48 protein-coding genes and 1 pseudogene are annotated in these 57,671 nt (G+C 67.1%); 20 read left to right on the forward strand and 29 right to left on the reverse strand.

Going from position 1 to position 57,671, the window contains the following annotated elements:
* The 3 genes from VGI62_RS07710 to VGI62_RS07720 form a co-directional block, all read left to right on the forward strand.
* Positions 1–921 (forward strand): heterodisulfide reductase-related iron-sulfur binding cluster (locus tag VGI62_RS07710; protein WP_331503822.1); only part of this gene is annotated, 921 nt, incomplete at its 5' end.
* Positions 922–1,270: 349 nt separating this feature from the next.
* Entirely contained in the window at positions 1,271–1,888 is a 618-nt protein-coding gene (locus tag VGI62_RS07715) for a glutathione S-transferase (protein ID WP_331503823.1), read from the forward strand.
* A gap of 36 nt (positions 1,889–1,924) precedes the next feature.
* Entirely contained in the window at positions 1,925–3,409 is a 1,485-nt protein-coding gene (locus VGI62_RS07720; protein ID WP_331503824.1) for an MFS transporter, read from the forward strand.
* Here VGI62_RS07720 and VGI62_RS07725 read toward each other — a convergent pair.
* Genes VGI62_RS07725 through VGI62_RS07735 form a run of 3 tightly spaced genes read right to left on the reverse strand, consistent with a single transcriptional unit; the run spans position 3,406 to position 8,249 of the window.
* Positions 3,406–4,962 (reverse strand): long-chain-fatty-acid--CoA ligase, encoded by a 1,557-nt coding sequence (locus tag VGI62_RS07725; RefSeq protein ID WP_331503825.1) that lies wholly within the window; start codon positions 4,960–4,962, stop codon positions 3,406–3,408. The genes VGI62_RS07720 and VGI62_RS07725 overlap by 4 nt on opposite strands.
* Before the next feature lie 37 nt (positions 4,963–4,999).
* Positions 5,000–6,292 carry a hypothetical protein gene (locus VGI62_RS07730; RefSeq protein ID WP_331503826.1) on the reverse strand — a complete coding sequence of 431 codons (1,293 nt, stop codon included), beginning with the start codon at positions 6,290–6,292 and terminating at the stop codon, positions 5,000–5,002.
* 34 nt (positions 6,293–6,326) lie between these two features.
* On the reverse strand, positions 6,327–8,249 hold the full coding sequence (locus VGI62_RS07735) for a PQQ-binding-like beta-propeller repeat protein (RefSeq protein ID WP_331503827.1): 1,923 nt from the start codon (positions 8,247–8,249) through the stop codon (positions 6,327–6,329).
* A 217-nt stretch (positions 8,250–8,466) separates the two neighbouring features.
* Between VGI62_RS07735 and VGI62_RS07740 the strand changes: the two are divergent.
* Both VGI62_RS07740 and VGI62_RS07745 read left to right on the forward strand, forming a co-directional pair.
* Positions 8,467–8,607: pseudogene (locus VGI62_RS07740) on the forward strand (LacI family DNA-binding transcriptional regulator); the annotation flags it as partial.
* Between the two features lie 77 nt (positions 8,608–8,684).
* Complete coding sequence (locus VGI62_RS07745) at positions 8,685–9,122, forward strand: cupin domain-containing protein (RefSeq protein WP_331503828.1); 438 nt, start codon at positions 8,685–8,687, stop codon at positions 9,120–9,122.
* Positions 9,123–9,234: 112 nt separating this feature from the next.
* Here the strand turns inward: VGI62_RS07745 and VGI62_RS07750 are convergent, their stop codons facing one another.
* Positions 9,235–9,768: a hypothetical protein gene (locus VGI62_RS07750; protein ID WP_331503829.1), complete on the reverse strand. Its 534-nt coding sequence runs from the start codon at positions 9,766–9,768 to the stop codon at positions 9,235–9,237.
* Between the two features lie 161 nt (positions 9,769–9,929).
* Between VGI62_RS07750 and VGI62_RS07755 the strand changes: the two genes are divergently transcribed.
* The 8 genes from VGI62_RS07755 to VGI62_RS07790 all read left to right on the forward strand — a co-directional run bounded on the left by VGI62_RS07755 (position 9,930) and on the right by VGI62_RS07790 (position 18,529).
* A complete protein-coding gene (locus VGI62_RS07755) occupies positions 9,930–11,570 on the forward strand; it encodes a S10 family peptidase (RefSeq protein WP_331503830.1) in 1,641 nt (546 codons plus the stop codon).
* Positions 11,571–11,813: 243 nt separating this feature from the next.
* A complete protein-coding gene (locus VGI62_RS07760) occupies positions 11,814–12,266 on the forward strand; it encodes a hypothetical protein (protein WP_331503831.1) in 453 nt (150 codons plus the stop codon).
* Between the two features lie 253 nt (positions 12,267–12,519).
* Positions 12,520–13,137 carry a DUF4129 domain-containing protein gene (locus VGI62_RS07765; protein ID WP_331503832.1) on the forward strand — a complete coding sequence of 206 codons (618 nt, stop codon included), beginning with the start codon at positions 12,520–12,522 and terminating at the stop codon, positions 13,135–13,137.
* Entirely contained in the window at positions 13,134–14,378 is a 1,245-nt protein-coding gene (locus VGI62_RS07770) for a DUF4350 domain-containing protein (RefSeq protein ID WP_331503833.1), read from the forward strand. Before VGI62_RS07765 ends, VGI62_RS07770 begins: the two co-directional genes overlap by 4 nt.
* On the forward strand, positions 14,365–15,321 hold the full coding sequence (locus VGI62_RS07775; protein ID WP_331503834.1) for a MoxR family ATPase: 957 nt from the start codon (positions 14,365–14,367) through the stop codon (positions 15,319–15,321). Before VGI62_RS07770 ends, VGI62_RS07775 begins: the two co-directional genes overlap by 14 nt.
* 4 nt (positions 15,322–15,325) lie before the next feature.
* Positions 15,326–16,639 carry a DUF58 domain-containing protein gene (locus tag VGI62_RS07780; RefSeq protein WP_331503835.1) on the forward strand — a complete coding sequence of 438 codons (1,314 nt, stop codon included), beginning with the start codon at positions 15,326–15,328 and terminating at the stop codon, positions 16,637–16,639.
* Positions 16,640–16,643: 4 nt separating this feature from the next.
* Positions 16,644–17,642, forward strand: coding sequence for a stage II sporulation protein M (locus VGI62_RS07785; protein ID WP_331503836.1), 999 nt, complete (start codon positions 16,644–16,646; stop codon positions 17,640–17,642).
* The gene (locus VGI62_RS07790) at positions 17,639–18,529 is read left to right on the forward strand and encodes an RDD family protein (RefSeq protein WP_331503837.1); all 891 of its coding nucleotides are present in this window, start codon (positions 17,639–17,641) and stop codon (positions 18,527–18,529) included. The genes VGI62_RS07785 and VGI62_RS07790 overlap by 4 nt, the downstream gene beginning before the upstream one ends.
* 12 nt (positions 18,530–18,541) lie before the next feature.
* Here the strand turns inward: VGI62_RS07790 and VGI62_RS07795 are convergent, their stop codons facing one another.
* On the reverse strand, positions 18,542–19,306 hold the full coding sequence (locus VGI62_RS07795; protein ID WP_331503838.1) for a hypothetical protein: 765 nt from the start codon (positions 19,304–19,306) through the stop codon (positions 18,542–18,544).
* Positions 19,307–19,429: 123 nt separating this feature from the next.
* Positions 19,430–19,948 carry a DUF1993 domain-containing protein gene (locus VGI62_RS07800; RefSeq protein ID WP_331503839.1) on the reverse strand — a complete coding sequence of 173 codons (519 nt, stop codon included), beginning with the start codon at positions 19,946–19,948 and terminating at the stop codon, positions 19,430–19,432.
* A 98-nt stretch (positions 19,949–20,046) separates the two neighbouring features.
* On the opposite strand from VGI62_RS07800, the gene VGI62_RS07805 reads away from it, so the two are divergent.
* Positions 20,047–20,997 (forward strand): ornithine cyclodeaminase family protein, encoded by a 951-nt coding sequence (locus VGI62_RS07805; protein WP_331503840.1) that lies wholly within the window; start codon positions 20,047–20,049, stop codon positions 20,995–20,997.
* Here VGI62_RS07805 and VGI62_RS07810 read toward each other — a convergent pair.
* From VGI62_RS07810 to VGI62_RS07825, 4 genes are all read right to left on the reverse strand, one after another.
* Positions 20,994–22,133 (reverse strand): dipeptidase, encoded by a 1,140-nt coding sequence (locus tag VGI62_RS07810; protein WP_331503841.1) that lies wholly within the window; start codon positions 22,131–22,133, stop codon positions 20,994–20,996. The genes VGI62_RS07805 and VGI62_RS07810 overlap by 4 nt on opposite strands.
* Positions 22,130–23,458: an aspartate aminotransferase family protein gene (locus tag VGI62_RS07815; RefSeq protein ID WP_331503842.1), complete on the reverse strand. Its 1,329-nt coding sequence runs from the start codon at positions 23,456–23,458 to the stop codon at positions 22,130–22,132. Before VGI62_RS07815 ends, VGI62_RS07810 begins: the two co-directional genes overlap by 4 nt.
* A 134-nt stretch (positions 23,459–23,592) precedes the next feature.
* Positions 23,593–24,381 carry a DUF4239 domain-containing protein gene (locus VGI62_RS07820; protein ID WP_331503843.1) on the reverse strand — a complete coding sequence of 263 codons (789 nt, stop codon included), beginning with the start codon at positions 24,379–24,381 and terminating at the stop codon, positions 23,593–23,595.
* Between the two features lie 48 nt (positions 24,382–24,429).
* Positions 24,430–24,948 (reverse strand): PEPxxWA-CTERM sorting domain-containing protein, encoded by a 519-nt coding sequence (locus VGI62_RS07825; protein WP_331503844.1) that lies wholly within the window; start codon positions 24,946–24,948, stop codon positions 24,430–24,432.
* 615 nt (positions 24,949–25,563) lie between these two features.
* Between VGI62_RS07825 and VGI62_RS07830 the strand changes: the two genes are divergently transcribed.
* From VGI62_RS07830 to VGI62_RS07840, 3 genes are read left to right on the forward strand one after another with little or no spacing between them, the layout of a single operon-like run.
* A complete protein-coding gene (locus tag VGI62_RS07830) occupies positions 25,564–27,219 on the forward strand; it encodes an MFS transporter (protein WP_331503845.1) in 1,656 nt (551 codons plus the stop codon).
* Positions 27,216–28,358 (forward strand): HlyD family secretion protein, encoded by a 1,143-nt coding sequence (locus tag VGI62_RS07835; RefSeq protein WP_331503846.1) that lies wholly within the window; start codon positions 27,216–27,218, stop codon positions 28,356–28,358. Before VGI62_RS07830 ends, VGI62_RS07835 begins: the two co-directional genes overlap by 4 nt.
* Entirely contained in the window at positions 28,355–29,743 is a 1,389-nt protein-coding gene (locus tag VGI62_RS07840; RefSeq protein ID WP_331503847.1) for an efflux transporter outer membrane subunit, read from the forward strand. Before VGI62_RS07835 ends, VGI62_RS07840 begins: the two co-directional genes overlap by 4 nt.
* Positions 29,744–29,804: 61 nt before the next feature.
* Here VGI62_RS07840 and VGI62_RS07845 read toward each other — a convergent pair whose 3' ends face one another.
* From VGI62_RS07845 to VGI62_RS07855, 3 genes are read right to left on the reverse strand one after another with little or no spacing between them, the layout of a single operon-like run.
* The gene (locus VGI62_RS07845) at positions 29,805–30,800 is read right to left on the reverse strand and encodes a GTP-binding protein (RefSeq protein ID WP_331503848.1); all 996 of its coding nucleotides are present in this window, start codon (positions 30,798–30,800) and stop codon (positions 29,805–29,807) included.
* A gap of 7 nt (positions 30,801–30,807) precedes the next feature.
* Entirely contained in the window at positions 30,808–32,115 is a 1,308-nt protein-coding gene (locus VGI62_RS07850) for a hypothetical protein (RefSeq protein ID WP_331503849.1), read from the reverse strand.
* Positions 32,116–32,155: 40 nt separating this feature from the next.
* Complete coding sequence (locus VGI62_RS07855; RefSeq protein WP_331503850.1) at positions 32,156–34,672, reverse strand: hypothetical protein; 2,517 nt, start codon at positions 34,670–34,672, stop codon at positions 32,156–32,158.
* Between the two features lie 446 nt (positions 34,673–35,118).
* Between VGI62_RS07855 and VGI62_RS07860 the strand changes: the two genes are divergently transcribed.
* The gene (locus VGI62_RS07860) at positions 35,119–36,024 is read left to right on the forward strand and encodes a LysR family transcriptional regulator (RefSeq protein WP_331503851.1); all 906 of its coding nucleotides are present in this window, start codon (positions 35,119–35,121) and stop codon (positions 36,022–36,024) included.
* Between the two features lie 37 nt (positions 36,025–36,061).
* On the opposite strand, the gene VGI62_RS07865 is transcribed toward VGI62_RS07860, so the two are convergent.
* The 8 genes from VGI62_RS07865 to tkt form a co-directional block, all read right to left on the reverse strand.
* On the reverse strand, positions 36,062–37,237 hold the full coding sequence (locus VGI62_RS07865) for a PAS domain-containing sensor histidine kinase (RefSeq protein WP_331503852.1): 1,176 nt from the start codon (positions 37,235–37,237) through the stop codon (positions 36,062–36,064).
* A 267-nt stretch (positions 37,238–37,504) separates the two neighbouring features.
* Entirely contained in the window at positions 37,505–38,254 is a 750-nt protein-coding gene (locus VGI62_RS07870; protein WP_331503853.1) for a carbonic anhydrase, read from the reverse strand.
* Positions 38,255–38,418: 164 nt separating this feature from the next.
* Positions 38,419–39,741: an HWE histidine kinase domain-containing protein gene (locus VGI62_RS07875; RefSeq protein WP_331503854.1), complete on the reverse strand. Its 1,323-nt coding sequence runs from the start codon at positions 39,739–39,741 to the stop codon at positions 38,419–38,421.
* Between the two features lie 244 nt (positions 39,742–39,985).
* Positions 39,986–41,119 carry a hypothetical protein gene (locus VGI62_RS07880; RefSeq protein WP_331503855.1) on the reverse strand — a complete coding sequence of 378 codons (1,134 nt, stop codon included), beginning with the start codon at positions 41,117–41,119 and terminating at the stop codon, positions 39,986–39,988.
* A 311-nt stretch (positions 41,120–41,430) separates the two neighbouring features.
* Positions 41,431–42,939 (reverse strand): glucose-6-phosphate dehydrogenase, encoded by a 1,509-nt coding sequence (gene zwf, locus VGI62_RS07885; RefSeq protein WP_331503856.1) that lies wholly within the window; start codon positions 42,937–42,939, stop codon positions 41,431–41,433.
* Between the two features lie 3 nt (positions 42,940–42,942).
* A complete protein-coding gene (gene gnd / locus VGI62_RS07890) occupies positions 42,943–44,073 on the reverse strand; it encodes a phosphogluconate dehydrogenase (NAD(+)-dependent, decarboxylating) (RefSeq protein WP_331503857.1) in 1,131 nt (376 codons plus the stop codon).
* Positions 43,967–45,127, reverse strand: coding sequence for a transaldolase (gene tal / locus VGI62_RS07895; protein ID WP_331503858.1), 1,161 nt, complete (start codon positions 45,125–45,127; stop codon positions 43,967–43,969). Before tal ends, gnd begins: the two co-directional genes overlap by 107 nt.
* A gap of 13 nt (positions 45,128–45,140) precedes the next feature.
* The gene (gene tkt / locus VGI62_RS07900; RefSeq protein WP_331503859.1) at positions 45,141–47,222 is read right to left on the reverse strand and encodes a transketolase; all 2,082 of its coding nucleotides are present in this window, start codon (positions 47,220–47,222) and stop codon (positions 45,141–45,143) included.
* A gap of 200 nt (positions 47,223–47,422) precedes the next feature.
* Between tkt and VGI62_RS07905 the strand changes: the two genes are divergently transcribed.
* Positions 47,423–49,249 (forward strand): glycoside hydrolase family 15 protein, encoded by a 1,827-nt coding sequence (locus VGI62_RS07905; RefSeq protein ID WP_331503860.1) that lies wholly within the window; start codon positions 47,423–47,425, stop codon positions 49,247–49,249.
* A gap of 168 nt (positions 49,250–49,417) precedes the next feature.
* On the forward strand, positions 49,418–49,888 hold the full coding sequence (locus tag VGI62_RS07910; RefSeq protein WP_331503861.1) for a hypothetical protein: 471 nt from the start codon (positions 49,418–49,420) through the stop codon (positions 49,886–49,888).
* Between the two features lie 68 nt (positions 49,889–49,956).
* On the opposite strand, the gene VGI62_RS07915 is transcribed toward VGI62_RS07910, so the two are convergent.
* From VGI62_RS07915 to VGI62_RS07950, 8 genes are all read right to left on the reverse strand, one after another.
* A complete protein-coding gene (locus VGI62_RS07915; protein ID WP_331503862.1) occupies positions 49,957–50,673 on the reverse strand; it encodes a PEPxxWA-CTERM sorting domain-containing protein in 717 nt (238 codons plus the stop codon).
* A 380-nt stretch (positions 50,674–51,053) separates the two neighbouring features.
* Entirely contained in the window at positions 51,054–51,281 is a 228-nt protein-coding gene (locus VGI62_RS07920) for a hypothetical protein (RefSeq protein ID WP_331503863.1), read from the reverse strand.
* Between the two features lie 47 nt (positions 51,282–51,328).
* Complete coding sequence (locus tag VGI62_RS07925; protein ID WP_331503864.1) at positions 51,329–52,312, reverse strand: alpha/beta hydrolase; 984 nt, start codon at positions 52,310–52,312, stop codon at positions 51,329–51,331.
* Between the two features lie 23 nt (positions 52,313–52,335).
* Entirely contained in the window at positions 52,336–53,853 is a 1,518-nt protein-coding gene (locus VGI62_RS07930; protein WP_331503865.1) for an FAD-dependent oxidoreductase, read from the reverse strand.
* The gene (locus tag VGI62_RS07935; RefSeq protein ID WP_331503866.1) at positions 53,853–55,541 is read right to left on the reverse strand and encodes an N-acyl-D-amino-acid deacylase family protein; all 1,689 of its coding nucleotides are present in this window, start codon (positions 55,539–55,541) and stop codon (positions 53,853–53,855) included. Before VGI62_RS07935 ends, VGI62_RS07930 begins: the two co-directional genes overlap by 1 nt.
* A gap of 27 nt (positions 55,542–55,568) precedes the next feature.
* Positions 55,569–55,793 carry a hypothetical protein gene (locus VGI62_RS07940; protein WP_331503867.1) on the reverse strand — a complete coding sequence of 75 codons (225 nt, stop codon included), beginning with the start codon at positions 55,791–55,793 and terminating at the stop codon, positions 55,569–55,571.
* A 186-nt stretch (positions 55,794–55,979) separates the two neighbouring features.
* Positions 55,980–56,636 (reverse strand): TetR/AcrR family transcriptional regulator, encoded by a 657-nt coding sequence (locus VGI62_RS07945; protein ID WP_331503868.1) that lies wholly within the window; start codon positions 56,634–56,636, stop codon positions 55,980–55,982.
* Between the two features lie 221 nt (positions 56,637–56,857).
* Positions 56,858–57,469 (reverse strand): L,D-transpeptidase, encoded by a 612-nt coding sequence (locus VGI62_RS07950; protein ID WP_331503869.1) that lies wholly within the window; start codon positions 57,467–57,469, stop codon positions 56,858–56,860.
* Positions 57,470–57,671 lie beyond the last annotated feature (202 nt).

Consider the following 57,671-nt stretch of genomic DNA (forward strand, 5'->3'; position numbering starts at 1 on the left):
CTGATACCCGCTGTGCTCGCGCGGCCCGGCCGGCTCCGCAAAGCGTTGGCGCTGGGCCGGATGGCGCGGCCGCTCGGGTCGGCCCTTGAAGCCTGCGGGTTCCGCCAACTTGCCGCCCTGTTGCGGTTGGTCCCGAAGGCCGCGCAGACGGCCCCGCCGCCGCGCCGCGCCTATCGGGCTGAGGGCGCCGTGCGTGGCCGGGTGGCGCTGCTGCAGGGGTGCGTGGAGCCGGTCATGGCTCCCTCGATCCGGGAAGCTGCGATCAGCCTGATCACCCGCGCGGGCTTCGAAGTCGTGCTCGTTGAGGGCGAGGGCTGCTGTGGGGCGCTCTCCGAGCACCTGGGCCGGGCAGACGAAGCTGCCGCGTTCGCGGCGGCCAACGTGCGGGCCTGGACGCGAGCCGGTCCGTTTGACGCCATCCTCACCACGGCCGCGGGATGCGGCACCACCCTGAAGGCCTATGGCCGCCGCTTGGCCGGCGATCCTGGCGCGTCGCACGCGGGCGCAATCGCCCGCGACGTTCTGGAGTTCATCGGCGAAATCGGATTGCCGCCGGTGACCCGTCCAGGCGCCTTGAGCGTCGCCTACCATGCCCCCTGTTCCCTGCAGCATGGCCAAGCTATCAAGGCGGGTCCCGCTGCCCTCCTGTCGGAGGCCGGATTTGACGTGCGCCCGATCGCTGAAGGCCACCTCTGCTGCGGCTCCGCCGGGGTCTACAACATCCTGCAACCGGAGCTGGCCGGTCGTCTGCAGGCGCGCAAAGCCGCCAACATCGCGCGCACGGGCGCTGCGGTCGTGGCCGCGAGCAACGTCGGCTGCATTGCCCAGATCGCGCCGGTGGTCGGCGCGCCAGTTGTCCACCCTGTCGAACTGCTCGACTGGGCGACTGGGGGTCCCAGGCCTGCGGCCCTTGCGCCCTAGATGGGTGCGTAGGCGTCGCTGAGTGGTTTGTCGTTCGGGATCGGCGCTTCGGCCCCGCCGGCTCCGCCGGGCGGTCTGCGCGAGGTGACGAAGTGGTCCCAGTCCGATGGGCCACCGCGGCGCGGACGCACGGGGCGGCGTGAGGAGCGGAGACGGGCGAGGAAGTTCTCGAGCGTCTCGTCAGATCCCGTTAGATCGGGTTTGAACTGTCGATCAGCCATGGCGCGCGCATATACTCCAAAACGCGTCGAAACGCCACAGCGAGTCGTGAAAAAAGGGTTAACGAGTGAGTCGTTGACGGCCCTTGCGGCGCCCCCCTACGGTCGCTCCAACCACCAGGGGATACGCCATGAACCTCCATACCTCCATCGGCCCGAACCCTCGGGTAGTGAAGATGTTTCTTGCCGAGAAGGGGCTCGAGATACCCTTCGTGACGGTCGACTTGATGGCCGGCGAGAATCGCAAGGGACCATATAACGTCTCGGTCAATCCGGCGGGCCAGACACCGGCGCTGGAGCTCGACGACGGCTCATATCTCACCGAGATCACCGCGATCTGTGAGTACCTGGAGGAGCGCCAGCCGAGCCCGCCCCTGGTTGGCGCAACGGCGGAGGAGCGCGCCCAGACGCGGATGTGGACCCGGCGCGCGGACCTGAAGGTTTGCGAGCCGATGGCCAATGGCTTCCGGTTCTCTGAAGGCCTGCCGATGTTCCAGGGGCGCATGCGTTGCCTGCCGGAGGCCGCGCCAGGACTGAAGGCGGTTGCTCACGATGGACTTGAGTGGCTGGAGGGCCAATTCAAGGGCCCATGGATCGCCGGCGAGCGGTTCACCCTTGCCGACATCCTGCTCTTCTCATTCGTCGACTTCGGAGGCCAGGTGGGGCAGCCCCTGGATCCGGCGTTCGGCAAGCTCACCGACTGGTTCGGCCGCGTGAAAAGCCGACCCAGCGCAGCTGCGAGCGCCTAGAGGACACCATTCGCCCGCGAAGGGGTTTGAGGTTCGATGCCGCCGCCAGCGCCCCCCGACACCACCTCCTTCGCAACGACCCCACGCGCCGAGGTTGAGGACACCGACGCCCATTCACTACCGGGCATGCCAGACGGTTTGCCGGTACCGCGTCGTTATTGGTCGGTGGCGGCGATCTGGCTGGCGATGGCGATGTCGGTGCTTGACGGCGCCATCGCCAACGTCGCCCTGCCGACCATAGCCGGCGAGCTGCATGCCAGCGCCGCCTCGTCGATCTGGATCGTCAACGCCTACCAGTTGGCGATCACCGTCACCCTGCTGCCGTTGGCGGCGCTTGGCGACCGCCTGGGCTACCGGCGGGTCTACATGGCCGGGTTGGCGGTCTTCACCCTGGGTTCGCTGGGCTGCGCGCTTTCCCATACGCTGCCTACGCTCACGACGGCGCGGGTGATCCAGGGCCTGGGCGCCGGCGGGATCATGAGCATCAACTCCGCCCTCGTCCGCTTCACCTATCCGAAGCGGCTCCTGGGGCGAGGGATCGGGCTGAACGCCTTGGTGATTTCGGTCTCGGCGGCCATCGGGCCGACCGTGGCGGCGGCGATCCTGGCCAAGGCGTCGTGGGAATGGCTCTTCGCGATCAACGTGCCGATCGGGGTCCTGGCCATTGCGATCGCCTTTCGGGCGCTGCCGGTCACGATCGGCTCGCCCCGCAAGTTCGACTGGGTCTCGGCGGTGCTGAACGCGCTCACCTTCGGATTTCTCATCACCGGGGCGGAAAGCGTGGCGCGCGAGGGGTTGGCGTCGGGTCTTGCCAAGCTGGCCGTGGGCGCGGTCGCCGGCGCGCTGCTGACCTGGCGGGAGGTGCGCCGGGAGGCGCCGCTGGTGCCCTTCGACCTCCTGAAGATCCCGATCTTCGGTCTCTCCATCGCCACCTCGATCGTTTCATTCACCGCCCAGATGATGGCCTATGTCGGCCTGCCCTTCTATTTCCAGACCGTGATGGGCCGCAGCGCTGTCGAGACGGGCCTGCTCATGACCCCCTGGCCGATTGCTGTCGGGATCGCCGCGCCTTTGGCCGGCCGCCTGGCGGACCGGCACCGGGCTGGCACCCTGGGCGGTATCGGGCTCAGCCTGTTCGCCGTGGGACTCTTTCTGCTCTCACGACTGCATCTGGGCATGACCAACGTCGACATCGCCTGGCGGATGGCGCTCTGCGGCCTGGGGTTCGGCTTCTTCCAGGCGCCGAACAACCGGGCCATGGTCACCGCGGCGCCCATGCACCGAAGCGGAGCAGCCGGCGGGGCGCTCGCCACGGCGCGCCTGCTCGGCCAGACCACGGGCGCGGTCAGCACCGCGGTGTTCTTCCACCTGGCGGGTACGCACGCCACGACAACGGCTCTCGCCACCGCATCGGGCCTCGCTTTGCTCGCCGCCGCGGTCAGTCTGTCCCGCCTGAAGCTCGCCCCGCGTCCGCGGCCCGATCCGCCCGACCAGATCGGCCAGATCCCAGCCGGACCTTAGCCCACGTTGCGGGTGCGACCCTCCCAGTAGGGCTTGCGCAGTTCGCGCCGCAGCACCTTGCCCGAGGCGTTGCGCGGGAGGGCCTCGATGAAATCCACCGACTTGGGCGCCTTGTAAGCTGCGATGCGCTCGCGGGCCCAGGCGATGACCGCTGCCGGATCGGGCGCCCGGCCCCCCGCCGCTACGACGATCACCTTCACCGCCTCGCCCCAACGCTCGTCGGGCACTCCGATCACCGCGGCGTCCGCGACACCCGGGCAGCCCAGGATCGCGTTCTCGACCTCGGCCGGATAGATGTTCTCGCCGCCGGAGACGATCATGTCCTTCACCCGGTCGTGGACGAAAATGTAGCCGTTCTCGTTGCGGTAGCCTGCGTCGCCAGTCTTCAGCCAGCGGTCCGCCGTGAGGGTCTCAGCCGTAGCTTCCGCGCGGTTCCAGTAGCCGGCCATCACCATGCCGCCGTGAATTGCGATCTCGCCGATCTCGCCCACGGCGGCCTCCTTGCCGTCATCGTCGAGGATGCGCACGGCCATGCTCGGCCAGGCCTTGCCGCACGAGCGCAACAACTCGGGTCGGTGTTCAGCGGGCGAGAGGAAGGTCCCTGCCCCGGTGGACTCGGTCATGCCGTAGAACTGAATGAAGCCGCATCCGAACCTGGCGGTGGCGGCGGCCAGCACCGCCTCGCCGATCGGGGATGCGCCATAGGCCACACTCTTCAGGCTGGAGAGGTCCGCGCCCTCAATCTCCGGCGCCTGCAGCAGCATGTTGATCATCGCCGGCACGAGGAAGATGTGGGCGACCTTCTCCGCCTCGATGAGTTTCAGCACCGCCGCCGGGTTGAACTCCGGCAAGAGGATGACCCGCCCGCCGGCGGCCAGGCCGGAGAAGCTGATGTTGGTCCCGGCCACATGGAACAGCGGCATGACGATCAGGACGGTGTCGTCGGCCCCGTAGTCGAAGCCCTCCACCTGCGTCCGCAGCTCCAGGAAGGCGGTGTAGTTGCGGTTGTCCAGCCGCACGCCCTTCGGCAGGCCCGTCGTGCCGGAGGTGTAGAGCTGCAGGACGTCGTCGCTGGCCACCGGCGAGGTGAGCTCCGGGAATGGGGCGCCATCGCGCAGGGCCTGATAGCTGTCGAAGCCCTCGCAATCCGCACCGACGCCGATCAGCCGGATCGGCCGGTCGACCTGGCTTACGACCATCTGGCCGGCGGCATAGAACTCAGGCGTCACGAAGAACAGGTCCGCGCCCGAGTCCTGAAGGATGAAGGCGATCTCCGGTATGGCCAGGCGCGAGTTGATCGGGGCCAGGCACACCCGGGCCCGCGCGGCGCCAAAGAAGATTTCGAAGAAGGCCTCGTTGCTGCGGCCGAGCCAGGCGATACGCGCGCCGGGTTTCGCACCGAGGCTGGCCAAGAGGCCCGCGACCCGGTCGGCTCGGCTATCAAGCTCGCTGTAAGTCAGGGTCCGGTCTTCGCACTGGATGGCGACCCGCTCGCCGCGGTGGGCGGCGTGGATGCGGGGAATGTCGGCGAGGAGTTTGATCGACGGGTTCATGCACCAGATTGCTAGCCGATCAATTGGGCCGCGCCAATCAACGCAGTGTCAGCCGCACGAAAGCCATGCCGCCGCGAGGATCGCCGCCATAGGCGCCGGCGAGCGCGCTTGGGACAAAGTCGAAGGCGTAGAAGCCGCCCAGGCCAAAGCTGACGTGCTGGGAAAGCGGCCAGTCGCGGATTGCGCCGAGGGAGACCTTGCCGACCGTGCGGGGCGGCCCCGCGTGGCCGCCGGCGCTTTCGAGTTCGTCGTTCTCGACCCGCTCAGCCCGGCCGAAGATCGTCCAGGCCGCGTTGGGCTTGAGCGCGCTCTCCAGAACCCATGCGTCGAGGTCGACACCCTCGATGGACCGTCGCCCCCAGGCCGCCGTGCTCGACCACCAACCGCCGCCGCCGAGCGCGACCGTGTGAATGGCGCTCGCCGAAAATTTGGTCTGATCGATGCCGGGCGCAAGCTGCTCGGGGCTCTTCTCGTCGGCCCAGGAGGCCTGCAGAGACCAGTTGGCGGTTGGATTCCAGGAAACGCGCAAGGCCGTCGAGTCCAGCGGCCCGGTCTCGATATCGTAGCGGTGCTGGTCCGGCTCGCGGCCATTGTAGGCCGAAGCTTCGAGCTTCCAGTTATCGTGCACAAAGCCCGCACTGACGACGCCGAAGCTGATGTGGGTCGAGTCCAGCCAGTGGTGGCTGATGGGCGCTTCGGGACTGTCCATCACCGACAGCCGGTGCATGAAAGCCGGCGGTCCGAAGGCCGGCTCGCCCGGCAGACCGGCGTAGATGAACGCACTATCGCCAGCCGAGAGTTTCCGACTGTAGCTGGCTGAGAGCTCCATGAAGAGGTCGTGCGGATGCTGGCGGTCGACCAGCGGGGTCTTGCCGTCGGCCGTCTCGCCGCTGGCCAGCAGCAGCGGGTAACCGCTCTTGCCCATCAGGGGGTCGGGACTGACAATCGCCCGAAGCTGCAGCGTGCCAGGCTCGCCCACCGGCCGCTGGGCCATTCCCATCAACATGCCGGAGACGAAGGCCTTCTCGTCGCCGCGAGGCCCCTCCTGCTTGTCGTAGACCCCGTTCAGCACGCCGTGGAACATCAACATCCACGGCCCGCGCGTCAGGTTCAGGCCCTCATCGGGCGAGGCGTCCGGCTGCCACGAGGTGCCTGAGGCTTCTCGGGTCATGGAGTAGGGGCCATAGGCGCCGGTCATGGCGTGGCTCATGGCCATTCCCGGCATGGCCATATGCTCATGGTCCATGTGCTCATGGTCCATCCCCTGCATCTCCTGCGCAGCTGCAGGCGAAGCGATCGCCAGCGCGGCGGCGAGGAACCGGGCGGTCATGGCTGTTGGTCTAGCCGAGGCCGGCGCCGCGCGGCTAGCGCCCATCCACTGAAAAGGCCATGAGCACGATCCCCGACGCGCCCGAGCGGCCTTGGTAGCCGGAGCTTACGTAGACCACGCCGTCGGCGATGGTCGGGCCTGCGCCATCCATCACACCGCCCTTTGCCTCGCGGCCCGAGACGGTGGTCACTGGCGCGGTGGTGTCGAAGTCCCAGAGGATCTTGCCGGTCGCCGCATCGTGAGCGCGGAAGTGGCCATTCATCGATCCGGCGAAGACCACGCCCGGCATGACGCTGACGGCCTGCGAGACCGCCGAGGTGCAGAAAACGTTCTTCCAGGGGCACGCGACGTTGGGACCCGGTTGCGACCAGAGGAGCGCACCATCGGCGATGCGGAAGGCGTAGAGGCCCGGCATGGGCTTCTGGACGAAGATGTCCGAGATCCCGACGTAATAGTTGTTCTTGTCCGCCGCAGGGCCGAACTCAACGCCACCCAGGGGGCCGCCGACGCTCAGCCGATATTCCCAGATCACCTTTCCCATGGCGTCTGGATCCAGCGCGTAGACCTGGCTCGATTTCTGTCCAACCAGGATCACCTGCTTGCCGCTTGCCAGCGTGTGCAGCACAGGCGAGACGCCGAAGTCATAGTCCGGCCCGGTCGGCGAAGGGCAGTTGGCGCGCGGGTTCGGCGGGTAGCAGCCTACGATGTAGTTGTCGCCCTTGGTCAGCTGGTTCGTCCAGCGCACCGCCCCGCTTGCCAAGTCCAATGCGACGACCGCCTCGGCATTGTCGATGTTGATGTCTGTGTAGCTGTCGCCGGTCGCCACGTAGAGGACGCCGCGCTTGGCGTCGATCGTGGGCGCGGCCCAGATCGCCGCTCCCGCCGGCCCGTACATCTGCACGCCCTTGGCGTTCTTCTTGAAGGGCTTCGGCTCGGGGGCCATGAAGGTCTCCCAAAGGACCTTCCCGCTGGACGCATCGAGGGCCGCAACCGCCCCACGAAACTTGCAACACTCGTGCGCCTCGTCGGCGGCGATGGCCTCCTCGGCGGAGGATACCGGCACATAGAGCCGACCCGCGTGCAGCACCGGCGAGCCTGTCATCTGCACTTCCGACTGCTGGTCGACCAAGGATTTCCAGATCAACTGGCCGGTTTCCGCGTCCAGCGCGTAGGCCGTGCGTTCGGTCCAGCCGGTGAAATAGGCCGCATAGCGGGGCTTGCCCTTGGCGCCCGACAGCCTGGCGATCACCACGCTGCTCCGCGAGCCGCCCGGAACATCGAAGCGCCAGTAGGCGCAGCCGGTCTTGGCGTTCAGGGCATAGACCGCCCCCGAACTCGAGGTCAGGAAGACCCGGCCGCTTGCGACCGTCGCCTGCCCGTTACGGGTGCCGGCGTAGGCGAAAGCCCACTTCAGCTTCAGCCGGGGGACGTCGGCGGCGTTCAGCCCGGGCGTCGGCTGGAAGCGGCTTTGCGTCTCGGCATTTCCCCAGCCGTTCCACCCGTGGCCATCGAGGGTCATAGTCGGGGGCTTGTCCTTGCACGCCGGGGCCTCCATCGCGCCGGAAGCCAGGCCGCTGCCTTTGCGGGTGGAAAGGTAGGCCGCGACGGAGGCGATCTCGTGCGGCGCCATCCCTGCCGCCATCGGTCGCATCACGCCCTCCAGAAGGGCCGAGACGATAGAGGCCGGAGTGTTGTCGGCGATCGCCGATTTGGCCGGAATGCGGCCGCTCGGGTTGTCGTGGCAAGTGGCGCACTTCTGTTGATAGAGCTTTTCACCAAGCACCGGGTCGCCGCCGGCCCCGGTGAACACACCCATCGTCCCGTTGCTGCGCTCGGCCGTCGCCGCGCCCTCCACGGGAAGTGGCGCGGGTGTCGGCTGCGCGCGCGCCGCCAGGAAGTCCGGGGCGAAGGTCAGGGCGAGGATCGCGGCTGCCGCGGCGGTCTGCATGGATTTCATCGATCGTCGCCCCGAATGGCCGCCGTGATATTGGGCGAGACCCCAGTCGGCGCCTAGGGCGCCGGGGCGAGCGTCCCGTCATCGCGGCTATCAATGGTCAAGATCGACGACGCGCCGCCGCTAGAGTCACCGGCGTCAGGCATTCGGCCTGTTCCCGTCGGGCCGGCCGAGGCTATGAGAAAGGCGGTGATCGATGAGTGGGAAGGACTCGATCCAGATGGCGAAGCGCGAGGCGCCGAAAAATGAGGAGCCAGGCCTGGGCGGGGGGCCCCGCCGGCGACCGACGATCAATGACATCGCGCGCCTGGCCGGGGTCTCCAAGAAGACCGTCAGCCGGGTGATCAACGCCAGTCCCTGGCGGTCGACGTAGTTGATCACCATGACAGCGCTATCGTTCCGCTGGCGGGCCGCGGGTTGGCGCGATAGGTGATTTCCATGAAAATTGCTCTGGCCGGGGTGCTGGCGGCATCCCTGATCGTTGGCCCGGCCGTCCTGGCGGGGTCTGTCCAGGCCGCGCCGGATCCGGCCGCCCTGGCCTACAAGCTTCCCGATCAGATCGCCTGGCTGGGCGACCCAGTGAAAGGGCCGCTGACGTTTGTCCTATGGGGCGATCCAACCAAGGCCGGCCCCTACGCCATGCTGGTGAAATGGCCGCCCCACCAGATGAGCCGGCCGCACACCCATCCCAACGACCGGCACATCTACGTGATAAGCGGGATCTGGTGGGTCGGGACCGGCAAGACCTTCTCGCCGGAAACCACGACGCCCATCCCGGCAGGCTCGGTCGTGACCCACTTCGCCAAACAGTTCCACTACGACGGCGCCAAGGATGAGCCGGCCGTGCTGGAGATCGTCGGCGAGGGCCCCCAGTAGGGGCCGCATCGCAGGGCATCGCTGCTTCACCGACGAATTCCAGGACCAGCACGAGGACGCGTCGACCTGGTGAGCAGCCTGGTCGGGAGATCCTGGTGGGCTTTCGCTACAGCTACTGAGGGGGCCTACCCTCTGTTGCAAGACAGAGGTGCGGGCGTTCATCCTCGACGCCTAAGTCAGGTCCCGGCTCCCCGGTCAGGCGGGGGCGGCAATCGTTTGGAGCGGAGGCGGTGTTGCTGAACCTCAGGCCAAGGCCGAGGCTCTGGCTTGCATAGGGCGCAAAGCGGCTGCCGCCGAAACGGTTGCCGAAGTTGGTTTCTCCAACGGCGATGCTGGCGGCGCCGGTTTTGCCGATCGGGATTTCGCTGGCGACGTATGCGCTGCGATAGCCGCCTGACCCGACCGAAACGTCAACGACGCCGTGCACCTTACGCGGTTCGGACCCTGGCGTGACTCCGCTTGCCGTCTCCCTTGGCAGTTCAGCGGCGGGCGAAGTCTTCAGATAGTTGTCGATCTGCTCAGTGACGCTGGGGGGCGCGCCGGACCCCTGGGCTGTCACCACCGCCTCGGGCTCGGCCGCCAAGGCCGAGCCGGCGAAGGCCGCGGCGATGAGGAGAGGGGACAGCAGTCGGAGGCTCAGGATCATCAACCCTCTATGGGCCCCGCGCCTCTCCGGAATAAGGCGCTGCCGCAATGCTCCGGCAACACGGTTGCGCAAAAAACGCTCCCGGGCGCGCCGGGGGCTTTGTCGCGCCCGCGAGCGACGCTTCCGTCTGCGCGCTCGAAGTCCATATCCAGGGGTACCGCATGATCCGACCGAGTTTTGCCGCAGTGATTGCGCTCGGCCTTTCCGCCACCGCTTCGCTGGCCCAGCCGCCCGGCTCCGCCAAACCGTCCGCAGCGGCGAGCGCATCTCGCAGGGACAATCCGGATGAGCCCGCCGCCGCCAGCGCTGTCGAACGTCGCACAGATCGCGGCCAGGCCGCGGGCGAGCGTAAGATCCCCGACGCTGACGTCGCCACGGCCCCGGCCCATGAAACCGAAAAAGCGTCCCATCACAGCGTCACCGTGGCGGGCCGCACGATCCCGTACACGGCCACGGTGGGCACGCTCACCTTGCGCGACGACGACGGCAAGCCGACCGCCAGCATGTTCTACGTGGCCTATGTCGCCGAGCGGGCGAAGGGCGAGCCGGAGCGGCCTGTGACCTTCCTCTACAACGGCGGGCCGGGTTCGGCGTCGTTGTTCGTGCACATGGGCCTGTTCGGGCCGGTGCACGTCATGACCGACTCGCCGAACGCTACGCACGCGCCGCCCTACACGCTCGCCGACAATCCGAACTCCCTGCTCGACAAATCTGATTTGGTCTTCCTTGACGCCATCGGCGCGGGCTACTCGCGCCCGCTCGGCGACACCAAGGGGACGGCCTTCTGGGGTGTCGACCAGGATATCGACGCCTTCGCTCGCGGCATCCAGCGCTACATCACCCTCAACCACCGCTGGAATTCACCGAAGTTCATATTCGGCGAAAGCTACGGCACCACGCGTTCGGCGGGCCTTGCCTACGCCCTGCAGGAGCGCGGAATGCAGCTGAACGGCGTGCTGATCCTTTCCTCGATACTCAACTACGGCGTCCGCGACGCCGGCTTCGACCACATGTACGTCACCTATCTTCCGAGTTATGCGGCCACAGCGGTCTATCACCACAAGGCGCCGACGCCGCCGGACCTCACGGCCTACCTGCAGGAGGTGCGCGACTGGGCGAGCGGCCCCTACCAGGTGGCTCTGGCCAAAGGCTCGAACATCTCCGAAGCCGAACTTGACGCCACGGCTCGAAAGCTGAGCGCGTACACCGGCCTCTCGGTGGACTTTCTGAAGCGGGTCAACCTCAGGGTGGACCTGCAGCGGTTCCGCAAGGAGCTTCTGCGCGACCAGCGGCGGACCATCGGTCGCTATGACTCGCGCTTCACCGGCATCGACAGCGACGCCGCCGGAGACAGCGCTGAGTACGATCCCTCCGACACGGGAATCCACGGCGCCTATGTAGCCGCTCTTCACGAGCACCTGGAGAAGGATCTCGGCTACAGCTCCGACCTGAACTACTGGCCGTCCGGCCCCAACATCAACCGGGCCTGGGATTGGAAGCACAAGCCGCCGGGCGCCTCTTTCGCCGCCCAGGTCGCCGACACAGCCCAGGATCTCGGCGCGGCCATGCGCCAGAACCCGCACCTGATGGTCTATTCGCTGAACGGGCTCTACGACATGGCCACTCCCTTCTTCGGGACCGAGTATGACCTGGCGCACATGCAGCTCGATCCCACGCTGCGAGGTAATGTGCGCTTCGCCTACTACCCGTCCGGCCACATGGTCTATCTGAACCAGGACGCGCTTAAGTCGCTGAAGACCGATGTGGCCAGGTTCTACGACGAGGCCGTGGCCAAGCGCTGAGCCGCTCGCCACGGTCGAGCCGCCGGCCGTGCATCGTCGCAGGTTTCCGGACGGTGACCCGCGACGCGCCACCCATCCTCAGTCCACGGCCCATCGTCGCGTTCTTCCGGGATCTGCAAATGCCGGAGCTCAAGGCCGCGCAGTCCGATAGCCTCGGGCGGTTTCGCGGTCGGGCGCGCCCAGCCCTTGCGGCGCAAGTGGGACCGTAGGCACACTCGGCGCAATCACATGGGGAGGATGACTATGCGTAGAGTACTCTTGGCCGCGAGCCTGACAGCTCTCGTCAGCCTTGCGGCTTGCGATTCCAAGACCGACGAGGCCGCCGCGCCGCCGCCACCGCCAAAGTCCATGGCCCGCTCTCAGCAGATGTATGCGGGCCAGGAGATGATCACCAAGATCGACTCAGCGACCATCAAGGTCGGCAAGCCAGGCGTCCTCGACGTTACGGTGCTCGGCAGTGTCGATGGTCCCGGCTACAAGAACGCGGCCCTCTTGCCACGGATCAATGCCGCCCCTCCGAAGGACGGGGTCTATGAGGTGGACGTCGTGGCCGACAAACCGGCGGTCGCCGGCGCCGGGGGCGCGACGCCGACGGAGATCAAGAAGGGTTGGTCGCCCTACCCGGCGGAGCATCTGAAGGGGGTGAAGTTTATTTCCAGAACAAACTCCGTGGTCGCGATGCTGCCGGCGAGTTGAGCTTGGGGCTCGGTCGCGTTTCGCCGCCGCCGTCTCTGGTCAAAGCGTGCGGAGGTTGAATGGCCTGATCGTCCGGATCGGGCCCGGAGCGAACTTCAAACTCGCAAAATGCGCGCGAAAACAAATACGTGCCGGCGTTGATATCGAGCTCCCGCGAGCCCGCCATCGATGCTCTTGCGAATTTCGTAAATCGCGACGCTAGGTTCGCGGCCGCCTGCGTATTTATCAGCGGCGAAGGGACGAGAGGGGCCAGGTGGCGGCGGACGCCTTCAACGCGTCGGAGCAGAGGTTGGCCGCAGCGCACGAGGCGCTGCTGCACACCCGCGGCCTGCAGCTTGATTTCAGCGCTGCTCCTCGTGCGCCGCCCCCACCGGGTTGGATCGCCGAGCTCTTTCGCGCACTGGGTGAGTTCGCGCCGATCTTCAGGTTCGTGTTCTGGGGCGGACTGGTCCTGGCGGCAGCACTCCTCGTCTGGTTCGTAGCACGCGAGGTCCTGGCGACGCGCTTCAGGCGGCGCGCCGAGGCGCCCGCGCCGGCGGGCTGGCGGCCGGAACCAGATCAGGCGCGCGCCCTGCTCGAGGAAGCCGACAGGTTGGCGACGGCCGGGCGCTTCGCCGAGGCGATCCACCTTCTGTTGTTCCGCAGTATCGATGACATCTGCGGGCGCCGGCCCGGCCTGGTGCGTCCGTCGCTCACCAGCCGCGACATCGCCGGCCTCGATCAGATGCCGCCGCCGGCTCGCGACGCTTTTGCCCGGATCGCCGAGCGCGTCGAGCGCAGCTTCTTCGGTGGCCGGCCGGCGGGCTCCGAAGACTTCGCCGCAGCCCGTGGCGACTACGAGTCCTTCGCCTTCTCGGAAGGTTGGTCGTGAGCACGGTTGACGCAACCCCGCCCGCGACCGCCTTCTCGCCGCGGACAATCCTGGCCCTGGTGATCGTGGGTTTGGTGTCGTTCTCCGGCCTGGTCGTGCTGGCTGCCTACGCGCCCGAATTGCGCGGCGCCAGCGACCCCGGCGCACACGCGCTCTCCTCGTCCGCCGTCGGCTTCAGGGGCGCCGTTATCATGCTGCAGACCGAGGCCGCGCCGGTCGTCATAAGCCGGGCCGCTCCGCGCCTGGCGAAGGAGAACGAGAGCCTCATCGTGCTGACGCCCCGGGTCGAAACCTCTGCAAAGGACCTGGCGCCCTTCTGGCGGCAAGGCTCGGTTTTGATCGTCCTGCCGAAATGGCTGACCGAGCCCAAGCCGCTGCGTCCGACCTTCGTCAATAAGGCCGGGATCGTCGAGAACAGCGACCACGCCAGCGCCTTGCTCGCGCCCTATGCGCCGCGCACGGAGATCCAGCATCGCACCGGCGTCACCCGCACCGCGCTTTATGGCGCTCCGGACGGCCATATGGCCGGAACCTTCCTGCGGCCCGCGGCTATCGACGGCCTGCAGACCTTGTCGGGTGACGGCTGGACGCCTTTGCTGGTCGACGATCGGGGCGCCGCGGTGCTGGCGCGTTCAAGAAGCCACCCCGCCGTCATGGTGCTTGCGGAGCCCGACCTCCTTAACAACCAGGGCCTTGCCAGTTTGGAGACCGCACGCGCCGGGCTCGGCATCCTGAACGCGCTTCGCGGCGAAAACGGGCTGCGCTTCGATGTGACCCTGAACGGGTTCAGTCGCGGGCGCGGCATCGGCCGGCTGATGCTGGAGCCGCCGTGGGCGGCGGCCACTCTTTGCGGCGTGGCCGCGGCCCTGTTGATGGGCTTGCACGGCCTGGCGCGGTTTGGTCCGACCCTTGTGCGCGGCCGGGCGTTTGCGTTTGGCAAGCGCGCGCTGGTCGACAACTCCGCCGGGCTCGTGCGGATGGCGCGGCGAGAGGCCGAGCTGGCGCCGGCCTATGCGACCCTGACCAAGGCCCTTGTCGGCAAAATCGCCGGCGGCGGCGATCGCACCGCAGCTGGCCGCGACAACGATCGCTGGCTCGCTGAGCTGGCGCGCCGCCGCGGCGCCGCGGCGCCCGACACCCTTATGGCGCAAGCCGAACGCGCCAAGACACCCGACGATCTGCTGGCGGTCGGGAGGCGTCTCTACCACTGGCGACTGGAGATCACGCGTGAACGTCGATGAAGTCAGCGCGCTCGCCGCGCGAGTGCGGCAGGAGATCGGCAAGGCGATCATCGGTCAGACCGAGACCGTCGATCTCCTGCTGACCGCCCTCTTCGCGAGGGGACATGTCCTGCTGGAAGGCGCGCCGGGTACGGCCAAGACATTTCTCGCCCAGTGCTTGGCCCGCACGCTGACGCTCGACTTCGGGCGCATCCAGTTCACGCCCGACCTTATGCCCGCCGACATCATCGGGGCGAACCTGTTCAACTTCCAGACTTCGAGCTTCAGTTTGAACCCGGGGCCGGTGTTCTGCGAGCTGTTGCTGGCCGATGAGATCAACCGCACGCCTCCAAAGACCCAGGCCGCGCTGCTGGAGGCCATGCAGGAACGTCAGGTGACCATCGACGGCAAGCCCCATCGCCTGAGCGAGCGCTTCATGGTGGTGGCGACGCAGAATCCCCTGGAGCAGCAGGGCACCTATCCGTTGCCGGAAGCGCAGCTCGACCGGTTTCTGTTCAAGCAGACCCTGGGCTACCCGACCCGAGACGAAGAACGCCTGATCGTCGCGACCTATGGCGTCCTGAGCGGCCAGACCTCGCCGGCCGACATGGCGGTGGCGCAGGTCATCGACGCCCCGACCCTTGCGCAAGCCAACGCTGCGGTCGCCGCTGTGAAGCTCGGCGAGGAGGTGGTGACCTACGTTCTCGATCTGGTCCGCTCAACGCGCGAGACCGCCGAGCTGCAGAGCGGGGCCAGCCCCAGAAGCGCCGCGCAACTGGCGCTGGCGGCTCGGGCCCGCGCCGCCCTCGACGGCCGAGACTACGTCATTCCGGACGATGTGAAGGCGCTGGCGCTCCCTGTATTGCGCCACCGTGTGATCCTGTCGCCGGCCGCCGAGATCGAAGGCCGGCGGACAGATGAGGTCATCGCCGCCCTGGTCGACCAGGCCACGGCGCCGCGCTGAGCGCATGCGTCTCTATCCCACCCGAAGAGCGATCGGCCTGGCCGCCTTCGGCGCGCCGGTTGCGCTGGCGGTGGCGCTGGCCACGCCGCAGCTTTGGGGGGCGGCGGCGGCCTGGATCCTGATGACAGCGGGACTGATGCTGGCCGATGCGCTGCTTGCGGCTCGACCTTCCGGGCTTGGCCTGAAGCTCGTGACGCCGCAAGTCGTAGGTCTCAGCAGGCCCGGCGAAGCCTCGGTGGAAGCTTCGTTCAAGGGCGTTGCGCCGCGTGAGATCGAGGTGGCCGTCGGCGTCAACGCCCGACTTGCGGCGATTCCCATCCGACAGGCCTTGAAGCTCAACGCCGGTTGGGGACGGGCAGATGTCGCGCTCGTTGCGCAACGACGCGGCGAAGGGCGCCTGGAAAAGGTCTGGGCGCGCTGGCGCGGCCCCCTGGGCCTGGTGTGGCTGCAGCGCACCGAGGCGCCCGATCGCATCGTCGCCATCACCCCCGACGTGGAGCGAGTGAAGGAGCAGGCGCTGCGCCTGTTCTCGCGCGACGCGCTCTTCGGACTGAAAGCGCAGATGGAAACGGGTGAAGGTGGCGACTTCCACGCTCTGCGGGACTTCCAGACCGGCATGGACCCGCGCGCCATCGACTGGAAGCAGAGCGGGCGTCACGCGAAGCTGGTGGCTCGCGAGTTCCGGACCGAGCGGAATCACCACGTCATCCTGGCGATCGACACCGGCCGACTGATGAGCGCCCCCACTGCCGTCGGTCCGCGAGTCGACCAGTCGATCAACGCCGCCCTGCTGTTGGCCTTCGCGGCCCTGAAGATCGGCGACCGGGTCGGCCTCTTCGCCTTCGACGCCAAACCGGGCGTCGCGAGCGGCGTGGTGGCCGGCGCCCCGGCCTTCCCGCTGATCCAGCGCCTCGCCGCCGGCATCGAGTATTCCACCGAGGAGACGAATTTCACCCTGGGCCTGACCACGCTGGCAGGCCGACTCGATCGTCGGGCGCTTGTCGTCATCTTCACCGACTTCGCTGATCCGACCAGCGCCGAGCTGATGATCGAAAACGTCGGCCGGCTGATGCGCACCCATCTGGTGCTGTTCGTGGCGTTCCGTGACGAGGAGCTGGAGGCTTTGGTCGATGCTGAGCCGGCGGAGCCGGATGACGTCTCCCGCGCCGTGATCGCCGCGGGGCTGCTTCGCCAGCGCGAGATTGTTATCGGCCGGCTGCAACGGCTCGGCGCTCGCCTCGTCGAGGCGCGCGGCGATGACCTCGGCATGTCGCTGCTCAACGCCTATCTCGACGCCAAGCGTCGCGAACTGATCTAGCGCCATGGCCGAACTGCAGCTCAAGAGCCACCGCTTCCGCGCTGAGCGTGAGGCGGACTGGCGTCGCCTGGAGGCCCTGCTGTCGCGCGTCGAACGGGGTGGGCCGCGCCGGCTGACCCGCGATGAGCTGGTGGAGATGCCTGTGCTTTATCGCCAGGCGCTGTCGTCGCTCTCGGTGGCTCGCGCGATCTCGCTCGACCAGCATCTGGTCGCCTATCTGGAGAGCCTCTGCACGCGGGCCTACTTCTTCGTCTACGGCACCCGCTCGCGGCCACTCGAGCGCCTCGCGGGATTCTTCTCTCACGAATGGCCCGGCGCGGTGCAAGGGCTCTGGCGCGAGACCCTGGTCTCCGGCCTTTTGATGATCACCGGTGCGATCACGGCGTTTCTCCTGGTGAGCCGGGACCCGGACTGGTTCGAGGGCTTCATCCCGCAAGCCCTCGCTTCGGGTCGCGACCCGACGGCGACCACCGCCTTCCTGCGCGAGACGCTCTACAAGACGGCAGATGCCCACGAGGCGCTCAGCACGCTGGCCACGTTCCTGTTCACCCACAACGCGCAGATCGCGATCTTCGCCTTTGCGCTTGGGTTTGCGCTGTGCCTGCCGACGGCGGCGTTGATGGTCTTCAACGGGACCATGCTGGGCGCCTTCCTCGCCTTGTTCGCCAGTCGAGGCCTCGCCTTCCAGGCGACCGGCTGGTTGCTGATCCACGGCGTCACGGAGCTGTTCGCGGTGACCCTCGCCGGCGCTGCGGGTTTCTCCATCGGCTGGGCCGTGGCTTTCCCCGGCGAGCGCAGCCGGGTTGACGCGGCGGCCGACGCCGGCCGCAGGGGCGCCACCGTGATGGGCGGGGTCATCGTCATGCTGTTCGTGGCGGGCCTCCTGGAAGGATTCGCCCGTCAGTTGATCCGCGATGACATCGTCCGCCTCGCAATCGCCGGAGCAAGCGCGGTCGCATGGGGCCTTTATCTCTACCTGCCGCGTCGCGGGAGGCCGGCATGACGGCCGGCCCGACGACTTCGGCTCGTCTCCCCGACGATGGCTGGCGCGAGTTCGTCACGCCCGAAGGTATCGACCTGCATCTTAAGGTCGCCACCTACGGCGAGCGCTGCGCCGCCTTCGTCATCGACGGTTTCATCGTGCTGGGCGTGCTGATCGCCATGACCCTTCTGGTCCTGCTCGCCGCCTGGCGCATCGCCGGTGTGGCCGGCGACTTCAGCGGAGACGCCGCGACGGTGATCTGGCTGCTGGGGTTCTTCTTGCTGCGCAATTTCTATTTCATCGCCTTTGAGATGCGCCCTGGCGCAGCGACGCCCGGCAAGCGAGCGCTGGGCCTGCGGGTTGTCGCTCGTGACGGCGGACGGCTGACCGCCAACGCTGTCTTCGCGCGCAACGCCATGCGCGAGCTGGAGGTCTTCCTGCCAGCCAGCTTCCTGTTCGCCAGTGGGATGGGGGTTGACGCGGGCCTGATCGCCCTGGGGGCCGTCTGGAGCTCGGTCTTCGTGCTCTTCCCGCTTTTCAACCACGACCGCCTGCGCCTGGGCGACCTGGCGGCGGGCACTATGGTGGTCAAGGCGCCGCGCCGGGTTCTGCGCCCGGACCTTGTGCAGGCCGCGCCCGCGCCTGGGCGCGGTCTGATCTTCACCGAGGCGGAGCTCGATGCCTACGGCGTGAAGGAACTGCACGTTCTGGAGAACGTGCTGCGCAAGGCCGATCGGCGTGTCGTCGCCGAGGTCGCCGCCCGGATCCGGGTGAAGATCGGCTGGAACGCGCCGCTGGAGTTTTCCGACAGCGCTTTCCTCAGCGCCTACTACTCGGGCCTAAGGGCCCGTCTCGAAAGCCGTCTCCTGTTCGGCCACCGCCGTGTCGACAAGTTCGACCGGCCCTGACCCGACCCGCGGTCAATCGAAGATCGCCGCCAGGCTGTCGGCTCCGACCCCGTCGCGCACCCGACGAAGCTCGACGTACAGCGCCGCAGTGGCGGTCGCACCGATCAGCGCCGTGGCGACGCGAAGCAGCGGGCTGAAGATGATCGCCTGTGCGAACGTCAAACCTCCGCCTGTGGCCAGGCTTGCGGCGCCGCTGAAGACGCCCAGCACGACTTCCATGATGACGGTCGCGATGAGATAGATCACAAACAGAGCAAAGACGCGCCAGCGATTGCCACGGGTGAGTTCAGCGCTGCGGCTGAAGGCTCCGATGATGCCTGTCTGCTCGACGACGTAAGCCGGGACGGCGACGCACCAGGCCACCGCCACCATGATCCCGGGTATTACAAGGAGTACGAGCCCGAAGGCCACCGCGAAGCCGAACACGATCCCGATGCCGAGCAGCGGCAGGAAGCTTCGCAGGCCGACACTCAGGCAATCGGCGATGCTGGCCCGCCGACCATTGAGGTCGGTCACCGTGCCATAGATCACGGTCCCCTCCAGGATCAGGCCGGCCAGACCCGCGACCACGCCGCCGAGGATGGACTCCCAGGAGACCAGCTCTCCGGGGCTCACGAAGTTCAGCTCCACAATCCCGACGAGCACCGCAGGGACGCCAGTCAGGATCACCGCCAGCACCAGGAAGGTCGCGAAGTAGCGTCCTAAGACCTGGAACGTCTCTTGGATGACCCGCCCGATATCGAGCTGGCCGGTCGCCTCGCCCATCGCTGTCGTCATTGGGGTGCCCGCGTCGCTCCCGTCCCGGGGGCCACGCTAGACCCCGAAATCGACGCTTGCCAAGCGAGAAGCCGACCAGGTCTCTCTCCTCACTGATACGAGGAGAGAGATGGGCGCGAAATCCTAGGCGGGTGCGTTGGCGCCGGCGAGGAAGTCCATTTTGCCGAGCGGGACACCAAGTCCGCGAAGAATCCCATAGGCGGTGGTGACGTGGAACAGGAAGTTCGGCAGCGAGAAGGTCAGCAGGAAGGTCTGACCGGTGAACTCCATTGTGCGACCCGGGAAGGTCAGGACCACGGCGCGTCCCTCCTGGCCGTCGACCTGGTCGCGCTTGATCGTCTCGACGAAGGCGATGGTTTTGGCGAGTCGGTCTTTCAGCTCCGGCCAGGTCGTCTCGGTGTCGGGCATCGACGGCGGCTCCACACCGGCCAGGCGAGCGGCGCCGCTCTTGGCTGCGTCGCTGGCGAACTGGATCTGACGGGTGAAGTTCGCCATGCCGTGCCCGAGGCTGGCTTCCATGATGGTCGCAAGCGGCACGTGCTCCTCAGCCGCCCAGGTTTCCGCCTTGTTCAAGAAGTGGCCGAGGTTGCGCAGCATCTGCAGATAGACGGTGATCGAGGCGTCGTAGAGCGAAAGCGACAAAACGGTTTCTCCAGTGGCGAAGGTTGTGGGGCTCAGATAGTGCGGCTACGGCCCCGCGGCCACCTCAGCTGCGCTGGGTTTCACGAAAGGCGAAGGAAATGCGTTTCATCGACGCTGCGGAGGTCCGCTCCAATCTGACCTATGAGGTCGCAATTCCGGCCGTGCGCTCGGCGATGATCGCGCTTTCGGCTGGCGAGACGCGCCAGCTCCTGCGCTCGATCCTGCACTTCGAGGACGGCCGGATGTTCGGGGTGATGCCGGGCGCCATGGGCGAGGCGGCGGCTTTCGGCGCCAAGGTGCTGAGTGTGTTTCCGAAGAACTTCGAGGTCGGGCGCCCGTCGCACCAGGGTGTGGTCATGCTGTTCGACCCGGTGACCGGGGAACTAGCCTGCATCGCTGACGCGCGCTCGATCACCGCTGTGCGCACCGCCGCCGCCAGCGCGGTCGCCACGGACGCCTTGGCGCGTCGGGACGCGCGGCGCCTGGGATTGCTGGGCTACGGCGAACAAGCCGAGACCCATCTGCGCGCGATCGGCAAGGTCCGCGCTCTGGAGAGCGTGACGGTCTGGGGCCGCTCGCCGGAGCGGGCGCTCGCCTTTGCGTCGCGTATGACCGAGACCTACGGCCTGCCGACCCGGGTCGCGCCGACCGCGGAGGCCGCGGTCGCCGAGGCCGACATCGTCTGCACCGTGACAGCTGCCGCCGAGCCGGTACTTCGGGGCGCCTGGCTGGCGCCGGGGACCCACGTCAACCTCGTAGGATCGAGTTTCGCGGGGCCGAGCGAGGCGGACGATGATCTCGTCGTCCGCTCACGCTTCATCGCCGACTATCGCCAAGGCGTGCTGGCTCAGGGCGCGGAGTTCCTGCGCGCCAAGGCCGCGGGTCTGGTCGGCGACGATCACGTGGTCGCCGAGATCGGCGAGGTGCTCTCGGGCAAGATCGTCGGCCGCCAGTCGGATGACCAGATCACCGCCTACAAATCCCTGGGCCACATCGTGCAGGACCTGGCGAGCGTCCAGGCGCTCCTGGCCATGCCGATACGTGACTAAGGCCGAGCGGCCGCCATCACCCTCAGGAAATTTCCGCCCATAACCTTAGCGACCTCGTCCTCGGCCATGCCGTGCGCCAGCAGCGACGCGGGGATCAACGGCCAGTCGGCGTAATCGCTGAACACCGGCATGTAGTTGGCGTCCATGTCGGTTCCGATCGCGACGTGATCGATCCCGACGACCTCCACCAGGCGCAAGATCGAGGCGATCCAATCGGCAACCGTCTTCTGGCCGATCCCGGATGGCACGGACCCGACGATACCGCCATGGCTCGTGACCAACCTTGCGTGCTCGGCGCTGACCAGCCGCGGGTGGTCGACATCGGGACGCTTGAGGTTGGTGTGTGAGATCATCATCGGCCGGGTTGAGACCTCGACCGCATCTCGGGTGACCCCCATAGAGGCGTGCGCCAGGTCGACGAGGACGCCCGCCCGGTTCATCTCCCTGACGATTTTCCGGCCCAGGGGGGTAAGGCCCGGGAAGCGCGGCGTTTCGGTCTGGGGATCGCCGATCTGGTTGGGGTGGTAGTGGACGATGGTGATCGAACGGACACCGTCGGCATAGGCCGTGTGCACGCGCTCCAGTCGGTCCTCGATGAAGTCGCCACCCTCTACGGCGAACACGCAAGCCGTGTGACCGGTGGCCAATGCGCCTGCGATGTCGCGGCCATTGCGCCCGGGCGCGGCGTCCCCGCGCGCGACCAGGGCCTGGAGCGTCCCGATCTGGCGCTGGTAGTCGGCCCAGGCCTCGCCCGGTTCGAAATCGCGCGCCGCGACGAGGCCCTTGGTCGGCGACTGCTCGAGGAGGACCGCGTCGGAGACGCAGTTGAAGAGGGCCGCGGTGACGTGACCCTTCGCCATGGCGGCTAGCGCCTTGGCCTCGAAAGGCGCACCCATCGCTCGCGTCGTAGCGTTCTGCCGGGTGAGGTCGCGCAGGAAAAATCGGCCCGGATGGGCATGGACGTCGATCGATGGATGTCGGCGCAAGAAGGCCTCGCCGGCCTGTCTCTGCGCTTCTGTCAGTTTCAGGTCGTTGTCGCCTCCTCGAGGGTCGAAGATCTGCTGAGCCGCGCTCGGCCAGGCGCCGGCCGCGAGAGACGCGCCGAGCGCGGTGAGCGCGCCGCGACGGGAGATCAAGCCAGGACCTCGAGCACCGAACGCAGGGTCGCTGTGAGTTGCTCTATTTCCTCGGCCGAAATGATCAGCGGTGGCGACAGAGCGATGGTGTCACCGGTGATGCGCACCAGGGCGCCGGCTTTCAGTGTCTGAACCAGCACCTCGTAACCCCTGGCGCCCGGGGCGTCGGGTCGCGGTGCAAGCTCTATCGCCGCCATCAGGCCCAGGTTGCGGATGTCGACGACATGCGGGCAATCGCGCAAGCCGTGCACGGCGGACGCCCAAGCCGTCGCAAGCTCGGCGACGCGGGTCAGCAAACCCTCGCGGCGATAGATGTCGAGGGTCGCCAAGCCCGCCGCACAGGCCGCCGGATGACCGGAATAGGTGTAGCCATGGAAGAACTCGATGGCGTTTTGCGGTCCCTGCATCAGGGCGTCGTGGACCCCGCGGCTGGCGAACACGGCCCCCATCGGGAATGCGCCGTTGGTCACGCCCTTGGCTGTGGTCATCAGATCGGGCGTTACGCCGAAATGCTGGGCCGCGAAGGGCGCGCCCAGCCGGCCGAAGCCCGTGATCACCTCGTCGAAGATCAGCAGCACACCGTGCCGGGTGCAAAGCTCGCGCAGGCGTTCGAGGTAGCCCACAGGGGGCGGCAGCACGCCGGCCGAACCGGCGACCGGTTCGACGATCACAGCCGCGATTGTCTCGGCGCCGTGCAACGCGATCAGCCTCTCCAGGTCGTCGGCCCGCTCCGCGCCGTGCTTCGGCTGGCCGCGAGTGAAGGCGTTCTTCGCAATATCTTGAGTGTGGCCCAGGTGCTCAGCGCCGGGCAGCGTCAGGAACGCGCGGCGATTGTTGACGAGACCGCCCACCGAGATGCCGCCGAAGCCAACGCCGTGATAGCCCTTCTCGCGTCCGATCAGTCGGGTGCGCTGACCCTCGCCGCGGCTCCGATGATAGGCCAGCGCCATCTTCAGCGCCGTGTCGACAGCCTCCGATCCGGAGTTGGCGAAGAAGATCCGGTCGAGGCCGGGCGGGGCGAGCGCGGCGAGTGCGGTGGCGAAATCGAAGGCCCGCGGGTGGCCCATTTGGAAGGAGGGCGCATAGTCAAGCGTGAGGAGCTGCCGGCTGACCGCCGCTGCGATCTCTTCGCGCCCATGGCCGGCGTTGACGCACCAGAGGCCTGCGCAGCCATCCAGGATCTCCCGGCCGTCCTCGCTGCGGTAGTACATGCCCTTGGCGGCCACCAGCAGGCGCGGGTCGGCCTTGAACTGCCGATTGGCGGTGAACGGCATCCAGTAGGCGTCGAGGTCCGGGCGGTTCCTGCGGTCTTGGATATCGTTCATCGGCTGGCTGCACCTGGTTGGCCGCCTACGAAATCAGGTTCGCGCCTTAGCCGCCAGGACCTATCGGCGCGCCAGGCGCACCACCCCCGAGCCGTTGGCGTTACGCCGTCTTCGAGGCGGTCGCGCTACCCTGGCTAACGCGCCTTCATCAGGCTGTTGTAGACCAGTTCGTAGGATTCCGAACCGACGAGGACGTCGCCTCGGAAGGGCTTGTTCATGTCCGCGATCAGGAAGATCACGATACCCAGGAACATCGACAGCACCGCCGTCAGGATGCCGTGGACGTGAATCTCCATATCCAGCATCCAGATGATCCCGATGGTGAACGCCGCCCCGATCCCCAGGACCCACCAGAGTAGGTCCGGGATTCCGCTATCTACCTTGGCAAGCCGGTTACTTCGCAGTTCCACGAGCTTCTCATACTGGCCAAAAGCCTCGGCATAGGCGATTTCGTCAGGCTTCACAGTGGGATGTACCGCCGTGAGATCCGTCAGATATTTGTTGACCCGATCGGTGCCGCCCGTCGGCACGATATTTCGGGCCTGGGACGGCCAGTCCTTCTCGATCGTTTCCTTGGCGTAGTCGCGAAGGTCGGCCATCAGTACGGCGCGGTGGGGCTCGGGCATGGCGCTGGTGTCGCTATAGAGCGCAGCCAGCGTGGATGCTTCGCGCTCGACGATGTCCTCGGCTGAAGCGTAGTTGGCATAGACGCCCACAGCCACGAGCCCCAGCAGGATCCCGTAGAACACCGAGAAGCTCGCGATGTTCAGGGAGACCATTTCATTGGTCTTGTCGTTCCCGTGAATCCATCTGTGGAATAGCGGTCGGACAAGGAACATGCCGCCGAGGCTGATCGCCGTCGCGCCAAGCGCAAAGATCAGACCCACCACCCAGGTGGGGTAGTCAAACATCCAGGAAAACATACTGCGAGCCCCCCTCAAATTCCCGTCGATCTTACCCTGACGCGCCGACTACCGGACGTGCCCGCAATCCATCAGCCCGACGCTGCGGCGGCGCCGGCGAAGCGCTAAGGCGACGGCGCCGAACCCCAGAACCATCATCGCCCAGCTGGATGGCTCCGGCGCGGCCAGGGTCAATGCCGCGGGGGCCAAAAAGGCGCCCAATGGCTGGAGATCCGACTTTGGCGGCGGCGTGAGCGGAGGCTGTTGCAACGGCAAGTCGACGAGGCCCTTCCCGAAGGTGGCGACTTCGAAACCCGTGGGCGCACGCTCCGGCGGATCGAACGCGGGCGGCAGCACCGGCGCCGGTCCCGGAAGGAAGACAAGTCTTGGCTTCAGCTTGTGAACCGGGGGCTTTTCGGTATCGGGCGCCGGCGGCGCCGCAGTCTCCTGGACATCGACGAAGTCCAGGCCAACCAGGCGTTGGCCGTGATTGACCGCCCCGCGGAATGCGTGGTGCAGTCTGCCCATCGCGCCGAGCGTCTGACTGCTGACGACCGCGACGACGCACGCCACGGTTATCACGGCCATTATCGCGTTCAGTCGCATTGGACTCCGCCCGCCCCGCCAATTCTCCCTGGCGACCGCCAAGGGAAAGGACCCAAGGGAACTAGGTTAATGAAAGGTTAAATAGAACGTAAGTCTTTTCGGCCCGATCACGACAGTTTTGCCTGAACAGCGGCGTAACCCTTCTGCTCGTTCGGCTGTCTGCACCTGCCAGCGTCCAAATGCAGTGTGTCCTGCTTCGGGCTCCAGACACACATCGGTGTCCCGTCCCCTTTGGGTCAGCCTTGAGCATGGTTGCACATATTTCGGGCGCGTGGGCCGTCGGCCCGAGACATTGCTCGCCTGCACGATTGGGGGCCACCCCGGATTGCGCACCTCTACACCTGGGGTCCGCGCCTGAGCGAACCCTGACAGTCGGATACGCGGGCGCGTCGCCGGAACGGCGCCGACATCCGAGGGGCGCCTCATAGGCGGATGAAGGCCTGCAACTCCGGTAAATCCCGGATGGTCCCGGTCGGCGGACAGGCGATGCTAGTCCTGCGAGGAGGCCGGCATGCGCCAGTCCGCCACCGGTTTCGGGACCGAAAGAAAAATCTCTGCTGACGCCGAACGCCTTCCGTTCGCCAAGTCGGACGTCAGATGAGGCGTCTTCGCAAGTTCCTGAGCGAGGAGACGTGGGAGTTTGCGCCGCACGAGCGCTCCTCCATGCCGGGATCGCCCGCGACCCCCGAACACCCGCTCCGCCGCCGCGCGGCCTATGGCGTCATCGGGGTGTTGGTGGGCCTGACCGGAGGGCTGGGCAATGCCCTGGTCTCGGTCAATCTCCCGACGCTGCAGGGCGCTTTGGGGCTCGATCCCGTGCAAGGCGCCTGGCTCCCGACGGCCTATGTGATGACCAGCACCACGATCAACCTGCTGCTCATCAAGTTCCGCCAGCAGTACGGCCTGCGGCCCTTCGCGATGATATTCGTCGCGCTCTACGCCTTACTGACGGCAGCGCATCTGCTCGCGCGCGGCATAGGCTCGGCGATTGCGGTTCGAGCGGCGAGCGGCCTTGCCGGCGCTGCGCTGTCGACGTTGTGCTCTTATTACCTGATGCAGGCGCTGCCGGCGAAATGGCGGCTCAAGGGACTGGTCCTCGGGATCGGCGTTGGGCAGTGCGCCGTGCCGCTGGCGCGCCTGTTCTCGCCGGACTTGCTGGCCCTCTCCCAATGGCGAGCCCTCTACTTCTTCGAGCTGGGACTGGGTTTGCTCTCCCTGGCGGCCGTGAGCTGGCTGCGGCTCCCCCCGAGCCAGCGGCAGCCGGCGTTCGCGCCGCTCGACTTCGTTACGTTCGCCCTCCTCGGAACGGCGGTGGCGCTTGTTGTCGGGGTGCTCGGCGTTGGTCGCTACGTCTGGTGGACCCAGGCGGCTTGGGTCGGTTGGGCCCTGATCGCCGCAATCCCGCTGACGGCCCTGGCCGTCCTTATCGAACATCACCGGGCAAACCCCCTGCTGAACACCCGATGGCTGGGGAGCGCCGACATTCTGCGGTTTGTCGTCGTGACCACCATGGCCCGGATCGTTCTCTCCGAGCAGTCCTTCGCCGCAATCGGTCTGCTCAACACGCTTGGCCAGACCAACGACGAGCTCCAGACCCTGTTCGTGATCATATCCCTGGCCTCGCTCGCAGGCGTCGTGGCGAGCGCGATCACCCTCGACGTCGACCGACTCGGCCAGCCCATAATGTTGGCCATCGGTCTCGTGGCGGTGGCCGCCTACGCGGACTCGCTGTCGACCAACCTCACCCGAGCGCCGCAGATGTACCTTACGCAGGCGGCGATCGCCTTTTCGGGGACCTTCTTTCTTGGCCCGGCGCTGCTCTTCGGCATGACCCGCGCCCTGCCCCAGGGCGCCGGTCATGTGATCACGTTCATGGCGCTCTTCGGGATCGTGAACGGCATCGGCGGCCTCGCAGGAGCCGCCGCCCTTGGGACCTTCCAGATCGAGCGCGAGAAGGCGCATAGCGCGGCCATCGTCCAGACGCTCGAGGCCACCGACCCGATGGTCATACAGCGGATGGCGGTGGGCGGCGGGGCCGTCGGCCGGGTCCTTGCCGACCCGAGCCTACGAAGCGCGGAGGGAGCCGCTCTGCTCTCCCAGAACGCCACCCGTGAGGCCAACGTGCTCGCCTACAACGACGTCTTCCGGCTGATCTCCCTCCTGGCCGCCTTGACCACGGCCTACCTCGGCTTCCTGCTGGTCCGGCAGCAATTGAGGATCCGGCGCGCCGCAAGGATCGGGCAGACCGCATGACCGAGCCTCGCGCCCAATCGGCTCCTCAGGAGCCCGTCACCGAGGCTCGCGCCGCGCAGAGCGAACCGCCGGCCGGAACAGGCTGGCGACCGCCGCCGCTCAGCTTGCCGGTGACGGTGGTCGTGGTGCTTCTCGCGGTTGGCGGCCTGTTGGCGGTGGCCAAGGCCTGGGGACTTCCGCCCTTCAGCAGCAACATCCAGACCACCGACAACGCTTATGTCCGCGGCACCACCACCGTGATCAGCCCGCAGGTGAGCGGCTATGTCACCGCTGTACTCGTGCGCGACTTCGACAACGTGAAAGCCGGCCAGGTGCTCGTGCAGGTCGACGATCGCATCTACCGGCAGCGGGTCGAACAGGCGAAGGCGCAGCTCGAGGCTCAGGCGGCCACGCTGTCCAACAGCGCCCAGTCCGCGCGGGCGCGCGCCGCCGGCGTTCAGGCGCAGGCCGCTGCTATCGCGAACGCCAGGGCGCAACTGGTTCGGGCGCAGGCGGACATGCGACGGGTGGAGGACCTCGTGTCGGACGGTTCGGTCTCGCAGCGCGAGCGCGACCAGACCTTTGCCGCACTGGGCCAGGCCGAGGCCGCCGTTCGCCAAGCCGAGGCGGCCCGCGATATCGCCCAGCAGGACGTGCGGACCGTCGCCGTCGGCCGCGGCGTGCTTGAGGCCGGCGTGGAAGGCGCCCAGGCCAGCCTTCGCCTCGCCGAAATCGATCTGTCGAACACTGCAGTCCGCGCGCCGGGAGCCGGTCGGCTGAGCGAGATCGGCGTGCGGCAGGGGCAATATGTGACAGCCGGCACGCAATTGATGTTCCTGGTGCCGGCGCAGGTCTGGGTGATCGCCAATTTCAGGGAGGCGCAAACCGCCCGGATGGCGCCGGGCCAGCCCGCCAGTTTCACGGTCGATGCCCTGGCCAACGTACGGTTCACCGGCCGGGTTGAGCAGATGTCCCCGGCCGCGGGCTCGGAGTTCGCTGTGCTTAAACCGGACAATGCGACCGGCAACTTCACGAAGGTGCCGCAGCGGATCGCCGTCCGGATAACGATAGGGCCGAACCAGCCCTTGGCGGCTCGGCTGAGGCCCGGAATGTCGGTGCAGGCGCGTGTCGACACCCGAGGCGGTCCGCGGCCCAGATGAGACGCGCCTCGATCGCCGCAGTCTTTGCAGTCCTGGCGGTCAGCTGTGCGGGTCCCCGTCCGGCGACGCCGCCAGCGGCTTCAATCACCGCGCCGCCTGCCTGGCGCACCGATCTTGGCCCGGGGCAGGCCGTGGACCCCGCCTGGTGGAGCGCTTTTGGCGACCCGGTGCTGACCCGCCTTGTCGCAATGGCCCTGGCCGCCAATCCCGACATCGCCCTTGGCGCCGAGCGTGTCGCGGAAGCGCGCGCGCAGGAGCGGTTGGCCCGTGCGCAGCTTCGGCTGGATCTTGAGGCCGGGGCCGGCGTCTTCCGCGAGCGAACGGTCGATGCGTTTGGCCATCCGTTCTCCGATACGGCCGCAACGCCCTTGATGCAGGCGTCCTGGGACCTCGATCTTTTCCATCGACTGAGTGAGGCCGATGCGGCGGCTCGTGCGCAGATTCTATCCGCGCAGGGGGCTCGGGACGCCATGGCGCTCGCCATCGCAAGCAGCACCGCCAGCGGCTACATAACCCTGCGCGCCCTGGATGCCAGGCTGGCGACCGCCCGCGCAACGCTGGTCGCGCGGACCGAAGGCCTGCGCATCGCCAGGCGGCGCGCCGAGACCGGCTACACTTCCAACCTCGAACTGCGCCAGGCCGAGGCGGAGTATCAGGCGACGGCGCAGCTGGTCCCGCAGGCGCAGTTGGCCGTCAGCCGCCAGGAGGACGCACTGAGCGCACTGGTCGGCGCGCCGCCCGGGGCCATCCCGCGAGGCTTGTCGCTCGAAGAGCTTGCCGCGCCGCCGGTGCCCGACGGCTTGCCCAGTGATCTGCTCCGCCGCCGGCCCGACCTCTATGAGGCGGAGCAGGCCCTGGTGGCGGCCGACCACAGTCTCGACAGCGCACGGGCAGCCTTCATGCCGCAGTTGCAGCTCACGGGCTCCGCCGGCCTCGCGCTCTCCACCGCTCTGGCCAGTCCGGTGACGATCTGGACCATCGGCGGAAGCATACTCGCCCCGATCTTCAACGGCGGTCGGCTGGCGGCCCAGGCCGATATCGCCGCCTCACGTCGGGATCAGGCCGCCTTCGTCTATCGGCGCGCGGCGCTGGCGGCCTTCCGCGATGTGGAAGACAGCCTGGCCGGCGTGCAGCGCTCGGGCGAACAGGCCACCGCGCTCATCGGGCAACGTGACGCCCTGGCCGGCGCCCTCAGCAACGCCACGAAACGCTATCGCGCCGGCTACTCGTCCTACCTCGATCAGCTCGACGCGCAACGCGGCCTGTTGACGGCTGAGCTGGCCCTGATCCAGGCGCGCGCAGACCGGCTGACCGCCTATTCCACCCTTTATCAGTCGATGGGCGGCGGCTGGACGACCCCGGCTGCGGCCGCCACATCGCGCTAATTCCGACCCTGGTCCTGCGCCTCCGGGGCTGAACCCTCATCAAGCGGAGGCGCCGACGTGCTCAGACGAGGCATTGCTGGAGGCTGCGCGTCAGCTGCGCCTGAGGCAGATCGAGCCCGATGAACACCAGCTTGCTCTCGCGCCGGTCGTCGACCAGCCAGGGAGACCCGGCGTCGTGGCTCATCAGCTGGTGAACACCTTGGAAGATCACCTTTCGGTCGAGACCCGCCATGTGCAGCACGCCCTTGTAGCGTAGCAGCGCGGGCCCGTGGCTCTGGACGATGGCGTTCATGAGCTGGCCGAAGCGGACGGGATGGAACGGTCGCTCGGAGCGGAAGACGAAGCTCTTCACATCGTCGTCATGGTGATGGTGGCCGGCGTGGCCGTCGCCGTGATCGTCGCAGCAGGGCTCAGGAGGCGCGAACTCGAGGTCCGGTGTGAGGTTGAATCCCCCAATGTCGAACACCTCGCTGAGCGCCACGTCACCAAAGGCGACGCTGCTCTGAGGCGCGCGGGGGTTCATCCGCCGCAGCCGGCTGGAGAGCGCCTCCAGCTCGGCGTCCGAAACCAGGTCCGATTTGCTTATGAACAAGCGGTCGGCGAAGCCCACCTGCCGGCGCGCCTCGCAGCGGGTGTCCAGCTGCTCCATCGCGTGTTTGGCGTCCACCAGCGTCAGGACGGCGTCGGGGCGGTAGTCGGCCGTAATCGCCGGCTCGAGAAAGAACGTCTGGGCGATCGGACCGGGGTCGGCCAGCCCGGTGGTCTCGATCACCACCTGGTCAAAAGAGAATTCACCGGCACGGCGCCGCTCGGCCAGATCCGCCAGGGTAAGGCGCAGGTCGTCGCGGATACCACAGCAGAGACATCCGTTGCTGAGCTGGATGATCTGTTCGGCGCCGCCGCTGACGATGATCTCACTATCGATATTTTCCTCGCCGAACTCGTTTTCGATCACTGCAATCTTGCGGCCGTGCGCCTCGGTTAACACGCGTCGCAAGAGCGTGGATTTGCCGGCGCCCAGGAAGCCGGTCAGCACCGTAGCCGGGATCAGGGTCATCCCGACGTCACCCCAGCAGGACGACGGTGTAGCCGCCAAATGTTGCCCCGCCCTGGCTGGCGCTCACCCGATAGACGTGGGCTTCGCCCGGTCCGGGAGGCGCATCGGTGGTGCTGAAGGCCACGTGCTGGTCGTCGCCGCGCACCTGCTGCGTCGCTCCGCCGCCGGTGGTCGGAAAGCCGCCGCCGGGACCTGTCGCCGGAGACAGGGCCGGCACGCCGGTAGGTGGGGCCATGGCCGGAAAGACGCCGCGCTGGCCCGTTCGCAATTGCAGCCAGGGCACCGCACTAGGCGCGGTACGCTCGACCTTCACCGTCGCCGGCGCGCCATAGAGCGGCCCGACCTTGAGCAGGATCGGCTGGGCCATGGCAAGCCCGCTGGGCGGCGCCGCGCCGGCGTTCAGGGGTTGGCCCGGTGGCGGATTGACGTGGATGTTGCGCTGGGCGACGTGGCGGTTCCACGAGGCGTCGAGCGTCGGCTGGCCCGGCAGGTCGGAGGGGTTGTCCCAGGCTCGCACCAGGAGACACTCATGGCCGCCGTTCTGGAAGGTCGGCACCCAGGCCTCGGGGCATTTGACCAGGACGTGTGCTTTGCCGCTGCCCTTGGCGCCGATGGCCGTCACGGTCTGGGCGATGAGGTTCACGGAATTGGCGTTGATGCCCAAGGACGGGTTCACCCAATAGAATTCCACCACCACCTCGTTGGCCGCGGCGTTCCCGAAGTTCCAGATGTGGGCGTAGAGGGTGTTGGGCGCACCCGCCTGGGCGATCTGGCCCAGGGCCGGAGGCACGGCCGGGGCCGCAGCGGGGTCGACGCCGGCCAGCAGGAAGATGTCCGGGCTTTCCCAGAATGGGCCGACGACAGGCCGGGCTCCTAAGTCAGCTGGATTCGCGCGCATGAACAGATAGGGCAGATCGAGGTCGGCGCGCGGACCCACGAAGACGCCCGATCCGTTCGGATTGTTGATGTCGCCAGGCGTCAGGCCAACGCCGTTGCCGCCGCGGCCGGTGTCGGAACCACCAGGTCGGGTGGGCCGGCCGCCGCCGGGCTTTCCGCCGTGGCCGCCGTCACCGCCGCCCGGGCGACAAGGATCGCCGCCGTCGCCGCGCTCGTCGTCGCAGTCAAAGTACCAGGTCCGTTCGACGACCTTGCGGGGCCGCTCGTCGCACGGCGGCCCGCAGTCGGGGGCGCGAGGTTCCTCGTCGCAGTCGTCTTCGCGGCGCGGTCTTGGCTCTGGTCTCATGGCGGCGTCCCTGGCCGAGGCCAGCGGGCGCGGGGCGGGGCGTTGCGGGTATTTTCCGTCTCGTCTGGACACGGGGCGCCTCCAGCAGGGGCTTTTTTGTTGTGGGCTCGGCCTATTTGATCGGTGGCGGCGGGGCGGCCTTTTGGGGGGGATCCTTGTACTGAAGCAGCAGGGGGTTGGTCCCCTGGGCCCAGCCGGCCATGCCCTCCGGCGGCTCGAGCGGCGGATGGAAGGGCAGGTTCAGCACCCCGCCTGCGGTATCGGTGACGTCGCCGTTTCGGATCCAGTCCCAGGTCAAATAGGCGTAGGCCCGGTCGCTATCGAGGTTCCACTGGGTGGAGTAGCCGGTGTCGTTGGCCAGTTGGCCGATCAGGTGGCAGGAGAACGGGATCGGATCGCCCAGCGGGCTGAAGCGCATGTCCTTCTGCGCCAGGAATTCGATATTCAGGAGATCTGTCTCCCACGGCGTCTGGGCTTTCTCATAGGCCTGGCGCACGGCTTCGTTGACCGGCGCATTGGTGCGGAAGAATACGTCGGGCTGGGTCCCGATCGGATAGGGCCCGGGCAGGAGCGGCTTGAAGGCCACGTCCGGCCCCTCGCCGAAGGATTTCTGCGGATTGTAGGTTTCCGTCGGCGTGATCCGCAGGGTGTCGGGTCCGCTTGGTTGTTGCACCGGACTGAACTGCGGCCAGGCCCAGGGCCGCTTGTACTCCCAGTCCTCCGTGGAGCCGTCGGTGTCCCAGCGGAGCACGGGGTAGTAGGGGTGGTTCGGGTCCTTCACCGAATGGCCCGTCCCGATCACGTTCTGATTGGTGTCGAGGTTGCCGAATGGATCGAAGGCGTCGGCCAGCGCCTGGCGGAACGCCGAGTCGACGGTTCCGCCCAGGGTGATCAGGGGAATGTCGATCTCGTTGGGCAGCCGCAATTCGCCGTCGTCGTAGAACGAGACCGGGTGGGGTGAGAAGAAGCCCGTGTGGGCCAGCACCTCATGCGTCTTGGTGATGATGTCCCACACCAGCATGGCCAGCTCGTAGAGCGCCAGGCGAATGGGATAGGTGAGGGGGCTCAGGATCATCCTGATCAGATCGCCGATCAGCTGGACCGCGGCCTCGATCTCCTTCACCACCCACTCGAACAGGGCGACAATCGCTTCGCACACGTCAATGGCGGGGTTCGACGAATCCACCCCGCTGAGGTCCGGCGGTTGGAATAAATTTTCTACATCGGAAGCCGGCGGGAAGATGATGAAGTCGGGTTTCTTCGGCTTCTGAAGTTCCCAGGTGCCGTTGTAGATGAGCCGGTAGAACGTATACATGATCCGGTACATCGTCTTGACTTCCCACGGCAGCGGGAAACCCTTGCGCACCGCGAACGGCGGCGCCGGCGCTATGGCCTTCAGCAGATCGTCAAACGGTTTGTCCAACCCCTGGCCGGTGACCAGCTTGAAGGCTTTGGTCAGCACACCCGAGTCGAGCCCTTGCTGGAAGGCGTCCCCCAGCATGATTTGTGGGTGCTCTTGTGGGTCCTGGTAGCAGTCCATCATGGCCAGGACGATCGAGTTGGCCATCCAGTCCGGCATCTCGCCGTCCACGTCGAGGGCCTTCTGGCGGGTGTCGTCGTCAGGGAACGGACCAGGAGGCCGCTGCACGCCCTGCGGGTCGTCCGGCGTGAGCTGGATGGCGAACCAAAGGGCTGATTGCGAAACGCTGGGGTATTCGTCCGTGAACCCCCAAGGGTCGGGCATCAGCCGGCCCCCCGGCTTGGTCTCCACGTAGTTGAAGGAATCGATGTGGCTCTCGATGAGGTGATGGCGTTGGGGGTGGTTGCGGTAGGGGCCGCCGCACTGCTCGTTGACGAACGAGTGGGCCACGGTGTCGATCCCAAGGTGGGTCATGTAACCCAGGGAAAAGGCCAGGAACTGCTCGGCCTCCTCGTTCATGCCCTGGGCCGCGAGCGCATCAACCTGGCGGACAAGAGCCTGGCAAAGCGCCGAGGGGCGGCGGTAATGGCTCATGTCGCTCCACAGGAAGAGCTGTTCGCCAAAACCCTTCTGCAGGCAGGTGTCGAACTTCGAGAAGATGTCGATGAAGGTCAGCAGTTCCTCTTCGGCGATCTCCTTCAACGCAAGCTTCAACTCGTCGAGCACCACGCCGAACTGACTGAGCACGCCGCCTGTCAGGGCGTCGATCAGGTTGTCGATGTCGGCCACGATCGGCCCGATTGTGGCGTTCCACCCCGCCACGAAGTCATCCCAGATCTTCTGAAGCTTGATGAGGAAGCGCAGCAGGTCGGCCAGTTGGGAACTGGCCTCAGCGAGAATGACGAGCAGCGGCTCCCAGTCCTGTTCGCCGGCGGCGTCGATGAAGTAGAAGACCGCGAACGCCAGCATGATCTCGTCGCTGAGCGGTCCCAGGATGGGATTGTTCCAGTCCTGGTTGAAGTAGAACAGGTCGGGCCCGATGGCGCCGATGGCGGTGAATTTCTCCCACTTCTTCATCACTTCGCCGCACATGACCGGGTCGCGGCCGTTCAATGCGCCGTCGGTCTGCGGCCAGTCGGGGAACTTCCCCGTCATCAGATGGTCGGCGATCAGCCGGGCGGTATAGATGTGGGTGAAGTGAGCGGGCATCGGAACCTCGCTGACTGGAGCGTTGCGTAGTGCAATCGCGATCAGTTTCAATAAATTTCACAGTAATCGCAGACCCCTGCTTCTTTGGTCTGCGAATTACCGGAAACAGTTTCGACAAAAGACGACGCCCGGCGGAATTTACCCGGTGGCCAATTCAATCGAAGACTGAAGATATTGTCCCTTGATCTATCACTATCTAGGGTAGCGTTACCGGGGAAGTCAACTCGCTTAGCTCGCCGCGCGAAAAATTCGCCGCGACAGCTAACCCTTCAGCGGCTTTAGCGAAGTCAGCCTTTAGAAGGTCGCCGCGTCCTCGGGCCGTCGCGCAGCCACTCGACGCTGATCTCTTCGACGGAACGCGGAATTGCGACCATTTCCGCCCCGTAGTCGCCAGTATAATGCAAAGCTGCTGGAACAGAGGTCAGGAATAGCTTTCAGCTGTAGCAATGGACATTCGTCATCTGCGGCAAATCCTCGCCATCCGCGACCACGGCAGCTTCGCCAAGGCGGCCGAGGCGTTGCACATGGCCCAGCCGGCCTTGTCGAAAAGCATGGCCAAGATCGAAGACGAGCTGCGTCTGACGATCTTCACGCGAACCTCGACTGGCTCCGAACTCACGCCCATGGGCGAGATGATCGCCGAGCGCGCCGAACGCGTGATGGCCGCAACCCAGGACCTCGCGCGCGACGCCGCATTGGTCGCCGGCGGAGAGGCGAGCGCGGTGCGGCTGGGGGTGGGCACCCTGCTGAAGGATACGTTGCTGCCTCGGCTGCTGCTGCAGATCGTGGAGGCGCACCCTCGGCTGCGCCTGGAGGTCGAATTCGGCGCGGCGAACCGACTGCTCCCGCTCGTTCGAAGCCGCGAGCTTGACCTGGTGCTGTGCACGGCCTCGGCGCCCAGTTCCCTGGCCTACGTCGAAGCGTTGCGCGCCAACGTGATCTTCGTTGCTTCGCCCACCCACCCGCTTGCGTCCGAGCGCCGTATCTCAGTCGAGCGCCTTGCCGAGTTTCCCTGCGCCGGCCCCAATATCCCGGGCTTCACGGCCTCTGAGTTTCTGGGACGGGCGTCGGCGTCGGACACGCTCGACGCCTACACGACCAACGATTTCGAAGCCGTCATGCCGCTCGTCCGCGCAGGGCATGCCGCGCTGATCGCGCCATCCTTCTGCGTTCAACGCGACCTTCGTTCCGGGGAGTTGGTGCGGCTCGACGTAGACTGGACAGGACGGGCGGTGTTCGGCTGCTACACGACCCACGCCGCCAGCTTCTCGCCCATCCTGGCCAAGATCACGCGCCAAGCCGTCGAGATCGGCAGCGCGATCCAGCAGGAGTGGCGGGACATGGGGGAATAGCCTCCAGCCGCCATGGCCCTCCTTTGAGCGCGGCTGGTCAGGCCAGCGGAAGCGTCGCTCGCACGCGGGTCCCAGCCTCATCGCTGGAGATCGCCAGGTGGCCGGAGAACTGCTGGGCGCGGGCGTGCATGCCGGGGATGCCCACGCCGAGACAAGGCTCGCCGTGCTCAGAGGGGATACCGCGACCGTCGTCTGCGACCGACACAATGAGCTGTGCATCGACGACGGCAAGCTCGACAGAGACGCGCCGCGCATGGGCATGGCGATTGGTGTTCAGCAGGGCCTCCTGGACGATCCGTAGGGCTGCGTGCTGTAGCGGCGGCGCCGCACGCTCTACGGCCGGGTCCGCCTCCAGCGCGATCTCCAACCCGGTCCGCTGCGCAAATCCTTCCAGGTACTGACAGACGCTCGCCGCAAGCCCGTTTGGCGCAAGACCGCGCGGCTTCATCAGATACGAGAGAACCCGCGTTTCTTTGACGGCCTCGCTCAAGGACTTGGCGATTTCGTCGATGATCGCGGTCCCCGGGCCGCTGTAGGTCGAGGTGCGCCGCAGCCTCGCAAGGCCCAGGCTGATTGCGGCCAGGTGCTGGCTCGTCGAGTCGTGCAGTTCGATGGCGATGCGCTGACGCTCTTCGTCCCTCGCCGTGAGCAACTGCTCGGAGGTCACCTGTAGCGCTTCCTGGGTCAGCGCCACCTCTGTCAGGTCGTCATGGATGGCCACGAAGCGGCCCGCCGTCCCGACCGACAGAGGGGTGATCTGCACGTGACGCCAGCGCAGGCCGCGGACCGAGCGTATGGCGTAGGTGTGCCGGATATCATCGACGCTGCCCGTCAGCAGACGCCGCAGGCTGAGTTCAAGAGCCGCCCGATCGAGGTCTGGGAGAAACCTGCGGGCGACCTCGGCGTACGGGGCCCCGATCCCGGCGTTGCGCAGGACGAAGCCGAAAGCGGCGACGGTCTCTCGCCAGGCCTGGTTGACCACCACGATCTGCCCGTCACCATCAAGGATGACGATCTCTGACGAACCGCTCGCTATCCGCGGGGGCCGGTCAGCCGCCGGCTGCTCCTGAAAAGCCGGGGCGAAGACAGCGTTCTCCAACGGCCTGGCGACACCGGGGCCGCCGCGACGCTTGGCGTCGGCGACCTTGCCGTTCGCCTTCCCTGGCGCTCGAAGACTCTCGGCGGGGCCAAGCCTCCCCGGCGGCATGTGCATGTTTGGTCTCCGGATTCGATTTTGGTCCGACATCGCCGAACGCGCCGCCCTGGGCGCAGGGGGCTCGGTTTCCCGTGGGGTCGGCTCACCGCCCCCACGTTGTCTCGAAGCCTTCCTGCGCAGCCGGCTACGCGCCGACGTCGTGAAGCAATTTCAAGAAGGGGCCTCCCAGCCCTGAACCGCAGCCTGTCTCTGTCGCCGCACAACTGTGGGGCGAACGCCGCGATCTTAGAAGCACCGCTAGTGTGTCGCTGCTATTCCTAAGGGTTATGCCTGACCTGCCGGGACGGGCGCGTTCCGCAGGTGGGAGATGGTCCCGTCATCGAGATCGTAGCGGGCGGAAACCACCCTGAGCGAGCCTGACTGCGCTCGAGCCCGGAGCGGCGGACTGCCGGTAAGGATGGCGGCGGCGGAGCGCTCGGCGTTCAGGATGATAGCGGCGTCGAGCTTGTCGGTGGTGTCGGAGGGGACCGCGCGGACGGCGGGCGCGATCAGGTCGGCGAGCGCGCCAATCTTCGTCCCCTCGTCGTGCGGCGAGCCCTTGCCGGCCAGGGCCTCCAGTGTCGCGGTGACCGCCCCGCAACGCTCATGACCCAGCACCATCACCAATGGCGACCCGAGGTGGATCACCGAATATTCGACTGAAGCCAGGATCGGGTCGTCGACCACATTGCCGGCCACGCGGATCACGAACAGGTCGCCCAGGCCTTGATCGAAGATCAACTCCGGCGGCACGCGGCTATCGGCGCAGGCAAGGACAGTGGCGAAGGGGTGCTGGCTGCTCGTGAGCGACTTGCGGCGCGCCACGGCCGAGTCAGGATGGATCGAGCGGCCATGAGCGACGCGCGCGTTGCCCCGCACCAGGCGCTTCAGCGCATCCGCCGGGCTGAGCGCCGGCTCCTCGTGCGTCGAAGCGGAAGCCGTCGCCGGACCTGACAGCAGCCAGCCGACGCCGCCCGCAAGGAGACCGCGCCGGGATGGATCGCCGCCGCGGGTCAGATGAAAACCTTGTGGCATGCCTGGCGCTCCGTCCCGGTGTCGCTTTGCAACTTTAGCGGTAACGATTGCCCCACGCGCGGGCGCGTCCATCAGGTCGAACCCTTATTTCCGGGGACAAGACAAGCCGCCTGGCGAGCGCAGCTGATGGCGCAATTCCGGGGCGGCGGCGCTCCGGGGCGAACTCAATTCCGAAGAAGCCCGCCGCCGGCGCTCGGCGCGGGCAGACTGATCCTGCAGATCAATCCCTCGGCCGGGAATTCCATCTCCGCCTTGAGCCGGCTGAGCAGGCGCGAGCCAAAGCCCCTATGGTCTGGGGCCGTCACCCTCGGCCCGCCCTCCTCGCGCCACTCCAGAGCGATGCAATCGTCGAAGCGGGTCCAGGTCACCTTCACCTTCCCCGCCGGCGTCGAAAACGCGCCGTGCTTCACCGCATTGACGGAAAGTTCGTGTAGCGCCATCGCCAGGGTCACGGCGCCGCTGGGTTCGAGCCATGCGCTGGGCCCGGCGACTGTGATCCGCTGCGCCTCAACGTAGGGCCCCGCGACCGCCTCGACGATCGCCGCCACCTCGGCCCCGTTCCACTGCTCCCGATTGAGTACGTTGTGCGCCGCTGACAGCGCCATGAGACGCCCCAGCACCAAGCCCGCCACGTCGCACGCCACGTCGGCTTCGCGCAGGGTCTGGGAGACCAGCGACTGCACCGTCGCAAGCGTATTCTTCACCCGGTGGTTCAGCTCGTCGATGAGCAGCTTCTGCTGACTCTCCGCCGCGCGAGCCTCCGTGACATCGCTCGCCATGCCCACGTGGCCCCGGAACGCTCCGGACCTCTCGAAGCGCGGCCGGCCGTAGAGCTGCACGACCCGCAAGGCTCCGTCCGCCCTACGGAAACGTCCTTCGTATTGGAACGCCCCGTGAGACCGCCGCGCGCGCCTGCGCACCTTGAGCAGGTCGGACCTGTCGTCCGGGTCGATGGCGTCCATCCAGCCTTCGCCGAGCAGCGACTCGGGCGATCGCCCCAAGGTGTCAGCCATCGCTGGGTTGATGAACTCCAGCTCGCCATTCGCCCTGCTCAACCACGCCGCCGCCGGGGTGCCATCGGCCAGTTCCCGGTATCGCGCCTCGCTCTCGGCCACGCGCTGCTCGGCGGCGCGGATATCGGTGATGTCGCGCAGCACAGCGCCGATGCCTGAGCCCATGGGGAAGATCCGTACCTGAACCAGCCGCTCCCCATCGTCTCTCGGGCAGGCGATCTCAGCGTCCTCGCTCGCCCGGGTTCGAGCCACCCTCTGCGCCAGCTCGCCGAACGCCCCCTCCATCGCCAGGCCGGAGATCTCCCAGACCTTCCGACCCTTAAGGTCCTGGGCCTCGCATGAGAGGAAGGTGAGCGCAGCGGCGTTACAGTCGGTGACGCGCCAGTCGGCGTCGAGGCCGAGAAAACCCTCGCCGAGCCCGTCCACGATCTGGCGCGCACGGTCAACCGTCTCGATCTCTCTCGTGTCCGTCACGCGGCAGCTCCGGATGGGACGGGCTGTCCCAATTCGCACTACCCGCGCCTTGGGGGGCGTTGCCAAGCCAACCTATGTCCGACGGCGTCGTGAGAAATCCGGTCAAACCCGAATAACCACCAAAGGCGAAGCTGAGCCTTATCCTCGGGTCCGCTCGCGGAATTCAGATCCCGGCGGACTTCAGCGGGCGTCGGAGGCGCACGCCCTCGACTTTACGGTGAGGGTCGCAGTCTTCCTCGGGCCTTCAGGATCTTGCCCGAGCTTCCATCTCGGCCATCAGCGCGGCTGGAACGTTCGCCACCCGGACGTGCCTGGGGCCCTTGCCGACGGGCACTCGGGCGAGTTCCGTCTTTGTCGCTATGGAGACGATCGACAGGTCGTTGCTGCGAGCGTTAGGGACCACGCAGAGGCGACCTCTCCCGGCGATGTCCGCCCAGCCCGGCGCCCTTCCCACCGCCACGGTGGCGATCAGAGAGAGCTCCGGGGCGCGGACCAGGGCGACGTAGTCGGACTCCCGACCGGCCAGGCACAACGTCCGGCCGTCAGGCGTAAGGGCAAGGCCATGTAGGGGCGCCTCGAGCAGCCAGTCGGCGATGGGCTGTCCCGCAGTGAACGGCAGTTCCAGTCGGCGCACCACCTTCCGTTGTCCGAGGTCATAGGTCACGACCACCCGTTGGTTCGACAGCTGGGCGTAGATGTGCTCGCCGTCGGGGGCGAACGCCCATGGGCGGAACGGCGCCTCCAGCTCGATCCGGTCCGTCACCCGCAGACTGACGGGGTCGGCGACCGTGAGCTGGTAACGATAGCCTGGCTGTTCGCTGGGTCGCGGCGCATTGCGGATGCCCAGCGAGGGGAGTTCGCCCGTGCTGGAGTTGTAGACCAGGGTTCCATCGCGCGAGAACTTGGTGTCGTGCGGCCAAAGGCCAGTGGCGAAGTGGCCGGTGATCTCGCCCTTGGCTGTTGATATCCGGTACACGCTGTTGTCCGTGAGGGCGGCCACGAAGATCGTGCTGCCGTCCTTGCTGACCGCCATGTGGTCCGCCCGCCCGGTGTGTAGCGGGCGTTTCCAGATCATTCGGCCGCTCGCCAGGTCGAACGCTGCGACGTCGCTCAGATAACCGCGCGAGACATAGAGCGTGCGTGCGTCGGGCGAGAGCTCGACATCCTGTGCGTAGTTGGGCGCTCCGAGGTGATCGGCCTGGACGCGCTCGGGATTGATATCGAGCAGCCCCACCACCCTGCGCGCGCCCAGGTCGACGAGACTGACCGTCCCGTCCTCCGAATTGGCGACGAAGGCGATCTCGCGAGCAGCCGGCTGCGCCGTGGCTGCCCCCGTGGCGAGAACGCAACCACCCAGAACAGCGGCACCGCCCCTCATCCAAGCCCCCACACCAAATGCCAGACGAAGCTGCACCCTATAGGCCACCGAGCGAGTGGCAAAGGTGATTGGTGTCTGATCGTTCGATGAACAGTGTCACGCAAGGGGCAGGGGCGCAAACCTCAGTGGGACAGGCCCCCGGGGGCGTGGCGGACTCGCGGTGTCCGCTTACCGACGACAAACTCGTCATCGTCTCCAGGGCTCCGCCGGTCGGCCCGCGCGAGCAGCGCCTCACTCTCATTCCCGCAAGATTACCCAGGCGCGACCCGCCACGCGGGCTTCGAGGGGGGCCGGACGCGTCCAGCCGGCGCTCATTTGCCGAGTTGGTGCCAGGCGCGCCCGTCGCGAGCGAGCAGTGAGTCCGCCGCGCGCGGGCCGGCCGAGCCGGCGGCGTAGCCATGGACACGGCCGTCTTTCGCCCAAGCCTTGAGAAACGGCTCGACCGCCCGCCAGCTTGCCTCGATCTCCGCGGCAGATCTGATCAGCGTCCGGTCGCCGGTCATGACGTCGTAGAGCAGCGGCTCATAGCCGGTGGCGGCGGGCAGGGCGAAAGCGTCGGCGTAGCGGAACGCCAGCTTCACGGGCGTCACCGAATCCTCAGCTCCCGGCTGCTTGATGTCGACGGAAAGCTCCATCCCTTCCTGCGGCTGGAGCTGCAGAACCAGCCGGTTGGGCGACCTGGGCGCGGCGGTGTCGCGGAACAGGCTGCCGGGCGCGGCCTTGAACTGGATGACGATCTCCGTGTCGCGCGCGGCCAGCGCCTTGCCTGTGCGCAGGTAGAAGGGCACTCCCGCCCAGCGCCAGGTGTCGATTGAAAGCTTCAGGGCGACATAGGTTTCGGTGCGGCTTCTCACCGCCACCTGGGCGGCCCGGCGATAGGCCGCGACGGGCGAACCTTCGATCGAGCCGGCGTGATACTGGCCGCGCGCCGAGTTGAGCAGAGCCTCGGCGGCTGACTGGATCTCGACCGCGGCGATCACCCGCGCCCTTTCGGCGCGAAGCGCTTCGGCATCAAGGCTATTGGGGGGCTCCATGGCCACCATGGCGAGGAGCTCGAAGAGGTGGCTGGGAACCATGTCGCGCAAGGCGCCGACCCGGTCGTAGTAGGCGCCGCGGCCCTCGACGCCGACGGTCTCGGCGGCGGTGATCTGGATATGGTCGATGGCTTGACGGTTCCAGAGTGGTTCGAACACGGCGTTGGAAAAGCGCAGGGCCAGAATGTTGCGAACGGTCTCCTTTCCCATGAAGTGGTCGATCCGATAAACTTGGCCCTCGTCCACCCATTTGAGGATCCGCCGGTTCAGCGTCCGCGCCGAGCCCAGGTCATGGCCGAACGGCTTCTCGATCGCGACGCGCCGGAAGCCGCCGGCGTCGGCACGCAGCAGGCCCGCGCGCCCCAGCCGCTCGACGATCTCTCCGAAGAACTGCGGAGGGGTGGCTAGATAGAACACCGCTGGCCCCGTCAGCACCCTGCCCAGCGCCTCGTATGCGCCAGGGTCCTCGAAGTCGCCGCTCAGGTAGTCGATGCGGCGCGCCAGCTCTTCCCAGCGCGTCGGGTCGAAGGTGGCTCCCTCCGAACCACCAGCGCCAATCAGGGTCCGCAGGAACGCATTCAGGTGTCGACGCAGGCCCGTAGCGCCGCCGGAGTGGTGGTCGACGCCAAGGATGCGGAAACCCTCGCCCAGCGATCCCTGGCGGAAGAGGTTGTAGAGCGCTGGAACGAGCAGCCGACGGGTGAGGTCCCCATAGGCCCCGAACACCACCAGCGTGCACGCCGGCGCCGCGTCCGGGCCTGCGCCCTTGGTTCGCGTTGCGGCCAACCCCTAGCCCTTACCAGAGGTCTCGACGTGTCCCCCGAACCCGAAACGCATCGCTGACAGTAGCTTCTCTCCGAACGTGTGCTCCTCTCGCGACCGAAAGCGGGCGAACAACGCGGCCGCAAGGACGTCCGCCGGCACCGCCTCCTCCACCGCCGCCTGCACCGTCCAGCGACCCTCGCCGCTGTCAGCCACGGCGCCGGTGAACGTCTCCAGCCCCGGATCGCCGGCGAGCGCCTGGGCGGTGAGGTCCAGCAGCCACGACGAGATGACGCTGCCGCGCCGCCAGACCTCGGCGATGTCTGGCAGGTTGAGGTCGTAGCGTTCCTCCTGCGGCAGGGCCTCGGAATTCCTGTTGCGGAGGATGTCGAAACCCTCGGCATAGGCCTGCATCAGGCCGTACTCGATGCCGTTGTGGATCATCTTGACGAAGTGGCCGGCGCCCACCGGCCCAGCGTGAATATAGCCCTCCACCGGGCGCGGGTCAGACGTCTCGGGGCGCTTAATGCGCGCGATGTCGCCCGCGCCGGGCGCCAGGGTCTTCAGAACGGGATCGAGGCGTTCGACCACGGCCGCCTCGCCGCCCACCATCAGACAATAACCCCGCGTGATGCCCCAAACGCCGCCGGAGGTGCCGGCGTCGACATAGGCGACTCCTTTGGCCTTGAGCGCTTTGGCGCGGCGGATGTCGTCGCGATAGAAGGTGTTGCCGCCATCGATGATGGCGTCGCCTGGCTCAAGGATATCGCCGAGGTCGCTGATGGTCTCCTCGGTTGGCGCGCCGGCCGGCAGCATGACCCAGACCGTCCGCGGGACGCTCAGCGCGTGGGCCAGATCCTTGAGGTCACGTACCGCCTGCGCGCCGGCCTCGGTTGCAACCTGGACCGCCTTGGCGTCGCGGTCGTAGACGACGCAGGCGTGTCCGCCATCCATCAACCGCCGGGCGATGGCCCCGCCCATCCGGCCGAGGCCCACGACGCCAATCTGCATGGCGATCTCCTTGTTGCTGCGGGTTTGTCGCTGGACGGCTTCAGGCGTGCAGCGTCCTCGCCGAACTCTGGTCGCCGAGGCGTTTGCGTTTGTCGTCGACAGCCGCCAGCAGGGCGTCGAACGCCTTGGCGAACTGGCGCACGCCATCCTCGACGAGGGCGTCGGTGACGCCCGCGAGGTCGAGCCCCAGAGCCTGGACTTCGCGCAGGGTGGCCTCCGACGTCGCCGGGTCCTCGCTCAACGTCGGCGCTACACGCCCATGATCGCGGAAGGCGTCGAGTGTCTTGGGCGGCATGGTGTTGATCGTGTCGGGGCCGATCAGGGCCTCGACGTAGAGCACGTCTGAGTAGCTGGGATCCTTGGTTCCGGTTGAGGCCCACAGCACCCGTTGAGGCGCCGCTCCAGCCGCCTCCAGGGCTTTCCATCGCGGCCCGGCGACCAGGCCGAGGTAGCGCTGATAGGCGACCTTGGCGTTGGCTATCGCGACCCGGCCGCGCACCGCTTTCAGGCGCTCACGGATTGCCGCATCGGCGGTGTTCAGCCTCTCGTCGATCTGCTTGTCGATGGCGGTATCGATACGGCTGACGAAGAAGCTGGCGACGCCGTGGACCTTGGCGACATCCCCGCCTGCGGCCCTGAAGTCCTCCAACCCGGCGATGTGTGCTTCGGCGACGTCCAGATAGGCCTGCAGGCCGAAGAGCAAGGTGACGTTCACGTTGATTCCCTCGCCGATCAGGCGGCGGATCGCCGGGACGCCTGCGCGGGTCCCCGGAACCTTGATCATCACGTTGGGCCGCCCGACCGCCGTCCAGAGGCGCTTGGCCTCGGCGATAGTGCCGTCTGCGTCGTTAGCGAGCCGGGGCGAGACCTCCAGGCTGGCGTAGCCGTCGCGCCCGCCAAGCCGGTCCCAGGTCGGGCGGAACTGGTCGCAGGCCTGCCGGATGTCGCCAAGCGCTATGGCTTCATAAAGGGCGTTGGCGTCGGTCTTACCATCGGCGACGAAACGTGCGATTCGCGCGTCATAGCTGTCGCCGCCGGCGATCGCTTTCTCGAAGATCGAGGGGTTCGAGGTGAGGCCGGTCAGGCCGTCGTGGGCGATCAGGCGCTTCAGATCGCCGCTCTCGAGGATGTCCTGGTGCAGGTAGTCGAGCCAGATGGCCTGGCCGGCTTCGGTCAGGGCCTTCAGGGGATTGTCGGACATGGCGAAAGCCTCCTCATCTTGAGGTATCGGGGGCGAGTTGGCGGCGGGCTGCGGCCACGATCCGTTCCGCAGTGAAGCCGAAGTGCGTCATCACATCGCCGCCGGACCCCGAGGCCCCGAAACCATGCATCGCCAGCACCTCGCCGGTCGCACCGACGTAGCGGTCCCAGCCGAGAGGCGAGGCGGCCTCAACAGCCACGCGGGCGGTAATCGCGGGCGGCAGGATCTCGCGGCGATAGGCCGGCGGCTGCGCTTCGAAGAGATCCCAGCTCGGCATGGAGACCAGCCGCACCCGCACGCCGTCCGCTTCCAGAGTCTTGGCCGCGGCGACGCAGAGACCGACCTCGGCGCCCGACGCCATCAGGATCACCTGCGGTTCGCCGCCGTCGCTGTCGGCCAGCACATAGGCGCCCTTCGCCACCCCCCTGGCGGAGGCATAGACCGTGCGGTCCAGCGTCGGCGTCGCCTGTCGCGAAAGCACCAGGCAGGCCGGCCGGCCTGTCTGGCCGAGGATGGCGCGCCAGGCCTCGGCTGTTTCGTTGGCGTCGCCGGGACGAAGGGTGATCAAGCCGGGAATGGCCCTGAGCGCGGCGAGCTGTTCGATCGGCTGATGGGTGGGGCCGTCCTGGCCGAGGGCGATGGAATCGTGACTGAATACGAAGATCGACGGCGCCCTCATCAGCGCGGCGAGCCGGGTCGGCGGGCGCATGTAGTCGCTGAAGATCAGGAAGGTGCCGGTGTAGGGCCGCAGTCCGCCGAGCGCCATACCGTTGGCGACGGCGCCCATCGCGTGCTCTCGCACGCCAAAGTGCAGGTTGCGGCCGGCGTGATCCTCAGCGGAGAATGTTCCCGCCCCGTCAAAATCGAGGTGGGTCTTCGTGGAGGGCGCCAGGTCCGCTGATCCGCCGATCAGCCACGGAAAGCGAGGCGCGAGCCCATTCAGCGCCTTGCCCGAGGCCTCGCGTGTAGCGATCCCCTTGGCGTCGGGCGGGAAGACCGGCAGGTCCTCGTCCCAGCCCTTGGGCGGCTCGCCGGCCAGCAAAGCGTCGAGTTCGGCGGCCAGAGCCGGGTAAGCCTTGCGGTGGCGGGCGCGCGCCTGCGCCCAGTCAGCGCTGAGCTTTGCGCCCCGCGAGCCCACGGTTTCGTCGAAGCGCTCGCGCACACCTTCAGGAACCAGGAACCTGGCGTCTTCGGGCCAGCCGTAGGCCCGCTTGGCGGCCTTGACTTCGTCGGGGCCGAGCGGGTCGCTGTGGGCCTTGGCGGTGCCGGCCTTGTGGGGAGCGCCATAGCCGATGACGCTGCGCACAAGTATCAGGGTGGGGCGGTCCTTGGACGCTTGGCTGGCTGCGATGGCGCGGCCAAGGGCGGCCGTATCGTTGGCGTCGGCGACGCGGGCGCTCGCCCAGCCATAGCCGTCGAACCGCCGGGCGACATCTTCGCTGAACGTCAGGTCCGTGCCGCCCTCGATGCTGACGTGGTTGTCGTCATAGATCCAGCAGAGGTTGGAGAGTTTCAGGTGACCCGCCAGCGAGGCGGCCTCGCCGGAAACTCCCTCCATCAGGTCGCCATCGCTGCAGATCGCATAGACCCGGTGGTCGAACAGCTTATGGCCTGGGCGGTTGAACCGCGCGGCCAGCCAAAGGCCTGCCATGGCCATGCCGACGCTGTTGCCAACGCCCTGGCCGAGCGGGCCGGTGGTGGTCTCCACGCCAACGGTGTGGCCTCGCTCCGGATGGCCGGGGCAGACGCTGCCGAGTTGGCGAAACGCCTTTATGTCGTCCAGGCTGACGGCAGGTCGGCCTTTTGCTTCGACGCCCGCAAGATGCAGCAGCGCGTAGAGCAACATCGAAGCGTGGCCGTTGGAGAGCACGAACCGGTCGCGGTCTGGCCAGTCCGGCGATTTGGGGTCATAGCGCAGGACCCGGGTCCATAGCTCGTAGGCGACGGGGGCGAAGCCCATCGGCGCGCCGGCGTGGCCCGATTGGGCCTTTTCCACCGCGTCGATCGCCAGGGTGCGGATGGTGTCGATCGCCAGCCGGTCGATCGGGTCGCTGGAATCGAAGGCCTTTCCCGGCTCCGTACGCTGCAAATCCATGCTCGGGGCTCATTCGGCTGGCCCACCGGGCGCGCGACCGCGTCGTGCGGCCACGTCGTCGGTCGGGAGCACTTCAGGCAACGGTTGCGCCGCCCCGGCGGTTCCCACGTCACAGTGACCGCTCGGCGTGGAACCGGCCGGCCGCACAAGCGCTGCTTAAGGCGAATGTCACGCCCAGGGGGGCGCAAGCCGGAAAGTCGATGCCCTCGCCGATCGAAGACTACGCCCTCATCGGCGATTGCGAGACCGCAGCCCTCGTGGCGCGCAACGGGTCGATTGATTGGCTATGCTGGCCGCGCTTCGACAGTCCGGCCTGTTTCGCGGCTCTGCTGGGCGATGAGGACAACGGCCGCTGGCGGATCGCGCCCCATAGTCCGGTGCTTGGCGTGAGGCGGAGCTATCGGCCCGACACGCTTATTCTGGAGACCGAGTTCGAGACCGAGGATGGTGTCGTCGTCCTGATCGACTTCATGCCGCTGCGGGGCGACTCCTCGCACGTGATCCGGCTGGTTCAGGGGCGCGCCGGGCGGGTGGCGATGGCCATGGAGCTGGTCCTGCGCTTCGACTATGGAGCCGTCGTGCCTTGGGTGAGCCGTGGCGAAGATGGGGCGCTGCGCGCGGTGGCGGGACCAGACCTTACGGTGCTGCGCGCGCCGGTCCTTTTGCAGGGGCGAGGCCTGACCACCGTTGCGGCTTTCGAGGTGGCGCAGGGCGAGACCGTCCCCTTCGTACTCAGCTACGGGCCCTCGCACCTGCCGCCGCCCGCACCGCGCAATCCTGCCGAGGCGCTGGCGCAGACCCAGTCGTATTGGTCGGAGTGGCGCGCCGCATGCACGGTCGAGGGCCCCTTTGCCGAGGCTGTCGGCCGGTCCCTGGTCACCCTGAAGGCGCTGACCCATATGCCGACCGGCGGCGTGATCGCGGCGCCCACGACTTCGCTGCCGGAAGCGGCCGGTGGTGAACGCAACTGGGACTACCGCTATTGCTGGATCCGGGACGCAACCTTCCTGCTGCTTGCGTTGATGAGCGCCGGGCACTTCGAGGAAGCCCGCGCCTGGACGTCCTGGCTGCACCGCGCAGTCGCCGGTTCGCCCAGCGACATGCAGATCATGTATGGCGTCACCGGCGAGCGGCGGCTCATCGAGTGGGAGGCAGGCTGGCTGAACGGCTACAAAGGCGCACGTCCCGTAAGGCTCGGCAACGCCGCCCACAGTCAGTTCCAGATGGATGTCTATGGCGAGCTGATGGACGCGACCCATCAGGCGCGGCTGCATGGCCTGACCGACGGCGACACGTGGGGCCTGCAGCTGGCGATCATGGAGCATGTCGTGAAGGTCTGGAACGAGCCGGATGAAGGCATCTGGGAGGTGCGCAGCGGGCCGCAGGACTTCACCTTCTCCAAGATCATGGCCTGGGTGGCGGTCGATCGCGCTATTCGTGACGCCGAACAGTTCGGGCTGGAGGGGCCGATCGAGGAGTGGCGGGCGCTTCGTCAGACGATCCAGGCGGAGGTCGGCGTCAAGGCTCTGAACCCCGAGACCGGCGGCTTCCAGCGTGCTTATGACGACCCCAGCGCCGACGCCAGCCTGCTGCTCATCGCCGAGCTCGGCTTCGTGGCGGCCGACGATCCACGTTTTGCGGCCACGGTGGCGGCCGTCGAGCGCGAGCTGATCACCGCCGACGGGCTCGTCCAGCGCTATGACACCCGGCGCGCCGACGATGGTCTGCCGCCGGGCGAGGGGGCGTTCCTGACCTGCAGCTTCTGGCTCGTCAACGCCTACGCCATGCTGGGGCGCGAGGACGACGCGCGACGGCTGTTCGAACGGCTGCTGACATTCCGCAACGACGTCGGGCTGCTGGCTGAGGAATACGACCCGCGAACCGGCCATTTCGCCGGTAACTTTCCCCAGGCGCTTTCCCACATCGGTCTGGTCAGCGCCGCGCTCAACCTTTCCCACGATGCCAAGCCGAGCGTCCAGCGTTCGGCCACGTCCCCAATGACGCCGGCCTCTGCGATCCGGACCTGAGTCAAGGCCGGCGTCGGTTCCGGCTCGACGCCCGCGCCCTCTCCATCGATGAGGTCAGGCTGGAACCCGCTTGGTCACGCCGTGGCTTGCCGGTGCGGCCTTCCACCACGGCCACTCCCCGCCCTCCAAATGCGACAACAGTGGTCTTAGTCGCGTTGGGGCTTGGCCTTGGTCGCTTTGTATGTGCTGGCGGTGATCGGCGCCGCTGTTGTCGCTCGATGGTTGCTGCGACCCCTCTGGGCCTCCCGCAACGTTCGGCGCGCGGCGATAGAGTTCCACGCAGCTTCGATCGATGCGCTTGCGACGATCCGTGAAGCCGGCCCAGAACTCGCGCCCCACGATCTGGCCGTGCGACTGGCCCTGAGGCGCTGGGTGAGCGCGCGAACGACCATTCGCGGGCTCTCGGAAGGCGAGCAGCAGATCGTCGAGGAGACCTTGAAACGTCGCCGCATCGTCCTCGAAGACGTCGTTCAAGCGATAACGGCTTTCATGGAACAATGCGGCCGAGCAAATGGGCCCTTGGCCGCAGGGGCCGACTTGGCGCCTATCAGGCAGCCGAACCCGGTCGCGCGCTTCCGCTCGCCACGAGCCGTCAGCCACTCCCATGTCGCCCCGGCGCGAGCAGGGCGGCGGCGTTAGGGACAGGCCTCGGGCTTCGCCGCGCTCGATCAAAAGTAAGGCCCGCCGATCAGCGGGCCTTTTTTTTGTCATCCTGTAACTGTGAGCCGCCGGCGGGCGCGCAACGCGGCGCCCATGCCCATGAAGCCCACGATCATCATTGTCCAGCTGGTGGGTTCGGGCACGCCTCCCCCGCGTGTTCCGACGCCGACGGGACTTGCTGTGCCGATCTCAACCTGGCGCAGGCTGTCGATGTCCTCGGGGGTCGTGTGATTGGCCGCCACGATGTTGAAAAGCACGCTGCTGAATGTTGCGCCGGAGTTGTCGAACAGGCTGAACCGGTTTTCCCCGGTCGAGAGCGCGATCCCGTTGAGGAACTCAGGAGCGCCGACTGTCGGGAACACGGAGATGTTCAGGAAGGCCGGGAGAGCCGTGCCACCCTGACCTTGATTGAGATTCAACGACCAATTGATCGCCCCGATGGCGAAGGCGGCCGCGGTCGGCAGGACCTGGATTTGGGAGAACGGACCGTTGACCTGCGCAAACCCGTTGCCGTTCGTGTTCAGATTGGACGGGCTTGCATAGGTCACGTCACCCGCTGAATTCAGCGTCCCCGTGACGACGTTGCTGGACTGAGTGCCATTGTTATGGACCATCCCCAGACCGGGAAGGTACGGATCTCCAGGTTGGGTCCCCAGGACGAGGGCAGCCGAAGCCGGCGCAGCCGTGGCCAGAGCGATGACCGAGGCGGCGGCAGCAGCGATCTGATTGATCTTCAGGCGTCGATCCATATCCGGCTTCTCCATGCGATTGATCTCCCACGACCAAGCAACATTCGGGCGCCACCAAGCGTTCCAATCGTGATCGATCCTGATGTATTTAATTATCGAGCTCGCGTTACGTAGAGTTACGTTGAACGTCTTCAAGCGTGGCCGATGACGGCGGTAGGAGTCAGCTTAGAGCTCTATTAATACTGTCACGCTGCAGGAGGCGCGGGCGTAGCCAACCCGCTTGCACCGAAGATCGTTCCAGAACGCGGCGAATGCCGCGTCCGGGCCGAGGTGGCGCCCACTCCTCAATAGTCGCATCAGGACGAAGGGTGGGCCTCTCAGGCCCGACATTGCCGTTATCGGCCGGTACGGATGACCTGGTGAACGGGGCCTTCGCCCGCGGCCCTCGTACGGATCTACCGCCCGGCGCCCTCGACGATCCGCCGCCAGGGCTGCCCGATCAGTTCGTTCATGCCCGAGGCGCCGCACGCGGCGAGCAGGTCAAGGCCCGTCTGCTGGTCGAGGGAAATGGCGCCGGTCGCTCCGTTGGAGTAGGCCAGTGTGACGAGGAGTTCGGCCGTGCCGTCGTGGCCGGCGACGATCTCGGCCCTCACAATCACGGCCTCGGGGCTCTCGCGCGACATCATTCGCCTCAGCGGTTCGTGTGCAATTCTGACAGCCCCCCAGCTCGTCAGTCCAGGCGGTCCTTGAGCGATTTGAGCCAGGGTATGAGTGCGGCGTTTACCTCCGCAGGGCGCTCCTGTTGGGTCCAGTGGCCGCAGCCGGGCAGGATGTGAGCCCCCTGCAGGTTCGGCACGTTGGCGCGCAGGGTGGCGAGCGGGTCGCCAGCCATGCCGAAGGCCGTGTAGGCGCCATCTCGGTCGCCCGCGATGAAAAGGGCCGGCTGCTGGACCTTTCGATCCTTGTAGGGAAGCAGGAAAGCCCAGTCCTGGGTGTGGTTGCGATACCGGCTCAGAGGGCCGAAGAAGCCCGAGCCCTCGAACTCGGCGACGTAATAGTCGAGGTCCGCTTCAGTGAGCCAGCCGGGAAAGGGGTCCGGGTCGGGCAGCCCATCGAGAAGCGCGTCGGAAGAGGTCTTATCGGCCGGGTACGTGCTGAGGTCGAACTCCCCGGAACCGAGGTAGTAGAAGCGCCGCAGGAAATCGCGCGGGTTTGCATCGAACACGCCCTCCGCCAGACCGACGGGACGGAAATAGCTCTGGTAGAAAAACTTGTTTCGGTCGTCGAAGATCGCCTTGATCGTGTCGTCGAACGACTGTTCCGGAACGCCGGAGTGGATAACTGAAAGCGCCGCCACCGCAGCGACCCGGTCGGCATGGATCAGGCTTGTTTGCCAGACCATCGGAGCGCCCCAGTCATGGCCGAGGAGGACGAACCTTCGGTTCGGTGAGAGCGCGTGGCCGACGCCCAGGATGTCGGCGATCATCTGCTCCATTGCGTAATCTTCAACGCGGTCGAAGCGCTGTGAGCCGCCGTAGCCGCGCACATCGATGGCGCAGGCGGTGAAGCCGGCCTGAGCAATCGGGCCGATCTGGTGGCGCCAGGAATACCAGCTCTCCGGGAAGCCATGGACCATGAGAACGAGGGGGCCCTCTCCTTGCACCACGGCGCGGATACGAGCGCGGCCGGTGTCTATAGTCCGGAATTCGGGCAAGGGCTGTCCTTCTTGTTCGGGTGTCAGGCGGCGATCTGGGCCTGGGCGGCCAGGCGAACGTCTGCCTCATGGTCGAGGCCAAGAGCGCGCATCATCTCTTCGCGTCCGGGACCGGCCTTTGGCGGATAGGCCGCCGCATTGCGCGCCTTGCCGCGGGCCCAAGACCTGAGCACGCGCGCCAGGTTGCCGGGCCGTTTCAGCCACGCCTCCGGGTGCTCGAGCATATGGAAGCCGCGCATGGCCTGGCGCAGCAGCTCTACATCCTGGCGCACGGCCACGGCGATGCCGTCCTCGGCGAAGCTCTTGGCCAGCCGGGCTCTGAAGGAAGGGCGGTGCCCCGGCGTCAGCGCCGCGTGTGCGCGCTTTATGGCGTCACGGTCCTGCTTCAGCATCAGGTCGAAGAACGGGCGCAGATCCTCCCGGACAGCGTCATGGTAGGCCCGCGCCCGGGTCGCAGGGTCCTGCGAACCGTCCAGTGCTTCCCGTAGTCGCGAGGCCGCGACGGCCGCAAACGAGCAGCCGCGGCCATAAAGCGGGTTGGTGCGCGCCAGATTGTCGCCGATCGCGAAATAGCCCAGCGCCGCCGGTGCGCCGTCGACCACCAAGTCGCGCCAGCGGCACAGGAGATCTCCCATCCCGAAAACCTTGCTTGTCGGCTCCGCCTGATCGGGATTTGTCCACCGCCGCAGCCCAGGCAGCAGCATGGTGATTTCCTGGAACACCTCGGGCTTCATGATGGCTTTGCGCATTTCGTACTCGATCTCGGGCGCGCAGACAGTGATCGAGAAGCAGCCGTTGTCGGCGGGGAAGACGCCGAATTTCAGGAAACCCAGGTCGCCGCTGGCCGGCGGTGCGCCGGTACGTGGCGGTTCGCTGCGACCTGGCCTCAGGCGATAGTGGCGGGTGAAATAGAGAATGCCCGCGGACTCGGTGAATTCCGGGATCTGGGCGCCGGCCTCGCGCAGCTGGTCGATCAGGTCTGCGCCCTTGCCGCCGGCGTCCACCACCACGTCGGCCTGGATCTCCACTTCGCGGCCGTTTTCGTCGGCGCGGACTCCGGTCGCCTGCAGCAGGCCGTCGGGGCGGCGACTGATCTGCAGTCGGCGCACGAAGATGCCGGGCCTCAGGGTCACGTTTGGCAGCGCCTCGACATAGCGTCGCAACACCAGCTCCAATGTGGTCCGCCGGCTGGTGATGATGGTGAGTTCGGCGTCCTGCGGCTTGGGTTCGTAGGACTCGCGCTGCTGGTCGGTGAGCATGTCCTGGAAGGTCAGGTCGCGCACGCCGGCTGCAGCGAGGTCATCGAGCAGCTGCGGATGGTCCTGGCGGATGATGTTGCGCAGGCGGGCCAGGAAGGCGTGGCTCTGGCGCAAGTGACCGACACCGGTGCGCTTCCAGTCGTGGAAGGCCTCGTCCGCCCCCCCGGCCGGTGGCGGTCCGTCGCGCTCGACAATGACGACCTGCCGGTCGGACCGGCCCAGGGCCAGGGCGCTGCACAGGCCTGCTATGCCTGCCCCCACCACGACAACCGTCTCGGTCATCAGGCGACCCTGGCCATCGACGAGCCGCAGATTTCGCCGGTTCGCGCTTCGGTGTACGCGCCGTCGGCGTAGGCCACGGCGCCATTCACAAGCACCGCCTCGATGCCGATCGAGGCGCGGACATAACGCAGGCCGCCGCCAGGAACGTCATGCGCCGGCTTCTCCGCATCCCGCGCGATTCTCTTGGGGTCGAACACGACCACATCGGCCGCAAGGCCAGGCTTCAGCCGGCCGCGGTCCTTGATGCCCCAGATGTCGGCGGTGTCAGCGGTGATTTTCTTGACCGCTTCTTCCAGCGTGAAGTGGCCGGAGGCCCGGACGAACTCGCTGAACAGGTAGCCCGTGTCGCCGTAGGTGGCGAAGGAGGCCAGGTGTGCGCCGCCGTCGCTGGCGCCGACGTGCACGAGGGGATGGGCCAGCATCGGCCCGATGCGCGAAGTGTCGTCATGCCCGCCGTTCGCAGCGAGGAAGGCGACGTCCAGACCATTCGCCATCGAGATGCTGAACAGGGCCTGCGCCACGCCCTCTCCCCGCTCGCCCGCCACGTCACGCAGCGTGCGACCGACATAGTCCGCAGGAGCGCGATCACCGCCTCGGATCACCAGGCCGCCGAAAATCGCGTCCCCGCCATCGGAGCCGGCGTCGGCGATCAGGCGCCGCACGATCTCGGGGTCCGCCAGGGCGGCCAGGCGCTTTTCCAGCGGCTGACGCAGGGTGCTGAACCAGCTCGGGACCCGCACCAGGTAGAGAGACGGGTTCAGCAGCGAGAATGTGATATCGATCGGCCTCGTCTGCATCTGCGGCCAGACCCGCGCCCCGCGGGCGAACTGCTCCTCGACGCGGGCGAGAATCCGGGGCGCGGACTCGGGCGCGACATTGCTGTCGAACACCGGCGAGAAGGTGGTCGGGATGGCGTGCTTCAACGACAGCTCCGCGAGCTGGTCGATACGCGCGATCGTGAGGTCGCTCGCGTAGAACTCCGGCACCACCTGCAGCATGCGCCCGTCCTGGGCCTCACCGAGGACGGCGCAGAGCGCGTCGAGCTCGGCGCAGTCCGCGAAGCGGCTGGGCACCGGCCGACCGGTCGCGTCCACGTCGACGAAGCTGGTGGAAAGCCCGATGGCGCCTTCATCGAGGCAACGGCGCAGCAAGACCTGCATCGCCTTGACCTCGTCCGGCGTCGCGGGCCGCTCTTGAGAGGCCGCACCCATCACCCAGAGGCGGATCAGACTATGACCCACCAGCGGCGCGACGTTGATCCCGAGACCCTCCCCGATGGTGCGGCAGTAGCCGCCGAAGTCCTCCCAGGTCCATTTGGCGAACCGCTCGGTGAAGGCTTCAGCCGGCATCTCCTCGATCTGCTGGAACATCCCCACCACCGCCGGCCGGTCGGCCGCGCGCAACGGGGCCAGCGACAGCGAGCAGTTGCCCGGAATCACGCATGTGACACCGTGCTCGAGCGCCGGCCGGGCTTGGCCGTCCCACAGCAGCTGCGCGTCGAAATGGGTATGTGGGTCAATAAAACCGGGGGCGACCACGCGACCGGTGGCGTCGATCACCTGGCGGGCGTCACTCGAGATTTCGCCCACTTCGGCGATGCGCCCGTCGCGGATCGCGACGTCGGCGTGGAAGCCGGCCGCGCCGTCGCCGTCCACCACAAGGCCGTTGCGGATGATCACGTCATACATCTCTGGAAGTCCTCTCAACGATGGGGCTCAGCCGAGGGGCGGCTCCACAAACACCACGTCGCTGCAGAGCAGCAGACCCCGTGGCTGGCGCATGGCGAAGATGTGCAGGTTCCAGCTTCGAATCCCATCCGCCGCCTCTGCCGGCGCGGTGTCTGGCAACGCCCGGGCGGCCAGGCCCTCCAGCGTTTCCCCCGCGACGGGGGTGACGAAGCGACGTTGGCGCGACAGCGGGGTGGCGGCCTGGTCGGACATGCGAGACGCGTTCCCTGCTGCGCGCGGCGCGTCGCCGGGCATGGACAGTGTGGCGCGCCTTCGGGCGCGAGGATATTCGCATCCCGGAGTCCACAGAGTAGGGACGGCTATGTCACGGAAGTCTTTGGATATTTTGGATTTCCCAGCGAGCTGGACGAGGCGTCTTCCCTATCGGAAGAGTCGCGTCTACGCCGCAGCGGACGAGGAGGCCGTGCGCCGCTCATGGCTCCTGTCGAGCGCCATGCGGCAGGTCAGTCGCGCAATCTCGCGCGTGAGCCGGCGGCGCTCCTGGTTCGGCGCCTCGAGCAGGCTCACCTGCAGCATGCTGGCCGACACCATATGGCCGATTATCCACGCGTCAGCCTCCGGCATGGGGAGGTCCAGGCGGTCGCCGCCGGAAAGGCGGATCTCCTGCGACAGCTCGATCAGCTGGCCTTGAAGTTGCGTCGCCGCGGGCAGGCGAAACAGGTGCGGCGCCTCCGGCGCCAGCCGAGCGAAGACCGGTCGCTCTTCGACCAGAACCTCAAGTCCGCTGAGCAGCAGGTGCTCCGTCGCCTCGAGGCTGGAGAGGTTACGGGCAATGCACTCGGCCAGCGCTCTGCGCATGGCCTCCAATAGCCGCTCCAGAGCCCGAATCGTCAGCGCGCCGGCCACGGCGTCGCGGTTGGGAAAGTACTGATACAGAGTGCCGACGCTCACGCCCGCTCGCGCGGCGATCTTATGGGTGGTCAGCCCATGGTAGCCGAGACGGCCAACCTCCTCGGCGCAGGCGTCCAGCATAGCCTCTACGGTCGCCTTTGAGCGTCGCTGGCGTGGAACCTTGCGCGGATCCAGTGGCGGCATGTGCTCCATCCCTCGTTGGCGCGGCCGCCTTCCTAAGGCCGCCCGCTCGAAACCGTCCGCCCAGCCGGCTTGCGGGTCAATGGACGAGAGTGTTCTTCTCACCGCTCCTTTCGGATCTACAGCGTCCCTGGAACTGGTTTGGCGCGACGCGATGGTGGCGTCTGCAGTCAAGGGCTGACCGTCCTCGGGCTCTCACGGGCTGTGATGGCGCCTCGAGCAGGCTAGAAACGATTGGGACCGCCGGGGCCGGCTTGCGTCGAACTCTCGCCGCCGACTGTCGCCGGCGTTTCGGAGGAGGGGAGTTCGGCCCGTTCCTTCGGACGGTAGGCCGGAAAGACCTCCTCCACGGACTTCATCTCCGGAAGGACATAGAACACACCCTTTGTGCCGGTGAAGGCTCGGCGCACCACGTCCTCATAGAAGCTGGCCGGGACATTGACGCAGCCGAAGGTGATCCGATTGTCGTCCGGGGTCGGTGAATTCAGGCGCTGCAGGCGGTGTTCCTTGCGATTGGAAGTGATCACCGGATGGATCGAAATCGCATCCTCATAGTCAATCCACAGGATGCCTTCCTCCCCGGGGACGCGCCCGAAGCCGGCGATAAAACGGCCAGCAGGCGTCGTGCGCTCCTCCGGGCGGATCGCCGAAAGCTTTCGCTCGCCGATGCCGGGTACGGAGTCATCGCCACGCGCTAGACCCAAAAGGGCGGGCGCGGCCCCTCGCATCCGGCCATCGGGGTTGAAGACGAACACTTCAGCCTGAGCCTTATCGATGATCGCGAACGGCAGCCCCTGATTGTCGCCGGACGCGACCACCCACCCCTCGAAATCCACCACGGTCTGCGAAGCCGGCGCCGCGGACTCCGTAGCCGGCTCAGTCTCCGACGCCGGGACCGGCTCTGAAGCTGGAGTCGCGGGGTCTGGCGCCGGCGGCGCGGCTTCCGAAGCTGGAGTGGCGGACTGCGACGCCGGCTCTGAAGGCTCCGAAGCCTGAGTCACGGACTCCGACGCTGACGGCACTGCCTCCGAAGCTGGA

This window comes from Phenylobacterium sp. (genome assembly GCF_036495085.1).
In the GTDB taxonomy this organism is placed as follows: domain Bacteria; phylum Pseudomonadota; class Alphaproteobacteria; order Caulobacterales; family Caulobacteraceae; genus Phenylobacterium.

Coding starts and splice junctions, on each gene's coding strand:
- VGI62_RS07715 (WP_331503823.1), top strand. CDS start 1,271: ATGAACCTCCATACCTCCATCGGCCCGAACCCTCGGGTAGTGAAGATG.
- VGI62_RS07720 (WP_331503824.1), top strand. CDS start 1,925: ATGCCGCCGCCAGCGCCCCCCGACACCACCTCCTTCGCAACGACCCCA.
- VGI62_RS07725 (WP_331503825.1), bottom strand. CDS start 4,962: ATGAACCCGTCGATCAAACTCCTCGCCGACATTCCCCGCATCCACGCC.
- VGI62_RS07730 (WP_331503826.1), bottom strand. CDS start 6,292: ATGACCGCCCGGTTCCTCGCCGCCGCGCTGGCGATCGCTTCGCCTGCA.
- VGI62_RS07735 (WP_331503827.1), bottom strand. CDS start 8,249: ATGAAATCCATGCAGACCGCCGCGGCAGCCGCGATCCTCGCCCTGACC.
- VGI62_RS07745 (WP_331503828.1), top strand. CDS start 8,685: ATGAAAATTGCTCTGGCCGGGGTGCTGGCGGCATCCCTGATCGTTGGC.
- VGI62_RS07750 (WP_331503829.1), bottom strand. CDS start 9,768: ATGATCCTGAGCCTCCGACTGCTGTCCCCTCTCCTCATCGCCGCGGCC.
- VGI62_RS07755 (WP_331503830.1), top strand. CDS start 9,930: ATGATCCGACCGAGTTTTGCCGCAGTGATTGCGCTCGGCCTTTCCGCC.
- VGI62_RS07760 (WP_331503831.1), top strand. CDS start 11,814: ATGCGTAGAGTACTCTTGGCCGCGAGCCTGACAGCTCTCGTCAGCCTT.
- VGI62_RS07780 (WP_331503835.1), top strand. CDS start 15,326: ATGCGTCTCTATCCCACCCGAAGAGCGATCGGCCTGGCCGCCTTCGGC.
- VGI62_RS07785 (WP_331503836.1), top strand. CDS start 16,644: ATGGCCGAACTGCAGCTCAAGAGCCACCGCTTCCGCGCTGAGCGTGAG.
- VGI62_RS07790 (WP_331503837.1), top strand. CDS start 17,639: ATGACGGCCGGCCCGACGACTTCGGCTCGTCTCCCCGACGATGGCTGG.
- VGI62_RS07795 (WP_331503838.1), bottom strand. CDS start 19,306: ATGACGACAGCGATGGGCGAGGCGACCGGCCAGCTCGATATCGGGCGG.
- VGI62_RS07805 (WP_331503840.1), top strand. CDS start 20,047: ATGCGTTTCATCGACGCTGCGGAGGTCCGCTCCAATCTGACCTATGAG.
- VGI62_RS07815 (WP_331503842.1), bottom strand. CDS start 23,458: ATGAACGATATCCAAGACCGCAGGAACCGCCCGGACCTCGACGCCTAC.
- VGI62_RS07820 (WP_331503843.1), bottom strand. CDS start 24,381: ATGTTTTCCTGGATGTTTGACTACCCCACCTGGGTGGTGGGTCTGATC.
- VGI62_RS07825 (WP_331503844.1), bottom strand. CDS start 24,948: ATGGCCGTGATAACCGTGGCGTGCGTCGTCGCGGTCGTCAGCAGTCAG.
- VGI62_RS07830 (WP_331503845.1), top strand. CDS start 25,564: ATGAGGCGTCTTCGCAAGTTCCTGAGCGAGGAGACGTGGGAGTTTGCG.
- VGI62_RS07835 (WP_331503846.1), top strand. CDS start 27,216: ATGACCGAGCCTCGCGCCCAATCGGCTCCTCAGGAGCCCGTCACCGAG.
- VGI62_RS07840 (WP_331503847.1), top strand. CDS start 28,355: ATGAGACGCGCCTCGATCGCCGCAGTCTTTGCAGTCCTGGCGGTCAGC.
- VGI62_RS07845 (WP_331503848.1), bottom strand. CDS start 30,800: ATGACCCTGATCCCGGCTACGGTGCTGACCGGCTTCCTGGGCGCCGGC.
- VGI62_RS07855 (WP_331503850.1), bottom strand. CDS start 34,672: ATGCCCGCTCACTTCACCCACATCTATACCGCCCGGCTGATCGCCGAC.
- VGI62_RS07860 (WP_331503851.1), top strand. CDS start 35,119: ATGGACATTCGTCATCTGCGGCAAATCCTCGCCATCCGCGACCACGGC.
- VGI62_RS07865 (WP_331503852.1), bottom strand. CDS start 37,237: ATGCACATGCCGCCGGGGAGGCTTGGCCCCGCCGAGAGTCTTCGAGCG.
- VGI62_RS07870 (WP_331503853.1), bottom strand. CDS start 38,254: ATGCCACAAGGTTTTCATCTGACCCGCGGCGGCGATCCATCCCGGCGC.
- VGI62_RS07880 (WP_331503855.1), bottom strand. CDS start 41,119: ATGAGGGGCGGTGCCGCTGTTCTGGGTGGTTGCGTTCTCGCCACGGGG.
- gnd (WP_331503857.1), bottom strand. CDS start 44,073: ATGGCGTGCGCCAGTTCGCCAAGGCGTTCGACGCCCTGCTGGCGGCTG.
- tal (WP_331503858.1), bottom strand. CDS start 45,127: ATGTCCGACAATCCCCTGAAGGCCCTGACCGAAGCCGGCCAGGCCATC.
- tkt (WP_331503859.1), bottom strand. CDS start 47,222: ATGGATTTGCAGCGTACGGAGCCGGGAAAGGCCTTCGATTCCAGCGAC.
- VGI62_RS07905 (WP_331503860.1), top strand. CDS start 47,423: ATGCCCTCGCCGATCGAAGACTACGCCCTCATCGGCGATTGCGAGACC.
- VGI62_RS07915 (WP_331503862.1), bottom strand. CDS start 50,673: ATGGAGAAGCCGGATATGGATCGACGCCTGAAGATCAATCAGATCGCT.
- VGI62_RS07920 (WP_331503863.1), bottom strand. CDS start 51,281: ATGTCGCGCGAGAGCCCCGAGGCCGTGATTGTGAGGGCCGAGATCGTC.
- VGI62_RS07930 (WP_331503865.1), bottom strand. CDS start 53,853: ATGACCGAGACGGTTGTCGTGGTGGGGGCAGGCATAGCAGGCCTGTGC.
- VGI62_RS07935 (WP_331503866.1), bottom strand. CDS start 55,541: ATGTATGACGTGATCATCCGCAACGGCCTTGTGGTGGACGGCGACGGC.
- VGI62_RS07940 (WP_331503867.1), bottom strand. CDS start 55,793: ATGTCCGACCAGGCCGCCACCCCGCTGTCGCGCCAACGTCGCTTCGTC.
- VGI62_RS07945 (WP_331503868.1), bottom strand. CDS start 56,636: ATGCCGCCACTGGATCCGCGCAAGGTTCCACGCCAGCGACGCTCAAAG.